The 57,671-nt window shown below is 36.5% G+C and carries 48 protein-coding genes and 1 riboswitch (2 of these 49 cut by a window edge); of the genes, 45 read left to right on the top strand and 3 right to left on the bottom strand.

Translation table 11 applies throughout. From position 1 onward, the window contains the following. The 15 genes from ribF to J3U50_RS02600 all read left to right on the top strand — a co-directional run. On the top strand, positions 1-770 hold the 3' portion of the coding sequence (gene ribF, locus J3U50_RS02670) for a riboflavin biosynthesis protein RibF (protein ID WP_054608224.1). Its footprint begins 169 nt before the window's first position; only the last 770 of its 939 coding nucleotides appear in the window; its start codon lies beyond the left edge, outside the window; it ends in the stop codon at positions 768-770. 104 nt (positions 771-874) lie between these two features. Continuing rightward, complete coding sequence (gene hrcA, locus J3U50_RS02665) at positions 875-1,915, top strand: heat-inducible transcriptional repressor HrcA (protein ID WP_054608223.1); 1,041 nt, start codon at positions 875-877, stop codon at positions 1,913-1,915. 14 nt (positions 1,916-1,929) lie between these two features. After that, entirely contained in the window at positions 1,930-2,502 is a 573-nt protein-coding gene (gene grpE, locus J3U50_RS02660; RefSeq protein ID WP_171819660.1) for a nucleotide exchange factor GrpE, read from the top strand. A 26-nt stretch (positions 2,503-2,528) separates the two neighbouring features. Continuing rightward, positions 2,529-4,388 (top strand): molecular chaperone DnaK, encoded by a 1,860-nt coding sequence (gene dnaK, locus J3U50_RS02655; RefSeq protein ID WP_034531659.1) that lies wholly within the window; start codon positions 2,529-2,531, stop codon positions 4,386-4,388. Positions 4,389-4,470: 82 nt separating this feature from the next. Further along, on the top strand, positions 4,471-5,628 hold the full coding sequence (gene dnaJ, locus J3U50_RS02650; RefSeq protein ID WP_301945511.1) for a molecular chaperone DnaJ: 1,158 nt from the start codon (positions 4,471-4,473) through the stop codon (positions 5,626-5,628). Between the two features lie 127 nt (positions 5,629-5,755). Further along, entirely contained in the window at positions 5,756-7,594 is a 1,839-nt protein-coding gene (lepA, locus tag J3U50_RS02645) for a translation elongation factor 4 (protein ID WP_301945510.1), read from the top strand. Positions 7,595-7,771: 177 nt separating this feature from the next. Further along, positions 7,772-9,022 carry a uracil-xanthine permease family protein gene (locus tag J3U50_RS02640; protein WP_301945509.1) on the top strand — a complete coding sequence of 417 codons (1,251 nt, stop codon included), beginning with the start codon at positions 7,772-7,774 and terminating at the stop codon, positions 9,020-9,022. A 152-nt stretch (positions 9,023-9,174) separates the two neighbouring features. Continuing rightward, complete coding sequence (locus J3U50_RS02635; protein WP_301945508.1) at positions 9,175-14,214, top strand: bifunctional glycosyltransferase/CDP-glycerol:glycerophosphate glycerophosphotransferase; 5,040 nt, start codon at positions 9,175-9,177, stop codon at positions 14,212-14,214. 359 nt (positions 14,215-14,573) lie between these two features. Then, positions 14,574-15,314, top strand: a complete 741-nt coding sequence (locus J3U50_RS02630) for a hypothetical protein (protein ID WP_054608217.1) — start codon at positions 14,574-14,576, stop codon at positions 15,312-15,314. Between the two features lie 178 nt (positions 15,315-15,492). Further along, positions 15,493-15,822: a hypothetical protein gene (locus J3U50_RS02625; RefSeq protein ID WP_034531650.1), complete on the top strand. Its 330-nt coding sequence runs from the start codon at positions 15,493-15,495 to the stop codon at positions 15,820-15,822. 75 nt (positions 15,823-15,897) lie between these two features. After that, entirely contained in the window at positions 15,898-16,782 is an 885-nt protein-coding gene (prmA, locus tag J3U50_RS02620) for a 50S ribosomal protein L11 methyltransferase (RefSeq protein WP_054608216.1), read from the top strand. Continuing rightward, positions 16,783-17,526, top strand: a complete 744-nt coding sequence (locus J3U50_RS02615; protein ID WP_054608215.1) for a 16S rRNA (uracil(1498)-N(3))-methyltransferase — start codon at positions 16,783-16,785, stop codon at positions 17,524-17,526. It abuts the gene before it with no gap. Positions 17,527-17,569: 43 nt separating this feature from the next. After that, positions 17,570-19,798 carry a bifunctional (p)ppGpp synthetase/guanosine-3',5'-bis(diphosphate) 3'-pyrophosphohydrolase gene (locus J3U50_RS02610; protein WP_054608214.1) on the top strand — a complete coding sequence of 743 codons (2,229 nt, stop codon included), beginning with the start codon at positions 17,570-17,572 and terminating at the stop codon, positions 19,796-19,798. 10 nt (positions 19,799-19,808) lie between these two features. Continuing rightward, complete coding sequence (gene dtd / locus J3U50_RS02605; protein ID WP_054608213.1) at positions 19,809-20,255, top strand: D-aminoacyl-tRNA deacylase; 447 nt, start codon at positions 19,809-19,811, stop codon at positions 20,253-20,255. 42 nt (positions 20,256-20,297) lie between these two features. After that, positions 20,298-20,927: an HAD-IA family hydrolase gene (locus tag J3U50_RS02600; RefSeq protein WP_301945507.1), complete on the top strand. Its 630-nt coding sequence runs from the start codon at positions 20,298-20,300 to the stop codon at positions 20,925-20,927. On the opposite strand, the gene J3U50_RS02595 is transcribed toward J3U50_RS02600, so the two are convergent. Beyond that, positions 20,924-21,772, bottom strand: a complete 849-nt coding sequence (locus J3U50_RS02595; protein ID WP_301945506.1) for a fructosamine kinase family protein — start codon at positions 21,770-21,772, stop codon at positions 20,924-20,926. The two genes, J3U50_RS02600 and J3U50_RS02595, sit on opposite strands and share 4 nt — an antisense overlap. Positions 21,773-22,120: 348 nt before the next feature. Between J3U50_RS02595 and hisS the strand changes: the two genes are divergently transcribed. The 7 genes from hisS to J3U50_RS02560 all read left to right on the top strand — a co-directional run bounded on the left by hisS (position 22,121) and on the right by J3U50_RS02560 (position 30,390). Further along, on the top strand, positions 22,121-23,410 hold the full coding sequence (gene hisS, locus J3U50_RS02590) for a histidine--tRNA ligase (protein ID WP_054608210.1): 1,290 nt from the start codon (positions 22,121-22,123) through the stop codon (positions 23,408-23,410). A gap of 23 nt (positions 23,411-23,433) precedes the next feature. Next, positions 23,434-25,215, top strand: coding sequence for an aspartate--tRNA ligase (gene aspS, locus J3U50_RS02585; protein WP_301945505.1), 1,782 nt, complete (start codon positions 23,434-23,436; stop codon positions 25,213-25,215). 90 nt (positions 25,216-25,305) lie between these two features. Further along, the gene (locus tag J3U50_RS02580) at positions 25,306-26,184 is read left to right on the top strand and encodes a YitT family protein (protein ID WP_034530752.1); all 879 of its coding nucleotides are present in this window, start codon (positions 25,306-25,308) and stop codon (positions 26,182-26,184) included. Positions 26,185-26,249: 65 nt separating this feature from the next. Beyond that, positions 26,250-27,416: a CDP-glycerol glycerophosphotransferase family protein gene (locus J3U50_RS02575; protein ID WP_191978839.1), complete on the top strand. Its 1,167-nt coding sequence runs from the start codon at positions 26,250-26,252 to the stop codon at positions 27,414-27,416. 16 nt (positions 27,417-27,432) lie between these two features. Beyond that, positions 27,433-28,242 (top strand): ABC transporter permease, encoded by an 810-nt coding sequence (locus J3U50_RS02570; RefSeq protein WP_034530755.1) that lies wholly within the window; start codon positions 27,433-27,435, stop codon positions 28,240-28,242. Between the two features lie 32 nt (positions 28,243-28,274). After that, a complete protein-coding gene (locus J3U50_RS02565) occupies positions 28,275-29,495 on the top strand; it encodes a CDP-glycerol glycerophosphotransferase family protein (protein ID WP_301945553.1) in 1,221 nt (406 codons plus the stop codon). Next, the gene (locus J3U50_RS02560) at positions 29,485-30,390 is read left to right on the top strand and encodes a deoxyribonuclease IV (protein WP_080695508.1); all 906 of its coding nucleotides are present in this window, start codon (positions 29,485-29,487) and stop codon (positions 30,388-30,390) included. The genes J3U50_RS02565 and J3U50_RS02560 overlap by 11 nt, the downstream gene beginning before the upstream one ends. 30 nt (positions 30,391-30,420) lie before the next feature. On the opposite strand, the gene J3U50_RS02555 is transcribed toward J3U50_RS02560, so the two are convergent. Further along, on the bottom strand, positions 30,421-31,233 hold the full coding sequence (locus J3U50_RS02555) for a pyruvate, water dikinase regulatory protein (RefSeq protein WP_301945504.1): 813 nt from the start codon (positions 31,231-31,233) through the stop codon (positions 30,421-30,423). Positions 31,234-31,410: 177 nt separating this feature from the next. On the opposite strand from J3U50_RS02555, the gene rpsU reads away from it, so the two are divergent. The 15 genes from rpsU to clpB all read left to right on the top strand — a co-directional run bounded on the left by rpsU (position 31,411) and on the right by clpB (position 47,708). Beyond that, the gene (gene rpsU, locus J3U50_RS02550) at positions 31,411-31,605 is read left to right on the top strand and encodes a 30S ribosomal protein S21 (protein WP_034530758.1); all 195 of its coding nucleotides are present in this window, start codon (positions 31,411-31,413) and stop codon (positions 31,603-31,605) included. An 80-nt stretch (positions 31,606-31,685) separates the two neighbouring features. Continuing rightward, a complete protein-coding gene (locus tag J3U50_RS02545) occupies positions 31,686-32,129 on the top strand; it encodes a GatB/YqeY domain-containing protein (protein WP_034530760.1) in 444 nt (147 codons plus the stop codon). Between the two features lie 120 nt (positions 32,130-32,249). Then, positions 32,250-33,218: a PhoH family protein gene (locus J3U50_RS02540; RefSeq protein WP_034530763.1), complete on the top strand. Its 969-nt coding sequence runs from the start codon at positions 32,250-32,252 to the stop codon at positions 33,216-33,218. A gap of 24 nt (positions 33,219-33,242) precedes the next feature. Beyond that, a complete protein-coding gene (ybeY, locus tag J3U50_RS02535; RefSeq protein ID WP_053791815.1) occupies positions 33,243-33,722 on the top strand; it encodes an rRNA maturation RNase YbeY in 480 nt (159 codons plus the stop codon). Continuing rightward, positions 33,700-34,095, top strand: coding sequence for a diacylglycerol kinase family protein (locus J3U50_RS02530; RefSeq protein ID WP_081006898.1), 396 nt, complete (start codon positions 33,700-33,702; stop codon positions 34,093-34,095). The genes ybeY and J3U50_RS02530 overlap by 23 nt, the downstream gene beginning before the upstream one ends. An 18-nt stretch (positions 34,096-34,113) precedes the next feature. Next, positions 34,114-35,022, top strand: coding sequence for a GTPase Era (gene era, locus J3U50_RS02525; RefSeq protein WP_034530767.1), 909 nt, complete (start codon positions 34,114-34,116; stop codon positions 35,020-35,022). 27 nt (positions 35,023-35,049) lie between these two features. Further along, the gene (recO, locus tag J3U50_RS02520) at positions 35,050-35,811 is read left to right on the top strand and encodes a DNA repair protein RecO (protein WP_034533945.1); all 762 of its coding nucleotides are present in this window, start codon (positions 35,050-35,052) and stop codon (positions 35,809-35,811) included. 281 nt (positions 35,812-36,092) lie between these two features. Next, positions 36,093-37,025 (top strand): glycine--tRNA ligase subunit alpha, encoded by a 933-nt coding sequence (gene glyQ, locus J3U50_RS02515; protein WP_301945503.1) that lies wholly within the window; start codon positions 36,093-36,095, stop codon positions 37,023-37,025. After that, a complete protein-coding gene (gene glyS, locus J3U50_RS02510) occupies positions 37,025-39,103 on the top strand; it encodes a glycine--tRNA ligase subunit beta (protein WP_301945502.1) in 2,079 nt (692 codons plus the stop codon). Before glyQ ends, glyS begins: the two co-directional genes overlap by 1 nt. Before the next feature lie 111 nt (positions 39,104-39,214). Then, on the top strand, positions 39,215-41,056 hold the full coding sequence (gene dnaG, locus J3U50_RS02505) for a DNA primase (protein ID WP_237756981.1): 1,842 nt from the start codon (positions 39,215-39,217) through the stop codon (positions 41,054-41,056). 16 nt (positions 41,057-41,072) lie between these two features. Continuing rightward, the gene (rpoD, locus tag J3U50_RS02500) at positions 41,073-42,185 is read left to right on the top strand and encodes an RNA polymerase sigma factor RpoD (RefSeq protein WP_034530776.1); all 1,113 of its coding nucleotides are present in this window, start codon (positions 41,073-41,075) and stop codon (positions 42,183-42,185) included. Between the two features lie 88 nt (positions 42,186-42,273). Beyond that, a complete protein-coding gene (locus J3U50_RS02495) occupies positions 42,274-42,969 on the top strand; it encodes a tRNA (adenine(22)-N(1))-methyltransferase TrmK (protein WP_301945501.1) in 696 nt (231 codons plus the stop codon). Further along, complete coding sequence (locus J3U50_RS02490; protein ID WP_301945500.1) at positions 42,970-43,773, top strand: Nif3-like dinuclear metal center hexameric protein; 804 nt, start codon at positions 42,970-42,972, stop codon at positions 43,771-43,773. A gap of 11 nt (positions 43,774-43,784) precedes the next feature. Then, on the top strand, positions 43,785-45,020 hold the full coding sequence (gene pepT / locus J3U50_RS02485) for a peptidase T (protein WP_301945499.1): 1,236 nt from the start codon (positions 43,785-43,787) through the stop codon (positions 45,018-45,020). A gap of 105 nt (positions 45,021-45,125) precedes the next feature. Next, positions 45,126-47,708 carry an ATP-dependent chaperone ClpB gene (gene clpB / locus J3U50_RS02480; RefSeq protein ID WP_054608203.1) on the top strand — a complete coding sequence of 861 codons (2,583 nt, stop codon included), beginning with the start codon at positions 45,126-45,128 and terminating at the stop codon, positions 47,706-47,708. A gap of 36 nt (positions 47,709-47,744) precedes the next feature. On the opposite strand, the gene J3U50_RS02475 is transcribed toward clpB, so the two are convergent. Next, entirely contained in the window at positions 47,745-47,936 is a 192-nt protein-coding gene (locus J3U50_RS02475) for a DUF2929 family protein (RefSeq protein ID WP_225349239.1), read from the bottom strand. Positions 47,937-48,041: 105 nt separating this feature from the next. Between J3U50_RS02475 and dnaE the strand changes: the two genes are divergently transcribed. From dnaE to J3U50_RS02435, 8 genes are all read left to right on the top strand, one after another. Beyond that, the gene (gene dnaE, locus J3U50_RS02470) at positions 48,042-51,419 is read left to right on the top strand and encodes a DNA polymerase III subunit alpha (RefSeq protein WP_301945498.1); all 3,378 of its coding nucleotides are present in this window, start codon (positions 48,042-48,044) and stop codon (positions 51,417-51,419) included. Between the two features lie 142 nt (positions 51,420-51,561). Continuing rightward, positions 51,562-53,322 (top strand): pyruvate kinase, encoded by a 1,761-nt coding sequence (gene pyk, locus J3U50_RS02465; protein ID WP_053796641.1) that lies wholly within the window; start codon positions 51,562-51,564, stop codon positions 53,320-53,322. A gap of 108 nt (positions 53,323-53,430) precedes the next feature. After that, positions 53,431-54,315, top strand: a complete 885-nt coding sequence (locus J3U50_RS02460; protein WP_301945497.1) for a S1 RNA-binding domain-containing protein — start codon at positions 53,431-53,433, stop codon at positions 54,313-54,315. Between the two features lie 14 nt (positions 54,316-54,329). Continuing rightward, a complete protein-coding gene (gene xerD / locus J3U50_RS02455; protein ID WP_301945496.1) occupies positions 54,330-55,217 on the top strand; it encodes a site-specific tyrosine recombinase XerD in 888 nt (295 codons plus the stop codon). Between the two features lie 23 nt (positions 55,218-55,240). Next, a complete protein-coding gene (locus J3U50_RS02450; protein WP_034530791.1) occupies positions 55,241-55,609 on the top strand; it encodes a hypothetical protein in 369 nt (122 codons plus the stop codon). Beyond that, on the top strand, positions 55,590-56,345 hold the full coding sequence (locus J3U50_RS02445) for a ScpA family protein (protein WP_054608199.1): 756 nt from the start codon (positions 55,590-55,592) through the stop codon (positions 56,343-56,345). The genes J3U50_RS02450 and J3U50_RS02445 overlap by 20 nt, the downstream gene beginning before the upstream one ends. After that, on the top strand, positions 56,346-56,906 hold the full coding sequence (scpB, locus tag J3U50_RS02440; protein WP_034530792.1) for an SMC-Scp complex subunit ScpB: 561 nt from the start codon (positions 56,346-56,348) through the stop codon (positions 56,904-56,906). Then, positions 56,875-57,600 (top strand): pseudouridine synthase, encoded by a 726-nt coding sequence (locus J3U50_RS02435; protein ID WP_034530795.1) that lies wholly within the window; start codon positions 56,875-56,877, stop codon positions 57,598-57,600. Before scpB ends, J3U50_RS02435 begins: the two co-directional genes overlap by 32 nt. A gap of 58 nt (positions 57,601-57,658) precedes the next feature. After that, a riboswitch (FMN riboswitch) is annotated at positions 57,659-57,671 on the top strand; it runs 108 nt beyond the window's last position.

Here is a 57,671-nt window from a genome sequence, read left to right as displayed (position 1 = left end):
ATGACCATAAGCCTGCTGTAGTATATAAACAATTATCACCACATGATAGAAGAAACATCATTATGTCAGACAGCAAAAATGAAATGTTTGAATCATTGGGTGTTAATAAGGTGTTCGTTGTTAACTATAGTTTTAGTTTTCAAAACCAGACACCACAAGAATTTGTTGATAACTACCTAGTTAGATTTAATGCCGACACCGTAGTTGCCGGAACGGATCATACTTATGGTGCCAAGGACGCAACAATGGACTTACTACCAAATTATGCAAAAGATCGATTTGATGTAGTTGCCGTGGACTTGGCAGATTATCAATTAGAAAAAATCAGTTCAACTAGAATTAGAAAGAACCTAGACGAAGGTCACATTCAAACAGTGAACCATTTAATGGGAAGACCATTTCAAACTGGTGGAACTGTTGTCCATGGCTTTGCCCGTGGTCGTGAATTGGGCTATCCAACAGCCAACATCGAACACGATGAACTACAATGGCTACCAACTATCGGTGTCTACGTAGTTGATGTGTTTATCGGTGAAAAAAAGTATCATGGGATGGCTTCAATTGGGCGTAACGTTACCTTTGGTGATAAGAATCCAATCACAGTAGAAATTAATATTTTAGATTTTAATGACAATATATATGGTGAAGTATTAAAGGTAGATTGGCTATACCGTATTCGTGGTGAAGTGAAGTTTGAAGGGATTGATAAGCTAATTAAGCAACTTCAATCTGACGAAGATTTCACACGTCAATATTTTGAAAATAACTAGTCTTTTTCTTGACTTATATAGATGGCTTTGGTAAATTAATAATTGTGGTTAGCACTTAACACAGATGACTGCTAAAGGTGCTAATCGATAAGGAGTGATCGGGTATGCTTACTGAAAGAGAAAAAATGATTTTGAAAATCATCGTTAATGATTACACAAAATCAGGTGTTCCTGTTGGTTCAAAGGCATTATCCAGTCAATTACCAATACATGTCAGTTCAGCAACCGTTAGAAATGAAATGGCATTTCTAGAAGAGATTGGTTTAATTACCAAAAATCATTCTTCATCGGGACGTGTTCCATCAATCGAAGGTTATCGCTACTATGTTGATAACTTGTTGAATCCAAATCCAATTGATAACAGTGATATGATGATTATTCAAAATTCACTATCAGGAAGATTTAGACAAATTGATGAAATCGTTCAACAATCAGCTGACATTCTATCTAACTTAACAAATTACACTGCATTGACTTTAAAGCCGGAACAAGAAACAACTCCCGTTTTGGGGAGCTTTCGTTTAGTTCCACTTGGTAATCATAAGGTGATGGCAATTCTAATCACTGATAATGATGAAGTTGTTAACCAGGTTTTCCATATTGATGGTGACTTGGGCGGTGACAAGTTAGATGCCGTTGTCAGAATGATCAATGACAAGTTAGCAGGGAAGCCTTTAGACGAAGTTATCACTAAGTTGAAGACAGAAATCGTACCTGAAATTCTCAAGTACGTTAAGAACCCTGATAGCTTAGTTCAAACTCTTGATGATGTTTTGATGCAAGCTTCTACTAATCAGTTTTATATCGGTGGTGAATTGAATCTATTGAGTTTTACTGATAATAATGACATCAGTTATCTAAAGCCAATTTACTCATTGTTAAATGATACTGATGATGCTGCGAAGTTCATCAAGAGTTCAGATAATTCAATTTCCGTTCAAATTGGACCGGAATTAAGCAATGATCTATTAAAGGATTACAGTATTATTACTGGTTCCTATGATGTTGGACCATATGGAAAGGGTGTTATCGCCGTTCTAGGTCCTACTAGGATGCCATATTCTAGAGTAATTGGAATCGTTGATGGATTTAGAAATGAATTATCAAAGAAACTGAGAAATTATTATGATAAATATAATCAGTAAAAGGAGGCATTCATTTGGCTAGCAAGAAGGATGATGAAAAAGACCTAGAAAAAGCAACTTCAAAGAAAGAAGCTGCTAAGGACAAAGGCGCCGACAAAAAGAAGGACGCTAAGAAAGATAAAAAGGATTCATTAGAAAAGCAAGTTGAAGAACTTCAACAACAAGTTGAAGATTTCTCTGACAAGTATCTTCGTGCTGAAGCAGAAATGCAAAACATGCAAACACGATTCAAGCGTGAACGTGCAGATATCTACAAGTATGATGGTCAAAAACTAGCAACTAGTATCTTACCTGCAATGGATAACTTGGAACGTGCATTGGGTGTTGAAGTTTCAGATGATAGTGGAAAGCAATTAAAACAAGGTGTTGAACTTGTTCTAAAGCATTTCAACAAAGCATTATCTGAAAATGGCATTGAAGAAATTGATGTCTTAAACAAACCATTTGACCCAAGCGAGTGTCAAGCGGTTCAAACAGTTCCTGCAGATGATGATCATCCAGCAGACACTGTTGTAGAAATTTTACAAAAAGGCTACAAACTAGCTGATCGTGTTATTCGACCATGCATGGTTGTAGTTGCTCAATAAAAAAATAATCAAGGAGATAATAAATTATGGCAAGTAATAAAATTATCGGTATCGATTTAGGTACTACTAACTCAGCTGTTGCTGTTCTTGAAGGTAAAGAACCAAAAATCATTACTAATCCAGAAGGTTCACGTACAACTCCATCTGTTGTTGCATTTAAAGATGGCGAACCACAAGTTGGTGAAGTTGCTAAGCGTCAAATGATCACAAACCCAAACACCATTGCTTCAATTAAGAGTCACATGGGTGAAGAAGGTTACACTGTAGATGTTGATGGTAAGAAGTACACTCCACAACAAATCTCAGCAATGATCCTACAATACATCAAGGGATTCGCTGAAGACTACTTAGGTGACACTGTTAGCGAAGCCGTTATCACTGTTCCTGCATACTTCAACGACTCACAAAGACAAGCAACTAAGGATGCTGGTAAGATTGCTGGTTTAGATGTAAAACGTATCATCAACGAACCAACTGCTGCATCATTAGCTTACGGTCTAGACAAGCAAGATAAAGACGAAAAAGTTCTTGTATATGACCTTGGTGGTGGTACTTTTGATGTTTCCGTTCTTGAATTAGGTGACGGTGTATTCCAAGTACTATCAACTAATGGTGATACTCACTTAGGTGGGGATGACTTTGATAAGAGAGTTATGGACTACCTAGTAGAACAATTTAAGAACGAAAATGGCATCGACTTATCACAAGACAAGATGGCATTACAAAGACTAAAGGATGCTGCTGAAAAGGCTAAGAAGGATCTATCAGGTGTTTCTGAAACTGAAATCAGTCTTCCATTCATCTCATCAGGTGAAAATGGTCCACTTCACTTACAAACTACACTATCACGTGCTAAGTTTAACGAATTAACTTCTGACTTAGTTGACAAGACTAAGGTTGCTTTTGACAACGCTCTAAAAGATGCTGGTCTAAGCACTTCAGATATTGATGAAGTTATCCTAAATGGTGGTTCAACTCGTATCCCAGCCGTTCAAGAAGCTGTTAAGAGCTGGACTGGTAAAGAACCAAACCACTCAATCAACCCTGACGAAGCCGTTGCTTTAGGTGCCGCTGTTCAAGGTGGTGTTCTAACTGGTGATGTTAAGGACGTTGTATTACTTGATGTTACTCCACTATCATTAGGTATCGAAACTATGGGTGGTGTATTCACTAAGTTAATCGATAGAAACACAACTATCCCAACTTCTAAGTCACAAGTATTCTCAACTGCCGCTGATAACCAACCAGCCGTAGATATTCACGTACTACAAGGTGAACGTCCAATGGCAGCTGACAACAAGACTTTAGGTCAATTCCAATTAACTGACATTCCTGCTGCACCTCGTGGTGTTCCTCAAATCGAAGTTAAGTTTGATATCGATAAGAATGGTATCGTAAACGTTTCTGCTAAGGACAAAGGTACTGGTAAGGAACAAAAGATTACCATCAAGGATTCAAACGGTCTATCAGATGATGAAATCAACCGTATGATGGATGAAGCTAAGAAGAACGAAGAACAAGACAAGAAGCGTAAAGAAGAAGTTGATTTGAAGAACGAAGTAGATCAATTAATCTTCCAAACTGACAAGACTCTAAAGGATGTTGAAGGTAAGGTTTCTGAAGATGAAATCAAGAAGGCTAAAGAAGCTGAAGATGCATTGAAGAAGGCTAAAGAAGACAACAACTTAGACGAAATGAAAGCTAAGAAGGATGATTTGAGTCAACAAGTTCAAGCACTTGCTGTTAAGTTATACCAACAACAACAAGAACAAGGTTCAGATCAACAAGGTAACGCAAACGATTCATCAGACAACAAGGGTAAAGACGACAACACTGTTGACGGCGATTTCCATGAAGTTCATGATGATGACAAAAACAATAAGTAATTAGATTACTTTAAAAAGGGTCAAAGTCTGACTTGTTGGGCTTTGGCCTTTTATTTCAAAATGAAGGTTATGGGGGATTAAAATGGCAGATAAGGATTACTATTCAATTCTGGGAATATCAAAAGACGCCAGTCAAGATGACATTAAGCACGCTTACCGTAAAATGTCTAAGAAGTATCATCCTGATATCAACAAAGAACCCGGTGCTGAAAAGAAGTTTAAGGAAATTAACGAAGCTTACGAAGTACTAAGTGATGAACAAAAACGTCGTAATTACGATCAATTTGGTTCAGCTGATGGCCCAGCCGGTGGATTCGGCGGAGGTGCCGGAGGCTTCGGTGGCGGAGCTGGAGGATTCTCTGGCTTCGGTGGCGGCGGCTTCGACGACATCTTCAGCCAATTCTTTGGTGGTGGAGCAAGAGGTGCTCAAAGAGATCCAAATGCTCCTGTTAAGGGTCGTGATCTTCAATACCAAATGACAATCAATTTTGAAGATGCCGTTTTCGGTAAGAAGACTACGATCAGATACGACCGTGAAGCTAAGTGTGATACCTGTGATGGTTCAGGTGCAAAACCAGGAACTCATCCAGAAACTTGTCACCAATGTAACGGTAGTGGTTACGTAACATCAGTTCAAAATACACCATTAGGTCAAATGCAAACTCAACATCCATGTCCTACTTGTGGTGGAACTGGTAAAGAAATTAAGGACAAATGTCCTAAGTGTGGTGGCTCAGGTCACATGCACGAAAGTCACAAGGTAGAAGTAAACATTCCTGCCGGTGTTGATGATGGACAACAAATGAGATTACAAGGTCAAGGTGAAGCCGGTGAAAACGGTGGACCTTACGGTGACTTATTCATCGTATTTAGAGTAAAACCTAGTCGTGACTTTGAACGTGATGGCTCTGAACTACATTACTCACAAAACATCTCATTTACTCAAGCTACTCTAGGTAGCACCATCAAGGTTAAGACCGTATATGGTGATGTTGAAATGAAGGTTCCAGCAGGAACTCAATCAAATACTACCTTCAGACTTAGAGGTAAGGGAATGCCTAAGATTAACAGTAGTTCAAAAGGTGATGAACTAGTTACTGTTAAGATTGTCACTCCTAAGAGTTTAAACAAACAACAAAAACAAGCTCTAAAAGCTTTTGCTGAAGCATCTGGAGAAGAAGAATACAAGAATGGTGGATTCTTCGAAAAGATGAAAGATGCTATGAATGGCAAGAAATAAATTAAGGGTCGCATATGCGACTCTTTTTTGTTGCCGAAAAGAATTCTGATAGCATGATTTAGTTTGTGCATTGTCTTTTTGGTTGTTATAATTGTATTAATACATTACGTTGAAAGTAGGAATAAACATGGACATAGCAAAAATGAAGGAACATCAAAAATACATTCGTAACTTTTCGATTGTTGCTCATATTGATCATGGTAAATCTACTTTAGCCGATCGAATTTTAGAAATGACAGATACTGTCGCAAAAAGAGATATGCAAAACCAATTATTGGATGACATGGAACTTGAAAGAGAACGTGGAATCACAATTAAGTTGAATGCAGTTGAGCTAAAGTACCATTCTAAGGATGGTCATGACTATGAATTTCATCTTATCGATACACCAGGACATGTCGATTTCTCATACGAAGTATCAAGAAGTTTGGCTGCCTGTGAAGGTGCTGTTTTAGTTGTCGATGCCGCTCAAGGTGTTGAAGCACAAACTTTAGCCAATGTTTACTTGGCAATCGATGATGATTTGGAAATTGTTCCTGTAATTAATAAGATTGATTTACCTTCTGCCCAACCAGACATGGTTAAAAAAGAAGTTGAAGATATCATTGGTATCGATGCCGAAAACGCTGTTTTAGCTAGTGCTAAAAAGGGAATCGGAATCGAGGACTTATTGGAAAGAATCGTAGAAGAAGTACCTGCTCCTCAAGGTGATTTAGATGCACCACTAAAGGCACTTGTCTTTGACTCTGTTTACGATGATTATCGTGGAGTTGTTTTGAGTGTTCGTTTACGTGATGGTGTTGTTAAACCAGGAGACAAGATTCGCTTAATGAACAGTGGTAGTGAATACGAAGTTACCGAAGTTGGTGTTAACTCACCACATCCTGTTCAAAGAGAATACCTAATGGCAGGAGACGTTGGATACATCACTGCAAGTATCAAGGATATCAACCAAACTCGTGTTGGGGATACTGTTACTAACGCTGATAACCCAGCCGATGAACCACTACCAGGTTACCGTGAAATGGAACCAATGGTTTATTCTGGTTTATACCCAACCGACAACGCTAAGTTTGGTGACTTAAGAGAATCACTTGAAAAACTTAAGCTAAACGATGCTGCCTTGGAATTCGAACCTGAATCATCACAAGCACTTGGATTCGGTTTTAGATGTGGGTTCTTAGGAATGCTACACATGGATGTTGTGCAAGAACGTCTAGAAAGAGAATTCAATCTAGATCTAATTACCACTGCACCATCTGTTACTTACCACGTCTTTACTACTGATGGTCAAAGAAAAGATGTGGAAAATCCATCTGAAATGCCAGATGCTTCGGAAATCAAAGCCGTTGAAGAACCATACGTAAAAGCAACTGTAATGGTGCCTAACGATTACGTTGGTGCCGTGATGGAACTTTGCCAATCACGTCGTGGTCAATTTGAAACAATGGAATACATCGATGATTACCGTGTTAACATCATGTACTCAATTCCATTATCAGAAATCATCTTCGACTTCTTCGATAAGTTGAAGTCAACCACTAGAGGATATGCATCACTTGATTACGAATTAGGGGACTACAAGCCTTCTGATCTAGTTAAGATTGATATCCTATTGAACGGTGAAAAGGTCGATGCATTGAGTTTCATTTCTCACCGTCAATTCTCAGCTAGTCGTGCTCGAGTAATCGTTGAAAAACTTAAGAAGATTATTCCACGTCAAAACTTCGAAATTCCTGTCCAAGCCGCAATTGGTGCTAAGGTCATTGCTAGAACTAACATCAAAGCTTACCGTAAGGATGTTACTGCTCACCTATACGGTGGTGACAGAACCAGAAGAATGAAGCTATTAGAAAAGCAAAAAGCTGGTAAGAAACGTATGAAAGCCGTCGGTAAGGTAGACATTCCACAAGCCGCATTCATGGCTGTTCTACAAACTGATGAAGAAGAAAGCGATAAAAAGTAATTGACTTCATAAGAAATTATCAGTATGATATATTAAAAATATAGAGTCTTTAATTTAGTCCCGTGAGGCTGATAAGATTAGCGAATTTAATAAAAATTTGTGAAGGTCTATTCGTCTAGGGATGAATGGACCTTTTTTGCTAGATTAAAGCTCTGAAATCATTTAGGGGGATTGGTTATGAATAAAAATTCAGACACCATTTTAGATGTTAACGATAAACCAGGATTCTGGCTTTGGATTGGTTTATCACTACAACATATGTTTTCAATGTTTGGGAGTACAGTAATCGTACCATTATTGGTTGGTTTAAGCCCAAGCATCGCTTTGTTTACTTCAGGAGTGGGAACTTTAATTCACATTCTAGTAACGCAAAAGAAGATTCCTGCATACATGGGATCTAGTTTCGCATTCATCGTACCAATGAAGTACTTGATGCAGGTAACTGGTTATCCTGGAATTGCTCAAGGGGTAATTGCAGTTGGTGTAATTTATCTAGTAGTCGCATTGATTGTTGCCATGATTGGTTCGGAATGGATTGATAAGTTGCTTCCAGCAGTCGTGGTTGGACCAGTTGTAATCGTAATTGGATTATCACTAGCATCTAGTGCTGCCAACGATGCAATGCTAAACAATGGAAATTATGACTACAAGTACGTGTTCGTCGCATTGGTAACGTTACTACTAGCAATCTTCTTTAACATGTACCTAAAGGGTTTTCTAGGCTTTATGCCAATTCTACTAGCCATCGTTTGTGGATATGTTTTATCAATCGCGATGGGATTGGTTAACCTAAGTACAATCGCAAATGCACCATGGTTTGCAATGCCTAAGTTTGAAATTCCGTTCGTTTCATACAATGTAAAATTTGAATGGGGTGCAATTATCGCCATTGCACCAATTGCCTTCGTTACCATTACTGAACATTTGGGTCACTTGATGGTACTAGATGAATTAACAGGCAGAAACTACTTTAAGGATCCTGGTTTGAACAGAACCCTAACAGGTGACGGTCTAGCTTCAATGTTTGCCGGATTAGTTGGTGGTCCAGCTGTAACTAGTTATGGTGAAAACATCGGAGTTATGGCAATTACTAAGATTCACAGTGTCTATGTATTGATTGGTGCCGCAGTATTTGCCATTTTATTCTCGTTTGTGAACAAGTTAAATGTGTTAATTATGCAAATGCCACTACCTGTAATCGGTGGTATCAGTTTCCTATTATTTGGAACAATTGCTTCCAGCGGAATCAAAATCATGATTGAAAATCAAATTGATTTAGCAAATAAACGTAATTTAATGATTGTTTCAACCATTTTGGTAATTGGAGTCGGTGGCTTCATGATCAAAATAGGAACATTGCCATTAAATGGACTAGCTGTATCCGTAATTCTAGGAATTTTATTGAATATTGTATTACCTAAAAATTAGTAAAGATTAATAAATACCAATTAAAAACAATGCTTTTAGTGATATAATGCAGATAGGTAAATTAGAGAGAGTTTGCCACATTATTAGACTGATATGCCAAGTTTTTAGTTGGTATTTTTTATTGGAAAATATTATGAGAGAGGCACTTAAATATGAATGAACCATATCTATCCGTGATAGTGGCCTGCTATAACGTACAAGATTACATTGAAAAATGTTTGTCATCCATTGCTAATACTAATTTCCCTATGGAAAGCCTTGAAGTATTGATGATTGATGACGGATCAACTGATAATACAAGCAAAATTATTGATGAGTTTGCAAATAAATATAATAGCTTTAGAGCACTACATAAAGAAAACGGTGGTTTAAGTAACACCAGAAATTATGGAATGAAGCATGCTAGAGGAAAGTACATTGCCTTCGTTGATGGTGATGATATTGTTCCTGCTAACGCTTATCCTTCAATGGCGTTTAAAGCACGTCAAAACGACTCAGACTTAGTTGTAGGTTTTGTTAAGCGATTTGATAAAGATCGTTATCAAAATTCATACCTACATTCTTTTGCTGTGCACGATGATTACGATAATACACACATTACAACCAACCATGACTTGATTTACGACACAACCAGTTGGAACAAACTATACAAGCGTTCCTTCTTGCTTGGTAACAGCATCAAGTTCGTTGAAGGCATTATTTACGAAGATATTCCATTCTCGATGGAAGCACACTTGAAGTCACATAAGACTTCAGTCGTAGAAGATGATGTTTACGAATGGAGATGGCGTGAAAGTGCTGATTCCATTACACAAACAAGAAGTGCGCTTTCCAACTTTGAAAGCCGACTAAGTTCCCTTAGAAGAACCCTACAAATAATTTTTAACAATGGCTTTAGTGAAGAAGATTCATTTGTTCAAGACTTTAAATATAAAGCCCTATTCTTAGACTTATTTATCTTTACCCAAAATCTAGGTGATAATAGTAGCGACTATATCTATCAAGCTCAAGAAATGGTTTACAAGTTCCTAAGAGATTGGCACTTATGGGATTCTGAAATTTTCTACCGTTTGCCAGTCAAACAACAAATCCTATATTCAGCAATTAGATATAACGATGTCGATGTTATTAATGACATCTCTTACAAAAAACAAATTGGTGAATTTAAAAATTCAATTGGTGGTTCAAACTACCGTCTAATTGCGCCTGAATTAGGTAACAAGAAAGAACTTGTTGATAATGTTAATTTAAACGATAACAACAGTCGCTTTAACCAAAAAATCAGAGACGTTGAATTTACCAATGTTGACAATGGTGATATTAGAATCAATGGAGCTTTCAAGATTACTAAGCTTCACCTTGTTAAACAAACATTTGGTGACGGTAACAAGAACGAATCACTACAAGCTAGCTTGATTAATGTTAAGAATAAAAAGACCGTTAAGGTTCAAATCAAGAGAATCGAAAGTCCTTTTGTTAGAAGAACTTTAAAACCAAATGCTAAGTACAACAACGCTGATTACGAAGTTAAGTTTAATATCAAACAAGCAATCGACACTTTAGGTGTTGGAACTTGGAAGGTACAAATTAAGAACACCGTTGATAATCACATCATGGTGAAGGATTTTGCTACTAATCCAATTGAAAAGCTGACCCAAAAAGCCATTTTACCGTTTGAATACAACGGGGTAAAAGTGATTACTAGATTTAACAGTGTTGGTTCACTAGTCTTTGAAGTAATTGATTTAAACTCTGATTCTGATAGAAGACCTGTGATTAGTTATCCAACAGTTAGCGAAGATAAAGATGAACTAATTTTTAACGTTGATAACATGGATGTATCAGGTTACAATGCTGTCTTAATGTCTGACAATGGCACTACCATTCATTCAATTGATCAAAACGAGAACAATTTTGCATTTAACGTTAAAGAAATTAATGACAAAGCTCGTAACCAAGAACTTAAGTTAGTTATTCTGGATAACTTCACCCATGCTGAAATGAACTACTCATTTTCTTCAAACAAGATTAATCAACAAATTAATCTAGATGATGGGGATGCCATTTCATTGTTCTATGGTGACATTTTGAACATGCAACTAATGATCGAAGAAGCACCATTTGTTGCTAAGAAAGTCACTGTTGATTCTAATAACGTTCTACATGTTTCTGCCAAAATGAACAAAGCTGTTGATCCAAGCAGCGTCTTGGTATCACAAGCTCACGTTGAATTAATTAGTTCTGACAAGGCAACTAGAAAGGTATTGGATCCGTCATCCAACCATTTCCAAATTAATGGTGATAGCTTCGACTTTGACTTTGCACTAACTTCAAACGACAATGAACAACTAGACTTACTTGAAGGTGATTATCAATTTAAGATTTATCTTCAAGTAGATGGTAAGGCTCATACTTACCGCATGAAGTACACCAAGGACTGTCGAATCAAGACTACTGAATTACCATTCAATGGTAAATCTCAAATTTTCTACGCTGTAAAGAAGGATAAGAGCATGAATCTTATCTTCAAGGTAAATCAACCATTCTTTGGTGCAATGGATGCTAAGAAGGGCTTACGTGCCATTTCTTACTCTGTTTTATATCCATTGATGAGATTGTTACCACTTAGAGATGTGATGGTATTTGACTCATATTGGTCAAGTAAGTTTGATAGTAACGAAAAGTTGATGTACCAATACGTTGAAGAAAATCATCCTGAAATTAAACCAGTTTGGATTTTCAACAACATCGAAACCAAGATTACTGGTGACGGTGAAAAGGTTCGCGTAAACACATTTAAGTATTGGTACTACTTGGCTGTTGCTAGATTTATCATTCAAAATACCAACATGCCTAACCGTTACGCTAAGCGTAAGGGCCAAATCGAAGTGGAAACACTTCACGGAACATTCTTAAAGCACATGGGATTTGATGAACCACACTTTAAGTTTGGCTCCAACAAGTTACAAAATCGTTTTGCAATGAGAAACCGTCGCTGGGACTACTTGGTTGTACCTTCTGATTACATGGAAAAAACTGCTAAGCATGCATTTAACTACAGTCAAAAGATTATTAAATCAGGTTTTCCTAGAAACGATGAACTATACACTCACAACAATACGGAGTACATTAATTCAATCAAGAACAAACTGGGGATTCCGCTAAACAAGCGTGTAATTTTATATGCACCAACATTTAGAGCGGATGGTGGTTTTGACTTCAAACTTGATTTAGATAAGCTACAAGAAAAACTATCAGATGGTTACATTCTACTTGTTCGTTTGCATTACTTTGTAGCTCACTCAAATAGTTTCTACAACAACCCAGGTTTTGTATACGACGTTAGTGACTACGACAACATTAATGATTTATACCTAATCAGTGATGCGATGATTACCGATTACTCATCAGTAATGTTTGACTATGCTCATCTAAAACGTCCAATGATTTTCTATGCATACGATGCTGACTGGTACCTAGATGAAGCTAACCGTGGTGTTTACTTGGATTACTACAAGCAAATGCCTGGACCAATTGTTAAGACAGAAGATGAATTGATTGATCGAATCAGACATATCGATTCAGTTGCAGACAACTATGCAGACCAAATGGAAACATTCTGTGACGAATTTGCACAATATGGTCGAAACGGGGATGCCACTCAACAAGTTGTTGAAACAGTGTTGGCTACTCAAAAAGAAGATCTAGACCAAGAACCAGCCAAGAGCTTGTTATTTAAGAAGATTGGTCACTTCTGGAATACTAACTTCTTCCAAGCTAAGTTGTTAAATGAACTATCAAAACGTCTTACTAAGAAGGATATCGTGATTTTCGATAGTTTCTTTGGAACTCAATATTCAGATAATCCTAAGGCAATTTATGAATACATGAAAGCCAATTACCCTGGATTCAAACTATACTGGAACGTAAATAAGGAAGAGCGTGAATTCTTTGAATTAAACCAAATTCCTTATGTAACCAGATTTGGTTTCAAGGGAATTTTAAAACAAGCCAGAGCTAAGTACTGGGTAACCAATTCACGTCGTCCATTTAGATGGCACCCAAGTAAGGACACTGTCGTATTACAAACTTGGCATGGTACACCATTAAAGACCATTGGTGCCGACGTCATGAAGGTAACAATGCCTGGTGTAAACGTTGCGAAGTACCACGAAGAAGTCTTTAAGGATAACAGAAGATGGACCAGATTGATTGCACCTAACATGTATTCAGCAGAAATCATGCAACGCTGCTTTAGAATGCAAGCTAGTCAAATTCAATTGGACGGATACCCAAGAAATGATATTCTGGTAAACCATACCTCTAGTGATATCGAAGAAATCAAGGAAGATCTAGGTATTGAAGCTAACAAGAAGGTTATCTTGTATGCTCCAACTTGGCGTGATAATGAATATATTAAAAACGATGAATTCACTGCCAAGTTACACCTTGATTTACAAAAGCTACGTGAACGCTATGAAGGTAAGGCATACGTATTAGTAAGAACTCATTACTTAATCTCTAATAATTTAGATTTAAGTGATTACGAAGGTTTCGCACTAAACGTAAGCAACTATCCTGATATTGCTGAATTGTATCTAATCAGTGACGTATTGATTACTGACTACTCATCAGTAATGTTTGATTATGCGACATTAAAACGTCCAATGATCTTCTTTACTTATGACTTAGAAGATTATGCGAATGCCATTCGTGGATTCTACTTTGACTTCATTAAGGAAGCACCAGGTCCAATCGTTAAGACTAACGATGAAGTAATTGAAAGTCTTGATGATATATTCAACAATGGATGGACTCCTGATGATAAGTATGAATCATTCTACAAGAAGTATTCAGCTTGGATGGATGGCAATGCATCTAAACGTTCTGTTGAAAAGATGCTAAGTGATCACAGTCTTGAAACATTCTACAATGATGATTTATCAACACAAGGATTGAGTGATCAAATGATTGCTAAAGACTGTGCAACACTTTGGGCAAAAAGCAAGGACTTCGCTAACTATCGTGATAATCATTTTGTTAAGTATCTAGATGGTGATAGAAAAGTGAAAATAATTAAGACAGCTCAATTATGTGATAGAGAATTCAAAGAATTCTTAGGTCCTAAATACGCATTAGTAAGTTTAGACAACCATAATTACTGGATTAATACAGAAGAATTAAGAAAATAAGATTGAAGCATCAACGGTTTATCGTTGATGCTTCTTTTTTATTGAAAAAAGATTGAGCTTTTTTATGAAAGGGGTTTATTTTATTTTTAAAATGGTTTATAATTTATTTTGTTATAAAGTTCACAAACAAAAAACAAGTGATGATTATTACAAAAATCATTTACAAAGACATATCAAACCAATTGATATGCGAGGTAATTAACTTGATTTTATAATATTTCGTGTTATTATTTACTTGTTAATTAAGTTTGTGCTTTATTGCACTAAGTTTTTGATAGCTGATTAGCTTTCAAATGCTAGATAAATTTTTCACAATTAAAAATAATATTAAAATTTTACAGGTAAGGGGTATTTCTATCATGCAAATTAGTGCAAGTTCTACTAAGTCAAAAAGAACCATTTCTTGGACAAGCTCTATTATTTACTTTTTAATCTCACTAGTTATTAACTCATTGGGGAATGTTTTAACACTAGTAACTAGTGCCAAAATTCATCCATCATTTCTAGGATCAGCATACTGGACAGCTGCTGAAAACAACCTAGGATACGCCGTTTTAGGTAATGGTAAATGGGTTTTATTCTGGGCATTCTTTGGACTAGGAATGTTAATTACAGTTCTTAACTCAATTCTAGTTGGAAAATGGAGCTGGAGCAGAGTTATTGGTAACGCTGCTTTCTTAGGACCATTCTCATTATTGATTAACTATTTCAACGGTGTTGTAAGTAACTGGTTACCAGAAGCACACGGAATTGGAATGACATTAGCATATGTATTACTTAACTTCGTTGGTGTTTCATTTATTGCGATTGCAATTTCAATTTACCAAAGAGTTAACATTGCACTACATCCTGCTGATGATTTAATGCAAATTTTAAGATTTAAATACTGTGATGGAAATGCCTCAAAGGCAATGTGGTTCTCATACATTCCACCAACTATCATGGCAATTATCGCTATTGTAATTACTCACCAATTTAATAACTTCGGATTAGGAACCTTGTTCGCATTCTTCTTCCAAGGAGGAATTACAGGGATCGCTGATAAGCATGTCTTTACCAAACTAAAGCATCAAGCTCTTGATGTTGGAGAAGTAAAATAATAAATCTTAAACGCCTAATTTCTGTGTAAACAGCAGACATTTGGCGTTTTTATTTATATATAATATAGGTAGACAATTTAGCAAACTTAATATAAAATTTATATAGAATGATTTATGGACAGATTATGCTTTATTAAAAAGCAATTGCAAAATATTAAAAAATGGAGGTGTACAAACAATGCTTAATCGAACTAAAAAGTTTTTAAGAGATAATGGATACTACTACAAAAAGACTTACATTAGACCATTGCTTACTCCAGATAACGTTTACGTGTTTAGATTCGGAAAGAAACATTTAGATAACCGTTTAATCATCAGATACGGTCATAAATGGACAGGTAGACAAAAAATTAATGAAATTGATTTAAGACTTCATAAACAAAAACATCCACGAATTTTTAAGGATGAAAATTCATTGATGCTTTATTTGGAATCTCACTTGCAACAACATGAGGAAAAACTTAAGCAGCTAAAGATTCAAGAAAAAGAAAAGACAGAATCGAAATAGTACGCTAAATTAAGCGGGGGTGTGTCCTATAAGAGGGATGCACCTTTTTTGTAAAAGTTAACAGGGGTGTTTGAAATGGAATGGACTGAAATATCAGTATTAACAAATGATGAATCTCAAGATGCAGTTATTAACATCTTGATGGAATTTGGATCTCTAGGTGTGGAATTAGATTCAAGAAACGATGGAGTATTGAGTATTAACTCATATTTCCCAGAAGACTTTGACATTAAGTCAAAGGTGCCAGCAATCCAAGAAAGAGTGGATCAATTAAAGAGCTTCGGCCTAAACCCTGGAATGGGTAAGGTTGTTACCAAGGATTTAAATGATGACAAGTGGAACACTGAATGGGAAAAGTACTACCATGCCAAACGTATTACCAAGTTCTTAACAATCTCACCAGTATGGGAAGATTATAAGAAAGAATCAGATGATGAGTTGGTAATCAAATTAGATCCAAAGAAGGCATTTGGTACTGGGGTACATCCAACCACTGTTTTATGTCTTCAAGCAATTGAAAACATCATTAGAGAAGGTCAAAGCATTCTAGATATTGGAACTGGTTCTGGGGTTTTAAGTATCGGTGCCAAACTACTAGGTGCTGCTGATATTGAAGCCTATGACTATGATGACGATGCCGTTACATCTGCTAAACAAAACGTGGCCTTAAATGGCTTTGCTGACGACATTAAAGTTGGTAAGAACAGTTTATTGGATGGCATTACTAAGAAGGTAGATATTATTTTTGCTAACATGCTTCCAGAAGCGGTATTACCTTTAATTCCACAAGCAGTTAATAATCTAAATCCTGGCGGACAAATTATCATTTCCGGTATTATTAAGGAAAAACTAGATATTACCAATCAAACACTTAATGACAATGATTTCGTGATTGATCAAGTATCAATGTTAGGTGATTGGTGTGGAATTACAGCACATTTAAGAAGGGATGATGAATAGATGCAACACTACTTTACAGACCAAATATTGAGTAATGATACTGAGTTTGAGGTTAGTGCTGATATCGCTCATCACTTCATGGGTGTTTTACGTTCCACAGAGGGGAATCGTTTTGAAATCGTTGACGGTAACCACCAATTATTTGTTGCCGAATTAATCGATAATGAGAACAATCTAGCTAAAGTAGTTGAAGTATCTGATAAGAATGTTGAACTACCAGCTGATGCGGTTATTATTTGTGGTTTACCAAAGAAGGAAAAGGCCGAACTAGTGGTTCAAAAAGCCACCGAATTAGGGGTGAAAAAGATTATCTTTACCCCAACGGATTGGGCTATTGCTAAATGGAATAATAAGGCCGAAAAGAAATTACAACGTTTTAGAAAAATCGCTAGAAGTGCAGCTGAACAATCGCATCGAAATGTGATTCCAGAAGTTGAATATATTAACTCAATCAAAGAACTAGACAACTACGACTTTGATCACCGTTTAATTGCTTACGAAGAATCAGCTAAGCATGGTGAAAAATCAGATTTAATTAAGACACTAGATCAAACCAAACCAGCTGAAAGTGTCGCAATGTTCTTTGGACCTGAAGGAGGAATATCTCCCAAAGAAGTAGAAACTTTGCAGTCAATGGGATATTTGACCTGTGGACTAGGCCCTAGAATTTTAAGAACTGAAACAGCACCATTTTACTTTTTATCAGCTTTATCAGTTCATATGGAATTAAACTCATTAAATTAATGATAGAATATAGAAAATAAATGATTGGAAGAAGGTTTTGGAAATGTCTGAACATAAGATTTGGTCTAAAGAAGACTTATTTAAAGAAATTTCCAGTTACATGAATGAACAACATGTAGGAATTGTTAAAAAAGCATACGAATTTGCGTCAATTTGTCATAAAGACCAATTTAGACAATCCGGAGAACCTTATATTGTTCATCCAATTCAAGTAGCTAGTATTCTAGCAACATTAAAAATGGACCCAGAAACCGTTAGTGCGGGCCTATTGCACGATGTTGTTGAAGATACCGGAGCAGAATTATCAGATATCGCTGAATTATTCGGTAACGATATCGAACTAATTGTAGATGGAGTTACCAAGCTTGGTAAGATTAAGTACAAATCGAACCAAGAACAATTGGCCGAAAACCACCGTAAGCTATTATTAGCAATGTGTAAGGATATTCGTGTCATGATTGTTAAATTGGCTGACCGTTTGCATAACATGCGTACACTAAAGCATTTAAAACCAGAAAAGCAACGTCGTATTTCTAATGAAACATTGGAAATTTACGCACCACTTGCCGATCGTTTGGGGATTGGGACAATTAAGTGGGAACTAGAAGATATCTCACTTAGATACCTTAACCCACAACAATATTACCGCATTGTTCACTTAATGAACTCTAAGCGAGACGAACGTGTTTCATATATTAATGAAGCCGTTAAAGAAGTGAACCAACAAGTTAAACAAATGGGACTTAAGAATGTGGAAGTCTATGGTAGACCTAAGCACTTATACTCCGTTTACCACAAGATGGTTATTAAGAAGAAACAATTCGAACAAATCTATGACTTATTGGCCGTTAGATGCATTGTTGATTCCATCAAGGACTGTTATGCAGTCCTAGGTGCTATTCATACTAAGTGGTCACCAATGCCGGGTCGTTTTAAGGACTACATTGCGATGCCTAAGGCTAATATGTACCAATCCTTGCATACCACTGTTGTTGGACCTGGTGGACGTCCATTAGAAGTTCAAATCAGAACCAAGGAAATGCATCAAATCGCTGAATATGGGGTTGCTGCTCACTGGGCTTACAAAGAAGGAGCTACAGATGAAGTTAAGGAATCTTCAGACAATAATCGTTTGAACTGGTTTAAGCGCATTATTGAACTACAAGAAGATACCGATAGTGCTTCTGATTTTATGGATGGCGTAAAGGGTGACCTATTTGGTGATCACGTGTATGCATTCACTCCACAAGGGGATGTTTTGGAATTGCCAAAGGGTGCCGGTCCACTGGATATGGCATACTTAATTCATACTGATATTGGTAATCACACAGTTGGTTCCCGTGTTAACGGTAAAATCGAACCATTGGATTACCAAATCCAAACCGGTGATATCGTTGAAATCATGACCTCATCCAGTTCTGCTGGACCTAGCCAAGACTGGATTAGCTTGGTATCGACAAGTCGTGCTAAGCACAAGATTCGTCAATACTTCAAGACTCGCGATCGTGAAAAAAACGTCAACGCCGGAAGAGAAATCTTGACCAAAGCGGTTAAGGATGCCGGTTATGATGTTAATGAAATCATGACCAAAGAACATCTTGAAGATGCAATCAAGGGAACATATTACAACCAAGTTAATGATATGTTTGCTGAAATCGGGTTTGGTAATAAACAACCAAACGGAATTGTTAATATTCTAACCGCCAGCATCAGAGATGAAGCTGAAAAGAAGAGAATTGAACAACAACAAAAAGATATTTTGGAAAACCACCAAACAATTGAAAAGACAACCGACGAGGTCAACAAGACTAATAAGAACAAGAAACCTTCTGATGGAATTGTAATCGAAGGTGTTGACAACCTATTAGTTCGACTAAGTCACTGTTGTTCACCTGTTCCTGGTGATGAAGTGGTTGGATACATCACTAAAGGACGTGGGGTATCTGTTCACCGTAAGGACTGTCCAAACATCAACGATAACGACGAACGTTTGGTAAGCGTTACTTGGAATATCGCTTCAGATAATCATGCTTCATTCAGTGCTAACATCGAAGTGCAAGGATACAACCGTAATAACTTGTTAAATGATGTTATCAAGAAGGTCAGCACCATTTGCAAACAAATCAATTCAATTGAAGGAAAAGTGGATCACGATAAGACTGCCGTTATTTCATTGAAGGTAGGTGTTCGTAATCTAGAACAATTGGATATGATTATTGACCACTTGAAGAATATTCCTGATGTTTACGTAGTAAAAAGACCATTTATGTAAGGAGCTAATTATGCGAGTTGTACTTCAAAGAGTCAGTCATGCGAGCGTATCAATTGATAACGAACCAGTTGGTAAAATTAACCAAGGTTACTTGCTATTAGTTGGTATTAAAGATGGCGACACCAAAGACGATATTGATTATTTAGTGCGAAAGATTAGTAACTTACGCATTTTCGCTGACGAAGACGGTAAGACTAACTTGAGCTTACAATCAATTAATGGTGAAATATTATCAGTATCCCAATTTACTTTGTATGCTGATACCAAGAAGGGTAATCGTCCTTCATTCACCAAGGCGGGCAAACCAGATTTTGCATCTGATATGTATGACCAGTTTAACCAAGCTTTAAGGGATGCTGGTAATCATGTTGAAACTGGACGTTTTGGCGCAGACATGCAAGTTGATTTGCAAAACGACGGTCCGTTTACAATTATTTTTGATACAGAAAACAAATAAAAAGAGCTTGTGAAAGCTCTTTTTTAATTAGGGGAGAAAGACATGGATTTAATTTGGGATTTTGATGGAACAATTATGGATACATATCCAATTATGGTAGAAGCATTTGTTGATGCCTTAATTGATATGAGAATTGACGAGTTTGAAATTGACGATTATGAAATCAATCAGGTGATGCGTCGCCACTCACTAGCCACATGTGTGCAAAAGTACGCTGCTCATTTCAATATTGATGCAGACACAATTAATGACAAGTATCGCCAATACGAAAAACAAAATGTCAAAGACGCCAACATCTTTATGAATGTAGATAAGGTGTTAGCGCAAAATGTCGACGATGGCGGGAGAAACTTTTTACTAACTCACCGTGATGATGATTCCATTGCAATGTTGGAAGATGCCGGATTAAAGGATTACTTCACCGAAATGGTGACAAAAAATCAGGCTTTCAAGAGAAAACCTGATCCAGAAGCGGCTAATTATTTAATTAAAAATAATGATATTAATCGTGATGATTGCATGTTCATGGGTGACAGAAAGCTAGACGTTGACGCCGCTCATAATGCTGGAATCAAAGCCTGTTTATTTGATCCAGATGGAATGATTAATTCCACTGGGAACCCCGAAATGACAATCAACAACTATTATGATTTCTTACATCGTAATGACTAGTATTGGCTTAGAATACTCTTTACTTCTAATCCATATCCGCCACCAAACATGACGTAGTGGGCAAGTAGGTAGAAGAATTGATAGTATTGAATTCTTCTCTTCCATCCGGTGTCTAGTGGATAGGTATCGTTGTAACCTTCGTAGAAGTCGGCATTGAAGCCACCAAATACGGTAGTCACACCAATGTCGAATTCACGGTCACCATAGTAGACATCCGGGTCAATCAAGATTGGATTGCCGTCTTCTAGAAATGAGAAGTTCCCACTCCATAGGTCACCATGAAGAATGGATGCATCACTATGATGGTTATCCATATCCTTTTTGAAAGATTCTTTTAGATTATCGAAGTGGTTTAAATCTTCTTTGGAAATTTCACGGCTTTTAATGGCCATATCCATTAAAGGATTCAAACGTTGTTTGATGAAGAAGTCGGTCCAATTATCTTGCCATGTGTTCGTCTTTGGCACACGACCTAGTTTAAAGTCCTTGTCTAGACCAAAACGGTCATTGTGGTGCTTATGAATGTTAGCCAACATTTGACCTAATTGATATTGATCACCAAATGGTGATAGGTTCATCCATTTTTGAATTAGAAAGCCATCACCATCAATTTCACCATAGTCAATAATGGTTGGAACGGTCGCGTATTGACCAATCAGTTTGATTCCTTCGACTTCGTGTTCGAAGAATTCCTTTCCTTTATTGGGTTGGACTTTCATAAAGTATTTTTGGTTATCAGCAATGATTTCATATGAATCATTGATATCACCACCCGAGACAGGGGTTAGTTTAGTTACGTTTTTAATTGGTAATTGTTCAAGCCAATCTTGTGTTAATTGCTTCATATATATCACCTCGATTCCATTCTACAATGGATTTAGAATGAAGCAAAATATGTGAGTTCTTGACTTTTTAAGTAAATTACATTAATCTAAAACATGAATAGAATACTCGCTGATGAAAAAAGAAGAGTACGGAATTTTCTTAGGTATAAGAGAGCGTTAGTTTGGTGAAATAACGACGAAAGAAATCCTGGAAAGACACTTTTGAGGCTAATGGCTAAGCCATTCGTAATTATACGTTACATAAGAGTTAAAAAAAGGTGGTACCGTGCTTTTTGCGCCCTTGTCTAAATGATTTTATTTAGACAGGGGCTTTTTTATTCAGTTATTAAAGTTTGCGGAGGGATTATCATGCGATATCAACGTCCAAAAGGAACCGCAGATATTTTGCCAGGAACTTCTGAAAAATGGCAATTTGTTGAAGAAACAGCTAGAAAGTTGTTTGCGGCTTATCGTTATCAAGAAATAAGAACACCAATGTTTGAAAGCTTCGATGTTTTCTCAAGAACATCAGGGGAAACTTCAGATATTGTTACAAAAGAAATGTATGACTTTCACGATAAGGGAGATCGTCATATTACCTTAAGACCAGAAGGAACTGCTGGGGTAGTTAGAGCGTTTGTTGAAAATAAACTATACGGTCCAGACACACCTAAGCCAGTTAAGATGTATTACATGGGACCTATGTTTAGATACGAACGTCCTCAATCTGGTCGTCAACGTCAATTCCACCAAATCGGTGTTGAAGCATTCGGTAGTGAATCACCAGAATTAGATGTTGAAGTTATTTCAATGGCCGTTAACTACCTACAAAATCTAGGAATTGATGACTTAAGAGTGGCTATTAACACTTTAGGTGATAAGCAAACTCGTGCTGACTACCGTCAAGCATTGATTGACTACTTGGAACCACACTTTGAAGAACTAAGTGATGATTCTAAGGAACGTCTACACAAGAATCCATTACGTGTTCTAGATAGTAAGGCACCAGAAGACCAACTAATCGTTGATGGTGCTCCATCAATTCTAGATTACCTAACTGATGATGCTCAAAAGCATTTCGATAAGGTAACTAGACTATTGGATGATTTAGGCATCAAATACGATGTTGATCACACTATGGTTCGTGGATTGGACTACTACAACCACACAATCTTTGAAATCATGGCCAACGCTAAGGAATTAGGTGAAGGCTACACTACAATTTGTGCCGGTGGTAGATACGATGGCTTAGTTGAAGAACTAGGTGGTCCTCAAATGCCAGGTGTTGGATTTGGTCTAGGGGTAGAAAGATTACTACTACTTATGGATTCAAAGAACTTCCAATTCCCAGATACATTTGGTTTAGACGCCTATGTAGTTGGAATTGGTGACGATGCTAGTGTTGAAGCACTTAAGGTTGTTCAAGCTTTAAGAAAGCAAGACTTTAAGGCTGATAAAGATTACTTAGCACGTAAGCCAAAGGCACAATTCAAGAGTGCCGATAAGCTAGATGCTAAGTTTACCTTAACATTAGGTGATAAAGAACTAGAATCAAGCACCATTCATGTTAAGAACATGGCTGATGGAAACGAAGTTACTGTAGATATTAATGAAGTAAAAGATAACTTTGCAGAATTAATTTCAAAGAACTTTAAATAAAGAATAAGATTAGGAGAGATATTATGAACCGAACAACTTATTGTGGTTTAGTAGACGAAAGCTACTTAAACCAAGAAGTATGCTTAGACGGATGGGTTGCCAAACGTCGTGACTTAGGTAAATTAATCTTCGTTGACTTAAGAGACCGTAAAGGAATTGTCCAACTAGTATTTAGTGACAAGAACAGTGCTGATGCATTGGCAATCGCTGATCAATTAAGAAATGAATATGTAATCGAAGTAAAGGGAACTGTAGTTGCCAGAAGTGAAAAGGAAGTTAACCCAGACATTAACACTGGTAAGATTGAAATTGCTGTTTCAGAAGTAAAAATCTTAAATAAGTCTGAAAACCCTCCATTTGATATTAAGGACAACATCACAGCTTCAGAAGAAACTAAGTTGAAGTACAGATACTTAGACTTAAGACGTCCAGAAGTACAACGTGGAATTATCTTAAGAAGTAAGATTACTCAAGCAGTTCACGAATACTTTAACAACAATGGCTTTATCGACATTGAAACTCCTAACTTAACAGTTTCAACTCCAGAAGGTGCTCGTGATTACCTTGTTCCTTCAAGACTTTACCATGGTTCATTCTACGCACTACCACAATCCCCACAATTATTTAAGCAATTATTGATGGGTTCAGGTTTTGACCGTTACTACCAAATTGCTCGTTGTTTCCGTGATGAAGACCTACGTGGTGACAGACAACCAGAATTTACCCAAATCGATATGGAAACTTCATTCTTAAATGCTGAAGATATCCAAGACCTAACTGAAGGTTTAATCGTTAAGGTAATGAAGGATACTTTAAACATCGATATCAAGGCTCCATTCAAGCGCATTACTTGGCAAGAATCAATGGATCGCTTTGGTACCGACCAACCAGATGTTAGATTTGGTATGGAGCTAAAGGATCTATCAGACATCGTTAAAGATGTTAACTTCAAGGTATTTAGTGGCGCAATCGAAAACGGCGGTAAGGTAAAAGCAATTGCCGTTCCTGGCGGTGCTGACAAGTACTCAAGAAAAGACATTGATAAGTATGCTGAATACGTAGAAAGATTTGGTGCCAAGGGCCTTGCTTGGATGAAGGTTACTGATGATGGTTTAACTGGACCAATCGCTAAGTTCTTTGATGACCAAAATGTTGTTGACCAAATGCTTGCAGCTACTGAAGCTAAGTCAGGCGACTTATTACTATTCGCTGCTGACAGAGACAAGGTTGTTGCTGACACATTAGGGTACCTAAGATGTGCAATCGCTAAGGAACAAGACATGATTCCATCTGACGTCTTTGACTTCTTATGGGTTGTTGACTGGCCATTATTTGACTACGACGAAGGTATCGACAGATGGGTTCCAGCTCACCATCCATTCACAATGCCTAACGAAGGTGATGAACATTACCTAAACGACGGCGAAGATCCTCACAAGGCTCACGCTCAAAGTTACGACATTATCTTGAATGGTCTTGAACTTGGTGGTGGATCAATCCGTATCCATACTAAGGAACTACAATTGAAGATGTTAAAGGCCTTAGGCTTTACTAGAGAAAGTGCCCAAGAACAATTTGGTTACTTCCTAGACGCCTTAGACTACGGTTTCCCACCTCATGGTGGTTTAGCTATCGGTTTAGACCGTTTTGCTAGATTATTAGCACAAACTGAAAACATTAGAGATGTTATTGCATTCCCTAAGAATTCAAAGGCTACTGAACCAATGACTAACGCTCCAGCACCTGTTTCTAAGAAACAATTAGATGACTTAGGACTAGAAGCTGAAGACGAACCAGAAGCTTAATAATAAAGAAAGACTTCCATTATGGAAGTCTTTTTTTAATCCGTATTTATGTTATACTATTTTCATATTAAATGAGAGGTTATGAAACTTATGGACGATGTTCAAAGGATTTTAAGACGACATCAATACTTAGCGAAAGCATCAACTGCTTTTATGTACGGAATCATGGTATCAATTGCCATGAATTTTTTCTGGACACCAGGTAAAATCTACTCATCTGGATTCACTGGTTTATCACAGTTGATTAATACTTTATCCGGGAGATTTTTACCATTCTCCATTTCTCCTTCGATTGGTTTATTTGTATTAAATATTCCATTTTTTATACTGGCCTGGAAACAAATCGGTCATCAATTTACTTGCTTTACCATCTTAACTGTCTTTCTAGCCAGTTTTATGATTAAGTCATTGCATCCGGTGTATTTAACCAATGATCCAATGATTTGTGCCATCTTTGGTGGTGTAGTTAATGGTTTTGGAACTGGGATGAGTTTGAAAAACGAGATTTCTACGGGTGGATTGGACATTTTAGGAATCGTTATCAGAAGAAAGACGGGGAGGAGTATTGGAACGATTAACATTGCTTTCAATATCTTCATTATTACCGCGGCTGGATTTACGTATGGATGGCCATATGCATTCTACTCAGCAATTGGTATCGTGGTAAATGCTAAGGCAATCGACTTTGCCTACACCCGTCAACAAAGAATGCAGGTGTTGGTTGTAACCGATCATCCAAAGACGGTGATTGATAGTATTCAAAACCACATTCCGCGTGGAATTACCATCATTCACGGTGCTGAGGGTGCGTACAAGCATGATGAAAAAACAATTCTATTTACGACCATTTCAAGATATGAACTATCTGAGTTACAGGAAGCTTTAGATGAATCGGATGAACACGCATTTGCAAGTGTGACTGAAGCATCTACTATTATGGGGCATTTCTATGAACACAAGGTTGAATAGTTAAATGTAATAATTTTTATACATTAAGTGTGATATAATACTGGATTGTGTGATAGTTTTTAAATATGGTGGGATCTGTTTTGAAGGTTATGTATATATTTTTAATTAAGATAGTATCTTTACTATTTTATTTCAGAAAAAAAGAGAATGTAATTTACATAATGAGCTTTGATAATAATCTTGGATTAATTAAATCGATGGCTCGTCGATTGCCAAAAAATAAAAGGCTATATGTATATTATGAATCATCAAGCGAAGCAGCTGCGACTGATTTAGCTGCATATGGAATTAAGACCGTCTTATTTAGGGATGGTTTCAAATTAATATTTGATTTAATTCCAAAGATAATGGCAAGTAACGTTGTCTTTTGTGACAATTACTTTCCATTCATGGGGGGCATTGCCCATCCAAAGGATTTAAAGGTTGTTCAATTATGGCATGCCAACGGAGCAATTAAGAAGTTTGGCTGGGAAGATGCTTCTACTAAGGATAGAAGTGCTTCCGACAAACGTCGTTTTCAAAAGGTTTATAACAGTTTTGATGAATACGTTGTTGCTTCCGAAACAATGGGGCATGTGTTTGAGAACAGTTATCATGTTTCCTTTGATAAAATGAAGATGATTGGTTATCCAAGATCTGATAGATTATTTAAGGAAAAATGGCAGAATATTGCCAGAAGACGTGTTTATAGTTTTGCTCCCCAATTAAAGGACAAACGAGTAATCCTATACGCACCAACATATCGTGATGAGGGAAGGTCATTTAATCCACCTAAGGGTGTTATTAAGGCCTTATCAAATGATCCTAATGCAATGGTAGTCGTAAAACTACACCCACTTCTAAAGGACTTAGAAGAAAAATTGCAAAAGGAATCAAAGAATCCAAACGTGATGTTTTCAAATCAATTATCAACCACAGATTTGTTGGCTGTAACTGATACCTTGGTAACTGACTATTCATCAGTTGCTTTTGATTATTCACTACTGCCTAATGCACATTCTCTATTGTTCTTTATGTTTGATTTAGACCAATATAAACAAAATCCAGGGATTCAAGATGATTTATTGAATTGGTTACCTACAAACCCAATTACATCCTTGGATGATTTAAGAAAAGCAATTAGTGAAGATAAACAAACAGATTTTACCAATTTCAATCACCATTGGAACAAGTACAATGATGGTTTTGCAACAAGTCGAGTAATCGACAGATATATTAAAACTTTAAAGTAAAGGAAGTGTGATCGACTTGAAGGAAGTCATTACATTAATCAAAGAGCAAATTCAAAATTTACCAATAATGTTTAGAGTCTCAAAGTACCAAGATAAGTCAGATTATCAAAGTCATTATCTAGGTATTGTTTGGGCATACCTATACCCAATTATTCAAATCTTAATTTACTGGTTAGTATTCGGTGTTGGTTTGAAGAAGGGTACATCTGGAAGTGTTGATTACCTAACTTGGATGGTTATCGGTATCACACCATGGTTCTACATGAACAGTGTTACTTTAGATGCTTCAAAGAGTATCTACCAACAAGTTGGTATGGTTTCAAAAATGAAGTTCCCAGTTAGTGTTCTACCATCAATTAAGATTCTAACTAACTTAAGTTCATTCTGGGCTATGCTAGCATGTTCAATTATCTTAGGTTACCTAAAGGGTGGAGTACTACCTAACCTATACTGGATTCAATGGCTATACTACTTCTTTGCAATGATTTGTTGGCTATTAGCATTCGGTATTTTCAACTCAACTGTAACAATTCTTGTTCGTGATTACCGTATCTTCTTACAATCAATCATGAGAGTATTGTTCTACATGTCTGGAGTTCTATTTAACTTTGAAACAAATGCTTTCCCAGCATTCTTTGTAAGATTCTTACAATTGAACCCATTCTTCTACATTGTTTCTGGATTTAGAGAATCAATGTTAGGTGAAGCTTGGTTCTGGCAAAAACCAATGTTGATGTTAATCTTCTGGCTAACAGTGCTATTCTTCCTATTGGTTGGATCACATCTACACTACAAGTTCAGAGCTCGTTTCGTGGATTACATTTAGTTAAAAGTTAAAAGGATTGAAATTGTCGTATGATGAAATTGAAGAAAAAAGTAATTAGATTTATTAAGAAGTCAATTCGTCGCGTATTGATTATGCTTAATAATATTTTGATTACTTTACCAGTAAAGAAGAATTTAGTTGTTTTTGAAAGTTTCCAGGGTAAGGATATCAATGATAACCCGGCAGCTATTTACGAAAAATGGATTGAAAAGTATCCAGAAGATAAATCAAAAGCATACTTTACTGTTAGAAAGGCTCAATATAATACTTTCAAGGAATTATATCCTAATATTAAGATGGTCAGAAAGTTCATGCCTAAATGGGTATGGGTGATGGCCAGAGCTAACTTCTGGGTATTTAATTCTAGAACACCAAAATGGTGGAATAAGAATAAGGGTACTGTATACATGCAAACATGGCATGGTACTCCTTTGAAAAAACTAGGTACTGATATCGAAAACGTTATGATGCCAGGTACTAATACTGAAAAGTACAAGCAAAACTTTACTAATGAAGCCCATCGTTGGGATTACTTAATTGCACCAAATCAATACTCTAAGGATATCTTTGCTAGAGCATTTGATTTTAATAACCACTTCTTAGATATTGGATACCCAAGAAATGACGTCTTATACTATGGTGACAATCAAGATAACATTAGTAGACTTAAGAAAAAATACCTTGGTAGAGATGATTTAAACGTAATCACCTATGCACCAACTTGGCGTGATGATAATTACAAACGTAAGGGTGTTTACAACTTTGAATTGCCATTTAGTTTAAAGACTTTCTTTGAACAAGTTGACGAAAACACTGTATTAATTATCAGACCACATTACCTTGTAAAAGACTTCATTGATATTAAGGGCTTTGAAGACCGTGTTTACATCATGGTTGAAGAAGACATCAGTGATTTATACCTAATGTCTGATCTGTTAATCACAGACTACTCATCAGTAATGTTTGACTATGCTAACTTGAAACGACCAATGTTGTTCTATGCATATGATTTAAAACATTATGAAGATGATATTCGTGGTTTCTACTTTGACTACAGAACAGAATTACCTGGACCTGTTGTTGAAGTTGAAGATGATTTTTACAAGCAAATTGATGCATTTAACAAGGAAAAGAAGTATTCTGATTACGATAAGAAGTATGAAGAATTCTATGAAAAGTACTGTGGATGGGAATCTGCAGACTCTTCAGAAAAATTTGTTGATGAAATGAGGATGATTAGTAATGACAAGTAAGTTTTTAATCGGATCTCACGTTAGCATGAATGGCTCAACCATGTTTTTGGGTTCTGCTAAAGAAGCTGACAGCTATGGTGAAAATGCATTTATGGTTTACACTGGTGCTCCTCAAAACACCAGAAGAAAGCCAATTGATGAATTAAGAGCCGAAGACGGTAAGGAATACATGAAAGAACATGGTATTTTGGAAACCGTTGTTCATGCTCCATACATCATTAATTTAGGAAATGTTACCAAGCCACAAAACTTTAAGTTTGGTGTTGATTTCTTACACGAAGAAGTTAAACGTGCTGAAGCCATTGGAGCAACACAAATTGTGTTACATCCTGGTTCTCATGTTGGTGAAGGTGCAGATAAAGCAATTGCTCAAATTGCCAAAGGTTTAAATGAAGTCATTGAACCAGATCAAAAGGTTCAAATTGCTTTGGAAACCATGGCAGGTAAGGGAACAGAAGTTGGTCGTACCTTCGAAGAAATTGCTCAAATCATTGATGGTGTTAAGGATAACGATAAAGTATCCGTTACTTTCGACACTTGTCATACTAATGATGCTGGTTACAACGTTAAAGAAGACTTTGACGGCGTTTTAAATGAATTTGACCATGTAATTGGTTTAGATCGATTAAAAGTTGTTCATTTAAATGATTCTAAGAATGATTTCGGTAGTCACAAGGATAGACACGAAATTATCGGTCTGGGAACAATCGGGTTCGATGCTTTGAACTACATTGCTCACCACGAATCTTTAGTTGATGTTCCAAAGATTATGGAAACACCAGCTGTTGCTGTTGAAGGAACCAAGAAGAAGTTGTCTCCACATTACTTCGAAGTTAAAATGTTAAAGGAACAACAATTCAATAACAATTTGATGGATGATATTTTAAATCAATAAAAATAAAAAAGAGCTGTTAAGCTCTTTTTTTTATTGGTATGAATCTAAATCAAGACTTTCCATAATTACGGTAGCAGTTTCTTCGATTGATTTATCGTGGACGTCGATAATGAGACAACCCAGTTTATGGTATAAGTTGTTAGCATATTCTAATTCTTCGTCAATGTTCTTTGAGTTTGAATATGGTGTATCTTCATCGATACCATATGATGCCATTCTGGCTTTTCTAATTTTTTGAATATCTTTAGTTACGCTGGTAAGACCAATAATCTTCTTTGGATCAACATCAAAGACTTCTTTAGGTAATTGGATGGTAGGACCAATTGGTACGTTTGAAACCTTCACTTGCTTGTTTGCAAGGTAAAGTGATAGCGGTGTCTTTGATGTTCGAGAAATTCCTAGGATCACGACATCTGCTTTTGTTAGGTTTTGAGGATTGCTTCCATCATCATTTTCAACGGAAAATTCCATCGCTTCAATGCGCTTAAAGTAGTCGTCATTTAAGTCATGAACAAGACCGCTGACACGTTCAGGGTTAAAACCTAATTGGTTACTAATGGCCTTCATGGGTTTTTGAACACAGTCAACGTTTTGTAAATTATTGGCAATTGCAAAATCTTCAATTAGTTTACTTAAATCGGCGTTCACTAGGGTATGAAAAATGACAGCTTCTTTTTGTTTAGCAATTTTTAAGATACCACTTAACATTGATTCGGTAGTGATAAATGGGTATCGTTCGTATGAAATATCGGCACTTTCAAATTGTGCACCAGCGGTTTTAGCTACTTGCATCGCTGTTTCACCACTAGAATCTGAGATGGCAAAGATATTAATATGTTTCATCAAAATCACTCCTTTTTTTACGACTTTATTATATCTAAAAAACTGTCATAAAAGTAGTTTTAAATTGAAATGTAATATTGACGTTATAAATATTGTTTTGTATAATTATTAAGAACAGTTTTAATAAATAAAAAAAGTAACTGTTGTATTTCGAGCTCGGAGGGAGGGAATTTTCATATGTCAAAAACAGTCGTTCGTAAAAACGAATCTCTTGATGATGCTCTTCGTCGTTTCAAACGTACAGTTTCCAAGAACGGTACTTTACGTGAATACCGTAAACGAGAATTCTACGAAAAACCAAGTGTTAAACGTAAATTAAAATCTGAAGCAGCAAGAAAGCGCAACAACAAGAAAAAAAGCCGTCGCTTTTAATTACTAAAAACGTTCCTGTTATTTCAGGGACGTTTTTTTTGCTAAAACTAAGATGAATATTTTGAAAGAGGGAAACTATAATGAGTATCGCTACAAGTCTTAATGAAGATCTTAAAAATGCAATGAAGGAACACAACAAAACTGCTTTGAACGTTATTCGTTCTCTAAAATCAGCCCTAACTAACGAAAAAGTTGCTTTGGGTCATGATTTAAGTGATGACGAAGAACTAACTGTTATCAGTCGTGAAGTTAAGCAAGTTAAGGAATCTATTGCTGAATTCAAAGATGGTGGTAGAGATGATTTAGTTGCCGAACAAGAAGAACAATTAGCTGTGCTAAGCAAGTACGCTCCAAAACAAATGTCAAAAGAAGAAATTGACAAGGTAGTTGAAGAAACTATCAGTGAAGTTGGTGCTTCAGCAATGTCTGATTTTGGTAAAGTAATGGGTGCTATCATGCCTAAGGTTAAGGGTAAAGCTGACGGAAACGAAGTTAACCAATCTGTAAAAGCTCACTTAAGCTAATTATTTATAAAGTATGATTGTGTTATGCCACAATCATGCTTTGTTAGTACATATTAATAACTTTTTTAAAGTCTAAATCTGTGCTAATATTTGATTATCAATAAAAAAGGGGTCGCTATATTGACAGAACAAACTGAAGTAACCAAAGAATTTATTATTCATAATTTAGATTTTGAACCTAAGTTGTTAGGGGCACAAAATAAATACGTTACAATTCTTGAAGAGGGTATGGAAGTATCAATTAATGCTTTTGGAACCAATGTAAAGGTATCCGGAAGTGAAGATAATGTTAATAAAGTTATTTCAATTTTTAAGAACTTAATGGACTTAATTCAAAATGGTGTCACATTGAATAGCAGTGACTTTGTTTCTGCTATGAATATGGCCAAAAATGATACGTTAAGTTATTTTAAAGAGCTATACAATCAAATATTAATCAAAGACTTTAAGGGTAAACCAGTCCGTGTTAAGAACTTTGGTCAACGCCAATACGTTCAATCCGTAAAACGTAATGATATTACTTTCGGAATTGGACCAGCCGGTACTGGTAAAACATACTTAGCTGTGGTTATGGCAATCGCAGCATTAAAGCACGGTGATGTCGAAAAGATTATTTTGACAAGACCTGCCGTTGAAGCCGGTGAAAGCCTAGGTTTTCTACCAGGTGATTTAAAAGAAAAAGTTGATCCATACTTGAGACCAATTTACGATGCACTTCATTCAATTCTAGGTCGTGAACACACTGCTAGATTGATGGAAAGAGGAGTTATTGAAATTGCTCCATTAGCATATATGCGTGGTAGAACATTGGACTCTGCTTTCGTTATCTTAGACGAAGCCCAAAACACCACAACTGCTCAAATGAAGATGTTTTTAACTCGTCTTGGCTTTGGTTCAAAGATGATTGTTAACGGTGATATTTCTCAAATTGATTTGCCTAAACATGCAAGTAGTGGACTAGTTCAAGCCCAATCAATCTTACAAAATGTTGAAAAAATTCGTTTTGTTAAGTTTGATTCTAAGGATGTTGTTAGACATCCAGTGGTTGCTAGAATTATCGATGCCTACGAAGAATATCAACAAAACTAGAAATTTTATAACAGGAGTACCAGAATGGATTTAGAAATTTACGATAAGACAAAAGACGGTGTAGACCAAAAACACATCGATTTAGTGGAAGATGTATTGCAATTTGCTAGCAAGGCATTAGACCTTAAGGATAATACTGAAATGTCAGTAACATTCGTTAATAATGACGAAATTAAGGAGATTAACAGTAAGTATCGTGGTGTTGACCGCGCAACTGATGTTATTAGTTTTGCGATTGAAGACGGTGATGACGATTTTCCATTAATTATGGATGATGAAATGGCCGCAGAAATCCCAGAAAACATTGGTGACATCTTTGTTTCAATCGATAAGGTTGCTGAACAAGCAGAATTTTTAGACCACTCATATGAACGTGAATTAGGTTTCCTTGTTGTTCATGGATTCCTACACTTAAATGGTTATGATCACATGAAGCAAGAAGATGAAGATGTTATGTTCCCATTGCAAAGAAAGATTATGGATGACTATGGGCTTAAGAGATAAAAAAGTAGTCAGAAAAAATCGTAGTTTTGCTGAATCCTTTAAGCACGCTTTTGATGGTTTAGTAATATTATGCAAGACAGAACGTAACTTTAGATTTCATCTAATTGCATCTTTAGTCGTAGTGATTATTTCTTTTATTCTTAAGATTGATTTGAGCCAATGGGTTTGGATTTTGTTAGCAATATTTATTGTTTTAATCGCTGAAGTTGTAAATACGTTATGTGAATCAATTGTTAATTTAATTGTTGGTAATAAGTACGATGAAATTGCCAAGAAGGCCAAAGACGTCGCTGCCGCAGGTGTGGTCATTGCGTCAATCTTTGCAGCAATCATCGGATTATTGGTATATGTTCCAATTATATTTGGACTTTAACAGCACGGAGGAATTATTATGGAATTTGATCCAAACTTTCATTCAGGATTTGTAGCAATCGTTGGTAGACCAAATGTTGGTAAATCAACATTCTTGAACCGTATTATCGGTCAAAAAATTGCGATTATGAGTGATAAAGCACAAACAACTAGAAACAAGATTCAAGGTGTATACACCGATGATGAATCACAAATTGTCTTCTTGGATACCCCAGGAATTCACAAGCCAAATAATAAATTAGATGATTTCATGGAAAAATCAGCTTTTTCAGCTTTAAAAGAAGTTGATGCTGTTTTATTCATGGTAAGTGCCACTGAAACAAGAGGTGCGGGAGATAACTTTATCATTAACCGTTTAAAGGATATTGATAAACCAGTTTACTTAATCATCAACAAGATTGATGAAATTAATCCAAATAAACTTCTAAGTATCATGGATATTTACAAGAAAGCGCTTGATTGGAAAGAAGTTTTCCCAATTTCAGCACTACAAGGTAACAACGTTGATGAATTGATGGACAACTTAAAACAATTATTACCAGCGGGTCCACAATACTACCCAGAAGACGAAGTAACTGATCACCCAGAACGTTTTATCGTTGCTGAATTAATCAGAGAAAAAATCTTAATGTTAGCAAGAGACGAAATCCCTTACTCAATTGCGATTGATATCTTAAGCATGAAGACCAAGGAAAACGGCAATGTAGATATCCAAGCTGATATCTTAGTAGACCGTCCTGGACAAAAGGGAATCTTAATTGGTAAGCAAGGATCAATGCTAAAGAAGATTGGAACGCTTGCAAGACAAGATATCGAAGACTTATTAGGTAGCAAGGTTTATCTAAAACTTTGGGTTAAGGTTCATCCTGGATGGCGTAATGAATCATCCGTTCTTAAGTCATTAGGATACAAGAAAGATAATTACTAAAATTTTAAAAATGGTCGGTGAATAAAAATGGATTCACAAACATATATGAATTTTCACGGTATTTTACTATACCGAAAGAACTTTAAAGAAAATGATATGTTAGTTAAGTTTTTAACGGCCGAGGCAGGCAAGAAGATGTTTTTCATTCGAGGCGCTCGAAAAAGGGGCTTTAAGATGATGGCGGATATCTTGCCTTTTACCTATGGTACGTATTCTGGAAAGATAAATGCTGAAAACTTATCTTATATTTATAGTGGATTAGATACTGACCATTATGAAAACATTAGCGAGGATATTTTCTTAAATGCCTATGCTACTTACATTATGTCTTTAGTCGACGTTGCATTTCCTGACTCAACACCAATTCCGCATTGGTTCAACCAGTTGTTTGCAGCGTTACGATTAATCGATAACGGGGTTGACCCTGAGGTGATTACCAACATCTGTGAAATCCAACTTTTAGGTGAGTTTGGGGTACAACCTGAACTAAGGGGATGCGCCATTTGTGGTCGTACTGATCTTAACTTTGACTATTCTGAAGCCTATGGTGGATTGATTTGCCAAAATCACTTTCATTTAGATGCTAATCGTTTGCACTTAGATCAAAAGACCATTTATTATTTACGTCGTTTTTCAATTATTGATTTAAATAAATTGGGTAACGTTAACGTAAATGACAATACAAAGCAAAATTTAAGAATGTTACTCGATAAGATTTACTCGGATTCTGTAGGGATTCATTTAAAGAGTAAAAGTTTCTTAGATCAAATGAACGACCTAAGATTATAGAATTGATTTTTTAGCAATTGTAAACTATAATTAAGTTAAATAAATACGAATGGTAATGACAAAAGAGGGTCATTGAATAAAATGATATCCAGCGATAGTAGGACAGTGTGAGCTACTTGCATTTTTCAATGATTGGCACTTTTTGAACCAAAGAAATCAAGCTGCTGACGAAAGTCAGAAGTAGGGTGGAACCGCGAATAATCGTCCCTATGTAAACTGTATTTAAGTATACTTTTTGCATAGGTTTTTTTTATGCCATTCGTTTATTAGGAGGAAGTAACATGACAGAAAAGTTGTCAATGCAAGACATCATTTTAAAATTACAACAATACTGGTCATCAAAAGGTTGTATGTTAATGCAAGCATACGATACTGAAAAGGGTGCCGGAACTATGAGTCCATACACATTCTTACGTGCAATTGGACCTGAACCATGGAACGCAGCATACGTTGAACCTTCTAGAAGACCTGCTGATGGTAGATATGGTGAAAACCCTAACCGTTTATACCAACATCACCAATTCCAAGTAATCATGAAACCATCTCCTGAAAACATCCAAGAACTATACTTGGATAGTTTAAAAGAACTTGGCATTAACCCAGAAGAACACGATATTCGTTTCGTTGAAGATAACTGGGAAAACCCATCAATGGGTTGTGCCGGTGTTGGTTGGGAAATCTGGCTAGACGGAATGGAAGTTACTCAATTTACTTACTTCCAAATCGTTGGTGGTCAAGAAATGAACCCTGTTGCTTCAGAAATTACTTACGGTCTAGAAAGACTTGCTTCATATGTTCAAGACGTTAACAACGTTTTTGAACTAGAATGGAGTGATGGTGTTAAGTACGGTGATATCTTTAAGGAACCAGAATACGAACACTCAAAATACAGTTTCGAAGAAAGTAACCAAGAAATGTTACTAAAGATGTTTGATGACTTCGAAACAGAAGCTAAAAAACAAATCGCAAACGGCTTAGTTCACCCTGCATACGACTACGTTCTAAAATGTAGCCACACATTTAACTTATTAGATGCTAGGGGTGCCGTTTCAGTTACTGAACGTGCCGGATACCTTTCAAGAATCAGAAGAATGGCTAGAGAAATCGCTAAGGCCTTCATTGCTGAAAGAAAGAAACGTGGCTTCCCACTTATTAAAGATGAAAAATTAAGACAATCTCTTCTAAAAGATGATGAAAACAAGGAGGAAAAATAATGGCTCACACATTTTTACTTGAAATTGGACTAGAAGAAATGCCAGCTCATGTGGTAACTCCTAGTATCAAACAATTAGTTAAGAAGACTGAAGATTACTTAAAAGATCAAAGAATCGATTTTGATGATGTTAAGCCATTCTCAACTCCTCGTCGTTTAACTATCCAAATTGAAGGTTTAGCTGATAAGCAACCTGACGTAAACGAAAATGTAAAGGGTCCTGCTAAGAAGATTGCTTTAGATGACGAAGGTAACTGGTCAAAAGCAGCCATCGGTTTCACTAAGGGACAAGGCTTAAGCACAGATGACATTACCTTTAAAGAAGTTAAGGGTACTGAATATGTTTTTGTTGAAAAACATATCGCCGGTAAGCCTGTTAAAGAAGTTCTAATGGGACTAAAGGATGTTATCACAAGCATGACATTCCCCACACTAATGAAGTGGAACGTTTACCGTTTGGACTTTATTCGTCCAATTAGATGGATGGTAGCTTTGTTAGATGATGAAGTATTACCAATTCAAATTCTAGACGTTACTGCTTCAAACGTTAGTCGTGGCCACAGATTCTTAGGTCAAGACACAACCATCAACTCAGCTGGTGAGTACGAAGAAAAGTTAAAAGAACAATTCGTAATTGTTGATGCTCAAAAACGTAAAGACTTAATCGTAAAACAAATCAAAGAAATCCAAGATGAAAACAACTGGGTAATTAACATTAACCCGGGTCTACTTGAAGAAGTTAACAACTTGGTTGAATGGCCAACTGCATTCTTTGGTAAGTTCGATGAAAAATACTTACAACTACCTTCAGAAGTTCTAATTACTTCAATGAAGGACAACCAAAGATTCTTCTACGTTAACGATCAAAATGGTAACATCTTACCATTCTTTATCTCAGTTAGAAACGGTAACAGCGAATACATCGAAAACGTGATTGCCGGTAACGAAAAAGTGCTTACTGCACGTCTAGAAGATGCAATGTTCTTCTACCAAGAAGATCAAGCTAAGAATATCGACTTCTACGTAAACAAGCTAAAGAAGGTAAGTTTCCACGACAAGATTTCAACTATGTTTGAAAAGATGCAACGTGTTGAAAAGATTGCCGAAGTAATTGGTCAACATGCTAAACTAAGCGACCAAGAACTAAAAGATGTTAAACGTGCTGCTCAAATTTACAAGTTTGATTTAGTAACCGGTATGGTTGGTGAATTCTCAGAACTACAAGGTGTCATGGGCGAAAAGTACGCTCTATTAAAGGGTGAAAATGAAGCCGTTGCTACTGCTATTCGTGAACACTACATGCCAATTTCAGCAACAGGTGAACTACCAGCAACCAAGGTTGGTTCAGTTCTTTCCCTAGCTGATAAGTTTGACAGTATCCTAACTTTCTTTGCCGCTGGTATGATTCCAAGCGGTTCAAATGACCCATACGCATTGAGAAGACAAGCTAACGGTATCGTTAGAATTGTTAAGAACGAAGAATTAAACTTCAACTTAACTGAAATGATGGAAGCATTCATCAAGGCTGAAAAGGATGAAAACGTTGCTCCTGACTTGGATCAAAACAAGGAAATTAGCGAAATCGTTTCATTCATCAAGGATAGAATTGTTAAGCAACTAAAGGCTGACAAGATTAGACATGATATTATCGATGCTGCAGGTAACTCAAACAACGATAATATTGAATTTATCTTTAACGTTGCCGATATTCTAAACGAACACAAGGAAGATGATAACTTCAAGGAATCTGTTGAAGCATTAACTCGTGTTCTAAGAATTTCAGAAAAGCAAGACTTTGCCGCAGACGACTTAAATGTTGATGAATCATTATTTGAAAACGATTCTGAAAAGAAGCTTCATTCAAATGTTGATGCAATCTCAGGTGATTTCTTCTCACTAAGTGCAAACGATGAATACAACAAGTTATTCGACTTGAAAGATTCAATTAACGACTACTTTGACCAAACAATGGTTATGGCTAAAGAAGAAAACGTTAAGAACAATCACTTACGTGAATTAACTAAGTTATCAAACATGATTAACTGGTTTGCTGATTTAAACCAACTAATCGTAAAATAGAATTGATAGACAAACCTATGATGGGTTGATAAAATACTGTATAATATTTATTCGTATTTTTAACAAAAGTCGCACTAGAAATCGGTGCGACTTTTATCAGTGAAAGGAGATATGCTGACAATGATTCCTGAAGAAGTAATTGATCAGATTAGAAATGAAACCAACATTGCCGATGTGGTTGGTCAGTTTGTTTCATTGAAAAAATCTGGTAGTAATCTATTTGGTATATGTCCATTTCATAATGAAAACACTGCATCATTTTCTGTTAATGAACAAAAACAAATCTTTCACTGTTTCAGTTGTGGAAGAGGTGGAAATGTCTTTAAGTTCATGATGGAATTGGAAAATCTTTCATATCCGGAAGCGGTAATGAGAGTTGCTGACATGCAAGGAATTGAAATTCCTGATCAATATAAGCATTCCAATAAAGCTAAATCAAACATCAATCCGGTTGAGAAAAAGTTAATCGATATGCATGAGCTAGCCACTGAATTGTATAGTCATATTTTGATGAATACAGAAGTGGGACAACCGGCATTAGATTACTTGCACGAACGTGGATTGACCGATGACACCATCAAGTTCTACCGTTTGGGGTTTGCACCTAAGGAACAAATCTTAAATAAGTTTTTGGAAAACAAGAAAGTTCAATATGATGACATGAGAAAATCTGGTTTATTTATTGAAACTGATGATGGTAAACTTCGTGATCGTTTCTTTGACCGTATCATGTTCCCAATTAAAAACGAGTTTGGTAATCTGATTGGTTTCTCAGGACGTGTAATGGATAAAAATGCCTCAACGGCAAAATACCTAAACAGTCCTGAAACTGATATTTTCAACAAACGAAAAGTCTTATTCAACCTATCTGATGCCAAGACAACCATTCAAAAGCAAAAAAACGTTATCTTGTTTGAAGGATTCATGGATGTTATTTCCGCTTATCAATCAGGTGTGACCAACGGAATTGCTTCAATGGGAACTAGTCTTACCACCGAACAAATTGCTACGATTAAACGTTTAACACCAAGCGTTAGTGTTTGTTATGATGGTGATGCACCGGGACAAAATGCGATTAATCGAGCATTGTCATTATTAGGTAATACAGATTTATCTCTAGGTGTTATTCAAATGCCTGAGGGAATTGATCCCGATGAATATCGTAAACAATATGGTGAGGAAAAGTTTGCTAGTTATATGCATTCCGCCTACGAATCACCACTTTCGTTTAAGATGCGATACTTCAAGTTGAACCGTAACTTGGATAATGAAACTGACCAGATTAGTTATATTAACGATGTCTTACAGGAAGTTGCTAAGATTTCCGATCCATTGGAAAGAGACATTTATGTTAACCAATTATCTGATCAATTTAACTTGAACAAGTTAGATTTAACTAATCGAATGAATACCTATATTCAAAAGAACAACGTTAACAAGTCGATTCAAAAATCAAGGGATGAACCACAACAAGGTCATCCAGTCATCCAACCAATTGATAACGTCAGATCACATAGCAAGGTTGAATTGGCGGAATTATATCTATTTAATCGCATTTTGATGTCACGTGAAATGTGGCAACATTTGATGAGTAAAGATGGTTTTTCATTTGTGGATGATGATTTTCAACTTCTATACACATTGGCACAAGGCTATATGGCAACACATGACGAATATAAGTCAGCAGAGTTTCAAGACTTCATTAAAGAAGAAAAGTTACAAAATATGTTGATTAATATCGAAATGTTACCGTTAAGCGATGCGCCAAATAAAGAAGAGGTTGACGATTATGTTAATATAATAATGAATGAGGCGCCGATCGATGTTCAGCTTAAGAACAAACAGGCTGAATTGAATGATGCCAAGAAGCTAGGGGATGTTGATAAACAAACTGAACTAGCGATGGAAATCATCAAGTTACAAAGACAAAAACAGTTGAACGACAGATCGTAATTTAGGAGGCACTTTAATGGCTGAAAAGAAGTTAAACAAGAAAGAACTAAAAGAATCAACCAATGCTTTAATTAAGAAGCAAAAGAAAGTTGGACACGTTACTTATGACGATGTTAATGACACAATTGCTGTGCCATTCAAGCTAACTAAGACGGAAATGTACGAATTACTAGAAAAAATTGAAGACGCTGGTATTAGTGTTGTTGATAAAAATGGTGATCCAGATCCACGTGCCCTAGAAGCAGCTAAAAAGGTTACTCAAGCTGAATTGAAGAACTCAGCTTCAGCTCCTACTGGTGTTAAGATTAACGACCCAGTTAGAATGTACCTAAAAGAAATTGGACGTGTTCCGCTTCTAACTGCTGACCAAGAAGTTGACTTGGCTCTTCGTATCGAAGAAGGCGACGAAGAAGCTAAACAAGAACTAGCTGAAGCTAACCTTCGTTTGGTTGTTTCAATTGCTAAGCGTTACGTTGGTCGTGGTATGCAATTCTTGGACTTAATCCAAGAAGGTAACATGGGTCTAATGAAGGCTGTAGAAAAGTTTGATTACAGAAAAGGTTTCAAGTTCTCAACTTACGCTACTTGGTGGATTAGACAAGCTATTACACGTGCGATTGCTGACCAAGCTAGAACTATCAGAATTCCAGTTCACATGGTTGAAACAATCAACAAATTAATCCGTATTCAAAGACAATTACTTCAAGATTTAGGTCGTGAACCTACACCCGAAGAAATTGGTGCTGAAATGGATATGCCAACTCAAAAGGTTAGAAGCATTCTAAAGATTTCTCAAGAACCAGTTTCTCTAGAAACACCAATTGGTGAAGAAGATGACTCTCACTTAGGTGACTTTATCGAAGACCAAGATGCAACTAGTCCAGCCGACCACGCTGCATACGAATTACTAAAGGAACAACTTGAAGGTGTCTTAGATACTCTAACTGACCGTGAAGAAAACGTTTTAAGATTACGTTTCGGTCTAGACGATGGTCGTACTAGAACCCTTGAAGAAGTTGGTAAGGTTTTTGGTGTTACTCGTGAAAGAATTAGACAAATTGAAGCTAAGGCTTTGAGAAAGTTACGCCACCCATCCAGAAGTAAACAACTAAAGGATTTCCTTGAATAATAATTAAAACAGATAGCATTTGCTATCTGTTTTTTATTTTCTATAGCGGTTATAATATAACTAATAACAAAGTAGAAAAGGTGTTTTTATGGACGCAAATAAGTTATCTCAAAGATTGAAAGTAGTTGCAGATTTTGTTCCGCAAAATAGTCGAGTAGCAGACATCGGATCTGATCATGCATACTTGCCAGTTTATTTGATGAAACAAAAACAAATTGAATTTGGAATTGCTAGTGAGGTTGCTAAGGGACCTCTAGACAACGCAATTCAAGAAATTAAAGCTGAAGGTTTAAGTGATCGAATCGACACTAGACTAGCAGATGGATTATTATCAGTTCAACCAGAGGATAAAATTGATTGTGTTACCATTGCCGGAATGGGTGGAACTTTAATCAAGAATATCCTAGAAAACGGTAAGTCACACTTGTCAGGAAATGAATTGTTAATTCTTCAACCAAACGTTGGAGAAGATCGTTTGAGAACATGGTTAATGAATAACCAATATGAAATTAGTGATGAAACCATCTTAAGAGAAGACGGTCACACCTATGAAATTATCGTTGCGAAAAAGACAGACGAACCAGTAAAATACACAGAACAAGAAATTAAGTTTGGCCCATTTTTACTAAAACAACACTCAGATGTTTTCGTTGAGAAGTGGGAAAACGAAATTGAAAGAATTGAAATGGTAATTGACCAAATGAACTTGGCCAAGCATGATAAACCAGTTGATAAGATTAATTCAATGAAGAAGGAAATTGAGGAAATTAAAGAGGTGTTATAAATGAAAGCATTCGACTTAATTAACCAGTTTGAAAAATTTGCACCAAAGGAGATTGCGGTTGAACACGACCCAATCGGTTTGCAAATTGGATCGATTAATCAAGAAATTCATAAGGTGTTAGTAACCTTAGACGTTAGACCAGAAGTGGTTGAAGAAGCGATTGAAAACGACTGTGATATGATTTTTTCTCATCATCCAGCGATGTTTAGACCTGTTAAAAACATGGACTTAGATGTCCCACAAAATAAGATGTATGCCGACATCATTAAGAACAACATCGTTGTTTATTCTGCACACACCAATTTGGATAACGCTGATGGTGGTATGAACGATTGGTTAGCTGAAGCAATGGACCTAAGAAACGTTGAAGGACTAGTAAGTCAAGGAGATTATAATGGAGTTGAATACTTCATGGGTCGAATTGGTGAACTAAAGGAAACCACAACAGTCGAACAGTTTGCGCATAATTGTAAGCAATACTTCAATGTCTCCGGTCTTCGCCTAATTAGTCATGAATTGAATAAGCCAGTTAAAAAAGTTGCCGTTCTAGGTGGCGATGGTGGTAAGTTCTATAACATTGCTAAGGATAAAGGTGCAGACGTTTATGTTACCGGGGATGTTTATTATCACGTCGGTCATGATATGATTGCTGACCATATGTCAGTTGTTGATCCCGGCCATCACATCGAAAGCATTTGCAAACCATATTTGGCAGAAATGTTCAAAGAGTGGGCAAAAGATTATGATTGGCCAATAGATGTGATAGAATCTTCTATAAACACTGATCCATATCAATTTATTTAGGGGGAAACACCATGAGTAAGTATGAAGACTTAGTACCTCGTTTTTTGAGATACGTTAAGATTAACACGCGTTCTGATGAAAGCAGCACTACCATTCCATCAGCAAACCGTGAAACAGTATTTTTAAACCAATTAAAGGAAGAACTAAAAGAAATTGGTTTATCTAACGTAAGAACAAATGAAGAAAGTGCATATGTATTTGCAACCCTACCTTCAAACATCGACAAAGATGTTAAGAAGATTGGTTTCATTTCACATATTGATACTGCTGATTTTAATTCAGAAAATGTGAACCCACAATTTGTAGAAAACTATGATGGAAAATCAAACATCAAATTAGGTGACGGTGAATACAACTTAGATCCAAACGTATTTGAAAGTCTACATAAGTATTCTGGTGATACTCTTATCACAACTGATGGAACCACTTTATTAGGGGCTGACGATAAGTCAGGAGTTTCCGAAATCATTTCATCCATGAAGTACTTAATTGACCATCCTGAAATTAAGCACGGTGAAATCGAAGTTGGTTTTGGTCCGGACGAAGAAATCGGAACTGGTTCATTGAAGTTTGATGTTGATGATTTCGGTGCTGAAATGGCTTACACCGTTGATGGTGGTGCTAAGGGTCAATTACAATACGAAACCTTTAATGCCGCTGGTGCAACCGTTGAAATTAAAGGAACCGATGTCCATCCTGGTGAAGCCAAGGATGTCATGGTCAATGCCGCTCTATTAGCAATGGAGTTCAATGCTAAACTACCTGTATACGAAAGACCTGAATACACTGATGACAAGGAAGGATTCTACTTCTTACTTGAAATTAATGGTACTCCGGACAACACCAAGATGTCTTACATCATCAGAGATCATGACAGAAACCGTTTTGAAGAAAGAAAAGAATACTTCAAAAAGATTGCTGATGAAATGAACAAACGCTTTGATTATGACCGTGTTCACGTTGAAGTTAAAGACCAATACTACAACATGGCCGAAGTGATCGAAAAGAACATGGAAGTCGTTGATTTAGCCAAGGAAGCAATGAATAATGTTGACGTTAAACCAGACATTTTCCCAGTTCGTGGGGGAACTGATGGTTCAACAATCTCATTTAAGGGATTACCAACACCAAACTTGTTTGCCGGTGGTGAAAACATGCACGGTCGTTTTGAATATGTATCTGTTCAAACAATGGAAAAAGCATGTGATGTCATCATTGAAATCGCTAAGTTAAACGCAGAAAAATAATTAGTCAAAAAAGGTCAAAATAATTTGATTTAATGTGACCTTTTGGTAAAATTTACCTATGAGATTGATTTCTCATAGGTATTTTTTATTAAGTAGGTGAAATAATTGAATCCAGATGAATTAACAGAAGCAGTATCACAAGCGTTAGCTGAAGCACAAAAGGTGGCTGCTAATCGCAAACATCAAGAAATCACAATTACCCATTTATTCAAGGTATTGGTTCAACCAGGTGAATTAGCAAGACAAATTTTTGCTGAAGCAGGGATGAACGTTGATGATTTCGAAAAGCAATTGGATCAACAACTAGATGAAATTGCAACAGTAGATGGCCAAGGCGTGGCCTATGGACAAAATATTTCATCCAGTATGCTAGAACTATTACAAAACGCAGAAAAAGAAAAAACAAACTTGGGTGATGGCTATGTTGCCGTTGATACATTAGTAATCGCATTAATGGATACAACAGGGAACAAAGTTGTCGACTATGTAAAAGGCCAAGGAATTACAAAACAAAAGATTGAAGAAGTAGTACAAAATATCAGAGGGGGCGAAAAGGTGACTTCAAAGAATCAAGAAGATAATTATCAAGCACTTAAGAAATATGGTGTCGACTTGGTTGCCGAAGCCAGAGCAGGTAAGTTAGGACCTATTATTGGAAGAGACGAAGAAATTCTAGACGTAATCAGAATTCTTTCCAGAATGACCAAGAACAATCCTGTTTTGATTGGTGATCCCGGTGTTGGTAAGACCGCTATCGTGGAAGGTTTAGCAAAACGTATTGCCGTAAACGATGTTCCTGAAAACCTAAAGGACAAGTCATTGTTTGAATTAGACATGAGTTCATTGATTGCTGGTGCCAAGTACCGTGGTGAATTCGAAGAACGTTTGAAGGCGGTTTTAAAGGCTGTTAAAAAGTCTGAAGGCCAAATTATCATGTTCATTGATGAAATTCACAACATCGTTGGTGCTGGTAAATCAGAAGGTAGTATGGATGCCGGAAATATCTTAAAACCAATGTTAGCTCGTGGTGAACTCCATTTGATTGGTGCAACTACTGTTGACGAATACAGAAAGTACATGCAAAAGGATAAGGCGCTTGAAAGACGTTTCCAAAAGGTTAGCGTTGATGAACCAAGTGTTGACGATACCATCACAATTCTTCGTGGAATTAAAGAACGACTAGAAATTCACCACGGAGTAAGAATTCACGACAATGCCTTAGTTGCTGCTGCAAAGTTGGCTGACCGTTACATTCCAGATCGTTTCTTACCTGATAAGGCGATTGATTTAGTTGATGAAGCATCTTCAACAATCGAAGTTGAAATGAACTCCAATCCAACTGAATTGGATCAAGCCAACCGTAAGTTAATGCGTGCCGAAGTCGAAGAAGCCGCATTAAAGAACGAAGAAGATGACGAATCAAAGGCTCGTTTGGCCAAGCTAGAACCAGAACTAGCTAACTTAAAGGAAACTGTTAATAAGTTAAACGCTAGATGGCAACAAGAAAAGTCATCCATTAAGACATTAGGTGACAAGAAGGCTGAACTGGACCAAGCTAAGAATGACTTGCAACAAGCCGAAAGCTCATACGATTTAAATAAGGCTGCCATTCTAAAACATGGTACGATTCCAAAGCTGGAAGAAGAACTTGCTAAGATGGAAAATCAAGATCATGAAGACGACTGGTTGGTTAGTGAATCAGTTACAGAAGACGGTATTGCAGAAGTATTAAGTCGTGAAACTAAGATTCCTGTTGCCCGTTTGATGCAAGGTGAAAGAGAAAAACTACTTCATTTAGACGACAACTTGCATAAGCGAGTAGTTGGTCAAGATGAAGCCGTTGAAGCTGTTTCCGATGCGGTACTACGTTCTAGAGCTGGTCTACAAGACCCAAGTAAACCGCTAGGATCATTCCTATTCCTAGGACCTACCGGTGTTGGTAAGACCGAACTTGCCAAATCATTAGCTGAAAACCTATTCGATTCAGAAGAACACATGGTAAGAATTGACATGTCAGAATACATGGAAAAAGAATCCGTTTCTAGACTTGTCGGTGCTGCTCCAGGATACGTTGGTTACGAAGAAGGTGGCCAATTAACTGAAGCCGTTAGAAGAGATCCATACACCATTGTTTTGTTTGATGAAATAGAAAAAGCGCATCCTGATGTCTTCAACGTCTTACTACAAGTATTAGACGATGGAAGATTAACCGATGGCCAAGGCCACACAGTTGATTTCAAGAATACGCTATTGATTATGACATCAAATCTAGGTTCTGATATCTTATTGAATGGTTTGGATAAGGACGGAAACATTTCTGATAAGGCTAAGAAACAAGTCAATGACTTGTTGAAGAAGAGCTTCAAACCAGAATTCCTAAACCGAATTGATGACATCATCACATTCAAGCCACTATCCAAGAAGGATGTAAGACAAATTGTTAAACATTTAATCGACCAATTAGGTCAACGTTTAAATGATCAACAAATCAAGATTGAAGTCAGTGATGAAGCACTAGACTGGATTACTGATAATGGATACGACCCACAATATGGTGGAAGACCATTACAAAGATTTGTGACAAGAAATGTCGAAACCCCATTAGCTAAGTTAATCATTGCAGATAAGGTAAAAGCCAAGTCTACAGTTAAGATTGGATTAGCAAACAACGAATTAACATTTGAATAAACAAAAAAAGCTCAAGTTGATTAACTTGAGCTTTTATTATTTGACTGAGTGTTTTGAAATAAGTGTTAAAGCGTTAACAGCGATTAATACAACAACGGCTGATACGACACCAATTTCAGTTAAGTTATAGGTTAGTCCAGTTAATTGACTGGCAATGTATCCGATGATTTCACCGAAGATAACAGCCCAGAAAATAACTAATAGATTTGAAATAATGAATTTCATCATATCCACCTCACATTTCATAGAAATTTTACCACAGTTAAGAAGTAAAAAACAGTTATAAATAATCCAACCAATTGATATTTTTGTTATAATTGTTGAAGGAAAGGGATGATTTTTATGGATTATACACCGTTAAACGTAATGAGTTCATACAGTTTGTTGAATAGTACAATCTCAATAGATGAATTAATTTCAACAGCAATTAAACGTGGGTATACTAACCTGGCGTTGACTGATGACAAAGTTATGTATGGTGCAGTTGAATTCTATGATAAGTGTATAAAAAATAATATTCATCCAATTATCGGACTTACTTTTTCCGTTGAGAATGTCTCAGCGGATGAGGAGTCAAATCAATTGATTGTTTTAGCAAAGAATAATGATGGATACAAAAACATCATGAAATTATCAACTCTAGCTAAAACAAGGGAAAACGAAAATCTTTCGATAGATGATGTACTTAGTTTTACCAAAGATACTTTTATCATTGTTCCTGATTATGGCGAGGTAGCAGCGTTGATTAAACAACACCAAGTCGATACAGTGAGCGATTTTATAGGTGATCTAAAGAATGGTCATGAAGGTGGAGATATCTTCTTGGCGATTAGTGAAGAAAAACTAGAAGATAATGACTACATTGAACAAGTAAAACCATTATCAGAACAATTAGGGGTTGGCCTAATTGCATCATCTAGAGTCCAAAATCTAAATAGCGATGATGCATTCGCTCTAAAAGTAATGCAATGCATTCGAGATGATAATCGCCGTCTAACCAATCCACTGGGTGAAAGTCATGAAGAAACCCAGAACTGGTTAAAACCAAGTACTGATGTGATTAATGATTACCAACTAAAGGGACTTGAAGAATGCTTAACTAATAACGAAAAAGTAGCACAAAGCTGTCATGTCAAGATTAGTAAAAAACAACCGGTACTACCTCACTATGAAAACGGTAAGAATATGTCTTCCAAGGATTTCCTAGCCGAGTTATGTATAACTGGTTTAAAGCACCGTTTAGTGGAATTAGCAGTTCCGAAAGGTAAATGGCTAGTTTATCGTGACCGTTTAAAACATGAGTTACAAGTGATTGATGGCATGGGCTTCAACGATTATTTCCTAATCGTGTGGGACGTTATTAACTATGCTCATCAACAAAATATCATGACTGGACCCGGACGTGGTTCAGCAGCCGGATCACTTGTTTCGTTTTGTTTGTACATTACAGATGTTGATCCGATTGAATACGACCTATTGTTTGAACGTTTCTTAAATGACCAACGTGCTCAAATGCCGGATATTGATTTGGATATTCCAGACGATAAACGTGAAGTGATTTTAAACTATGTCCATGATAAGTATGGGCATCAAAACGTTGCTCAAATCGTTACTTTTGATACAATGTCGACCAAACAAGTATTAAGGGATGTGGGTAGAACATTTGGTTTATCTAAGTTTGAACAAGACGAGTGGAGTAAAGCCATTCCAAACAAGTTAAAGATTACGCTTAAGGAATCTTACGATAACTCACTAAAACTTAGGAACCTCGTTAACGACAATGCCTTGAATAAGTTGATGTATGAAACGGCTACTAAACTAGAAGGTAACCCTAGACATTCATCGACGCATGCTGCCGGATTGGTGTTAAGTCAAAACAAAATTGTTGAGACTTCACCGCTTCAATCAGGAAATGAAGAGCTATTGATTACTCAATATTCTAAGAACTACGTAGAAGAAATCGGTTTGCTGAAGATTGATTTTCTTGGTTTAAAGAACCTTTCAATTTTAAACGACATCATTCAACTAGTTAGAAAAGATGTTAACAGTAATTTTGATATCAGAAAGATTAATTTAAACGATCCCAAAACATTGGAATTATTCCAACAGGGTGATACAAATGGAATCTTCCAATTTGAATCTGACGGGATTAAACGTGTTTTGAAATCATTACATCCGGATAACTTCAATGAGGTTGCGGCCGTTGATGCCTTGTACCGTCCTGGTCCAATGGAAAATATCGACACCTTCATTGCTCGAAAGAAGGGCAATGAAAAGGTTGAAGGAATCGATGCAACCCTTGTTGATGTGTTAGGGCCAACGTATGGAATCATTGTTTATCAAGAACAGGTAATGCAAGTGGCATCAATCATGGGTGGCTTCACACTTGGTGAAGCCGACTTGTTACGTCGTGCAATGAGTAAGAAAAAGCAAGGCGTAATGGAATCAATGAGAGATAAGTTTATTACTGGAGCCGAAAAGAAGGGTTACTCAAAGCAATCCGCTAGTCAAACCTTCGAATATATTGAACGATTTGCTAGTTACGGTTTCAATAAGTCTCATGCTGTGGCTTACAGTAAGATGGCATTTGAATTAGCTTATTTGAAGGCCCATTTTAGTCGTCAATTCTTTACCGGATTGTTGAACTCCGTAATGGGAAATCACGACAAGATTAATGTTTATGTTGTGGAGGCTAAGAAACGTAATATTAATGTATTGGCACCTGATATCAATAAGTCATTTGAAGAGTTTATTGACGATGGGCAAAACATTATCTTTGGTCTAAGATGCATCAAGGGAATCCGTAGTGATTTTATTCGTGAAATTGTTGAAGAACGTGAACAAAATGGTCCATACAAGGGACTAGAAGAGTTCATTTCCAGAATTTCACCACAGTTTAGAAAAAACGACTTATTAAAACCACTTATTTACGTGGGTGCTTTTGATAGTTTTAGTGATAATCGCTCCGAATTAGCTAATTCGATTGATGAATACGTTGAATCAGTTAACTTAAGCGGCGGATCTCAGGACTTATTCAAGACACTAAAGCCTAAAAAGCGAGTTGCCGAAGAACTTAGTCTAGTTGATAAACTGAAATTGGAAAATAAATACGTTGGTGTTTATTTATCAGGACATCCAGTAGAACAATATCAAAAACTACAAAGTGCAATGAAGATTGTTTCTTCAGACGAATTGGGTAGTTATGATGAACCAATTAACTGTCTATTGTTTGTGCAAAGAGTTAAGACCATTAGGACCAAAAAGGGTGACAATATGGCGTTCGTTGATGGAACAGATGTTGCCGGAGATATTAACGTGACAGTCTTCCCATCAACTTACAAACTTATTGCTAATTGGATTAGAACATCTATGGTAATTATGGTAAGTGGTAAACCCGAAAAGAGAAACGGTCAGTATCAACTGATTGCCGATAAGATGTATCCTGCAGCAAACGTTTTGAGTAAAATCAAAAAGCAAATGCCTAGTGAAAAATGGTATTTGAAGATTGATGAGGCCCACAATTCCAATCAAGTATTGAGAAATGTTTATGCATTGATGAAACAAAATCATGGAAATCATCAAGTCGTTATATATAATTCACAAAACGGTACCAAAAAGCTGTTAAGTTCGGACAATAATTTGAATAATAGCAAGGAATTGCACGATAAACTTATTCAATTATTAGGCAATGGCAATGTAGTTTATAAATAATTTTGAATTATTAAAAAATTGCGCAAAAATAAAAGACATAAATTTTAAAAAGTGATACAATTCTAGATGAAACCTAGTTATGCATGATAGTCATCTTTTAGGGATGATTTATCATACAAAATAAAAGGAGAGATTTTTACTTATGAAGAAAACAAAAATCGTAAGTACATTAGGACCTGCTAGTACCGATGTTGACACTATTGTCAAATTAATCGAATCTGGCGCTAATGTTTTCAGATTTAACTTCTCACATGGTGACCATGAAGAACACTTTGATCGTTTAAACAAAGTTCATGAAGCCGAAAAGAGAACTGGTAAGACTGTTGGTCTTATGCTTGATACTAAGGGTGCTGAAATCCGTACTACTATCCAAAAAGATGGTAAGATTGAATTCCACACTAACGACGAATTTAGAATTTCAATGGACGAATCTATTGAAGGTACTAAAGAAAAGATCGCCGTTACTTACCCTGGCTTATTAGCTGACGTTCACGTTGGTGGCCACATCTTATTTGATGACGGTATCCTAGACTCAGTTATCAAAGAAATCGATGAAGCTAACAAAGAACTAGTTGTTGTTGCTCAAAACAACGCTACTCTAGGTTCACGTAAAACTGTTACTGCACCTGGTGTTTCAATTAACTTACCAGGTATTACTGAAAAGGATTCAAGCGACATTCGTTTTGGTCTTTCAGAAATGCACATTAACTTCATCGCCGCTTCATTTGTAAGAAAACCAGAAGATGTTTTAGACATCCGTAAATTACTTGAAGACGAACATAAAGAAGACGTTCAAATCTTCCCTAAGATTGAATCACAAGAAGGTATCGACAACTTTGAAGAAATCATGAAGGTTTCTGATGGTTTGATGATTGCTCGTGGTGACATGGCTGTTGAAATTCCAGCAGAAAATGTTCCAATCGTTCAAAAACACTTAATCCACAGATGTAACGAAATGGGTAAACCAGTTATTACTGCAACTCAAATGTTGGACTCAATGATTGAAAACCCACGTCCTACACGTGCTGAAGCTTCAGACGTTGAATACGCTGTATTAAGCGGTACTGATGCTACTATGCTTTCAGGTGAAAGTGCTAACGGTGACTACCCAGCAGAAGCAGTTGCTACTATGGCTAAGTTAGACGTTAAGGCTGAAAACCACTACGCTGAATACGGTGACGCTCGTCCTGCATTCAACAACGGTGACGTTACTGAAGCATTCGGTAAGCAAGTTGCTGAAATGGTTAAGGATCTTGACATCAAGACTATCGTAACTACTACTTCAACTGGTTACTCAGCTCGTATGATTTCTAAGTACCATCCAAATGCTGATATCTTAGCATTAACTTTTGATGACCGTGTACGTCGTGGTCTAATGGTTAACTGGGGTGTTCAACCAATCGTTGTTGACAAGCCAGAAAACAGTGATGGTATGTTCGACTTTGCAGCTAAGAAGGCAGTTGAAACTGGCTTAGCTAAGGAAGGCGACTTAATCCTTGTAGTTGCAGGTTTACCTGTTGGCGAAAAGGGTACAACTAACGTAATGAGCGTTAAGTTGATCGGTTCAGAACTTGCTCAAGGACAAGGTGTTGGCGACAAGACTGTTATCGGTAAAGCTTTTTTAGCAAGTAACGCTGCCGATGCAAACAGCAAGGCTGTTGACGGTGGCGTGTTGGTAGCTAAGAATACCAACAAAGACTTCTTGCCAGCTATTAAGAAGGCAAGCGCAATTATCGTTGAAGATGGTGGTATGACATCACATGCTGCAGTATTAGGTATTTCACTAGGAATTCCTGTTATTGTTAGCGCTAAGGGTGCTACTGAAAACATCTCAGACGGTCAAACTATTACAGTAGATGCACGTCGCGGAATTGTTTACGCAGGCGCTGCTAACTCACTATAATATTTACTCGAAAAGAGGATGCATTTTAAATGCATCCTCTTTTTTTATCGAAATATTATGTAAATTAGTGTAGAATTGACATATAACGATTCGAAATGAGGAATATTAATGAATAACTTTTTAGGCCGTGTTGTTTCTGGTAAAGTAACTGACGAAAATGACAAAAACTATTTTGTTCAAATTGAAGGAACAACATTCCTATTGGATAAGGACGAAATATTAAAGCCACTAAAGATTGGTAGTAACTTTAAGGGATTTGCATATGAAAATGAAAATCACAAGATGCAAATAACAAGAAACATTCCAGATGTCCAAGTGGATCACTATGCATTTGGAACGGTTGTCCAAAGCAAGTATGGATTGGGAATTTTTGTTGATATCGGATTACCTAACAAGGACATCGCTGTATCAATCGATGATCTTCCTGAATTAACAAAGTTATGGCCTCAACATGGTGATAAAGTCATGATTGCCTTGAAAATCGATAAAAAAGATCGAATTTGGGGTGAATTAGCTGACGAAGAAATCTTCAAGAGCATTTCAATTCCAGCTAATCCCAAGCTAAAGAACCGTAACATGAAGGCGACAACTTATAGATTGAAGCTAGCCGGAACTCGTGTTATTACAGATGACTATCGACTAGGATTTATTCATCCGAGCGAACGTGAAATGGAACCACGCTTGGGTCAACAAGTCGACGTACGAGTAATTGGAATTTTACGAGATGGAACATTGAACCTTTCAATGAAGCCTCGTGCATACGAAGCAATCAGTGACGATTCAAAAATGATTTTTGCTGTTTTGAAGAGATCAGAAGATGGCAAAATTGCTTATACTGACAAGAGTACTCCTGAAGATATCAAGGCTTTCTTTGGTATTAGTAAGGGACAATTTAAACGTGCGGTAGGTAATCTTTTGAAGAACCGTCTGATTGAACAAAAAGATGGCGAAATGTTGTTAACTGAAAAGGGTAACAAAACTGACATTGAATAAAATCGGGTGATATTATGGACTCCGAAGTTAAGGACTACTTACATTATTTGGTAATAGAACGTGGATTATCAGATAATACGATTAAGAGCTATCATCAAGACATTAAAGGATTTATCAATTACTTAAAAGGCAATCATATTAATGAATTTAAAAAAGTCGATTCCAAGACAATTTTAGATTATATGAAGTACATGAAGGATTGTGGAAAGGCAAGAAATTCCATAATCCGTTTTGTTTCAACGATGAAAAAGTTTTTTAAGTACCTACAAAGATATCACTTCATCATCGAAGATCCGATGATCAATGTAGATACTCCTAAATCAGCCAATCATTTACCAGATGTATTGACGATGAAGGAGATTGATAAGTTGCTGGCAGTGCCTGATACAAACGACAAATATGGCATTAGAGATAGGGCGATATTAGAAGTTATGTATGCCACAGGATTGCGTGTTAGCGAAGTAGTTAATTTGAAGATGGATAATTTACATTTGGATATGGGAATTATTCAAACTATTGGTAAGGGAGACAAGGAAAGAATTATTCCGATTGGCTCTCAGGCCATCAAGTGGATATATACTTATATGGAAAACAGTCGCAATCTTTTGCTAAAAAGAAGACATTGTGACTATCTATTCTTAAATGCTCATGGATCTGGTTTAAGTAGACAAAGTATTTGGCAAAAGCTTAAACGTTATGTTGGTTTAGCTGGTATTAAGAAAAAGGTTACGCCACATACTTTACGTCATTCATTTGCTACTCATATACTAGAAAATGGAGCGGATTTGAGAGTTGTACAAGAGCTATTGGGGCACTCGGATATATCGACGACTCAAATCTATACACATGTTTCCCATGAACATCTAAATAAGGCGTTTGATGATTTTCATCCACACGCCTAAAGCACAGATTGGAGGAATTTGGGATGCTACTAAAATATAGAACAGAATATAAAAAAATCGCTATGGATATGCTTTCTTTGTTACCAGACATGAATAAGGGTAATCATTTAGAAGATGAAATGAACTGGTATGAAGATAGTGATAACCGTGTTATTTACTTATGGAAAAATCAAGATGACAATTGGGCTGGATTAGTCGCAATTGAACAAAAAAATGATTTATTAGTTCTAAGAAGAGTAGTCTTAACACCCGATTCTTGGAACATTAATAACTGCTGTTCAATGATTGATGATTTAAATAACCTATACATGGGTAAAAAGATTGTCGGAACAATGGATACCACTTCAATCTGTGAAATTTGGGAGAAACGTAATGGAACCAGAGTTCAATAACTCTAACAACATAAATATTCACATTGATGATTTTGATGGCCCCTTAGAATTACTATTACATCTGATCAAGCAATCTGAAATGGACATATATGACATCCAAATTGAAAAGATTACCAGACAATACGTTGAATATTTGACTGAGATGAAAAACCTAAATGTTAATATCGCAGGTGAATACTTTGTAATGGCATCCAATTTGATGGCAATCAAGTCTAAGCTATTGTTGCCTAGAAATGATGAAATTAACGAAGATGATGATTACGAAGATCCAAGGGATGAATTAGTAAATCAACTTTTGATTTATCAAGAATATAAAGAAGTATCAAAAGTGTTGAAAAAGATGGAGACTAAGACTAGTCAATATCACAGCGTTGATCCCGTTTTACCAAGTGTCGATGAGATGATTGATTTTAACGATAACGAAAAATTCAGTATCGATTTAATTCAACAAGCGTTTGATCGAATTATCGAAAAGATTAAATCAAATGAACCATATGTACACTCAGTGATTGAATGGGAATACACTGTCAAAGGCCAATCAACATATGTTATGGATAGATTATCCAAACAGCAATCAGTTGAGTTTGATTCCTTATTTGATAAGACTAGTAACGTTGAATTTGTAGTTACTACATTTTTATCACTACTAGAACTTGTTAAGGAACAAAAGGTCAAGGTCGGACAAATCGACGACAAACTATATTTAGAAAAAATCGTAAAGCAAGGTGAAGAGTAATTGGTTAGTAAGTTAGCGCAGCTAGAGAGCCTAATATATATATCTGGTGAAGATGGAATAACATACGACAATCTAAGCACATTATTGAAACTAAGTACTAGTGAGCTAGAAACATTAATGAATCAACTAAAGGAGTCTTTTGAACACGAAGACTCACCATTTACGTTGATGGAATATTCTGATAAGGTTCAACTTGCCACAAAGGAAGAACTAAACGATCTAATTAAGGGATATTTACAAAGTGATGAAAGCATTTCTTTAACTCAAACAGCGCTAGAAACACTTACGATTATTGCTTATAATCAACCAATTACGAGGGTTGAAGTGGATGACATTAGAGGTGTGAACAGCAGTAAGACAGTCCAAAGATTGTTGAGACAAAGTCTAATTGCCACTGCCGGTTACAAGAAGGTACCGGGTCATCCAAAGCTTTATACAACAACTGATAACTTTTTGAAGTTGTTTGGAATTAAGAGCTTAAACGAATTACCAAAAATTGATAATGAAATTTTACTTCAGGAGGAAGAAAATGGCGGAACGACTACAGAAGATAATGGCTAAAGCCGGGGTAGCTTCAAGACGTAAATCAGAAGAAATTATTTTAGCCGGTCGCGTAAAGGTAAACGGTCAAGTTGTTACTGAACTAGGAACAAAGGTTAAAGTTTCTGATGAAGTGCAAGTTGATGGTTTGCCAATCAACAAGGAAGCACCGGTATATTACTTGTTATACAAACCAAGAAGAATTATCACTTCAGTGTCTGATGAAAAGGATCGAAAGACTGTTCTAGACTTTTTCGAAGATGTTGAACAAAGAATTTATCCAGTTGGTCGATTGGACTACGATACATCCGGTCTTTTACTAATGACTAATGATGGGGACTTGGATAACCGTTTAACTCATCCTAAGTACGAAGTTGAAAAGACTTATGTAGCTAAGGTTGAAGGAATTCCAACTAACGACGAATTAAAGCAACTAAGACTAGGTGTTAAGATTAACGGTAAGAAGACCGCACCTGCCAAGACAAACGTCTTAGAAACCGATAATGGTAAGAAGACCGCTGTTGTACAATTAACAATTCATGAAGGTAAAAACCATGAGGTTAAGAACATGTTCAAGGCAATCGGTCATCCGGTTAAAAAGTTGAAACGTGAATCATTTGCTTTCCTAAACTTAAAGGGATTACAACCAGGTGATTACCGTCCATTAAAGAAATTCGAAGTTGAAAAGCTATACGAAATGACTGAAAAGAGATAAAAGGCTTGTTTAAAACAGGCCTTTTTTGCTATAATCGTTCTTGAAAAAATAAAAATTGGTTTATCTTCAGG

The sequence above is a fragment of the Lactobacillus sp. B3795 genome, from assembly GCF_026535805.1.
GTDB classification, from domain to species: Bacteria; Bacillota; Bacilli; order Lactobacillales; family Lactobacillaceae; genus Apilactobacillus; species Apilactobacillus kunkeei_C.
Note: the sequence above shows the minus strand (reverse complement) of the source record. Positions and strands in the feature narration are given on the sequence as shown.

Excerpts from the sequence above, each read along its gene's own strand:
- hrcA (WP_054608223.1), top strand. The coding sequence starts at position 875 with ATGCTTACTGAAAGAGAAAAAATGATTTTGAAAATCATCGTTAATGAT.
- dnaK (WP_034531659.1), top strand. The coding sequence starts at position 2,529 with ATGGCAAGTAATAAAATTATCGGTATCGATTTAGGTACTACTAACTCA.
- dnaJ (WP_301945511.1), top strand. The coding sequence starts at position 4,471 with ATGGCAGATAAGGATTACTATTCAATTCTGGGAATATCAAAAGACGCC.
- lepA (WP_301945510.1), top strand. The coding sequence starts at position 5,756 with ATGGACATAGCAAAAATGAAGGAACATCAAAAATACATTCGTAACTTT.
- J3U50_RS02640 (WP_301945509.1), top strand. The coding sequence starts at position 7,772 with ATGAATAAAAATTCAGACACCATTTTAGATGTTAACGATAAACCAGGA.
- J3U50_RS02635 (WP_301945508.1), top strand. The coding sequence starts at position 9,175 with ATGAATGAACCATATCTATCCGTGATAGTGGCCTGCTATAACGTACAA.
- J3U50_RS02630 (WP_054608217.1), top strand. The coding sequence starts at position 14,574 with ATGCAAATTAGTGCAAGTTCTACTAAGTCAAAAAGAACCATTTCTTGG.
- J3U50_RS02625 (WP_034531650.1), top strand. The coding sequence starts at position 15,493 with ATGCTTAATCGAACTAAAAAGTTTTTAAGAGATAATGGATACTACTAC.
- prmA (WP_054608216.1), top strand. The coding sequence starts at position 15,898 with ATGGAATGGACTGAAATATCAGTATTAACAAATGATGAATCTCAAGAT.
- J3U50_RS02615 (WP_054608215.1), top strand. The coding sequence starts at position 16,783 with ATGCAACACTACTTTACAGACCAAATATTGAGTAATGATACTGAGTTT.
- J3U50_RS02610 (WP_054608214.1), top strand. The coding sequence starts at position 17,570 with ATGTCTGAACATAAGATTTGGTCTAAAGAAGACTTATTTAAAGAAATT.
- dtd (WP_054608213.1), top strand. The coding sequence starts at position 19,809 with ATGCGAGTTGTACTTCAAAGAGTCAGTCATGCGAGCGTATCAATTGAT.
- J3U50_RS02600 (WP_301945507.1), top strand. The coding sequence starts at position 20,298 with ATGGATTTAATTTGGGATTTTGATGGAACAATTATGGATACATATCCA.
- J3U50_RS02595 (WP_301945506.1), bottom strand. The coding sequence starts at position 21,772 with ATGAAGCAATTAACACAAGATTGGCTTGAACAATTACCAATTAAAAAC.
- hisS (WP_054608210.1), top strand. The coding sequence starts at position 22,121 with ATGCGATATCAACGTCCAAAAGGAACCGCAGATATTTTGCCAGGAACT.
- aspS (WP_301945505.1), top strand. The coding sequence starts at position 23,434 with ATGAACCGAACAACTTATTGTGGTTTAGTAGACGAAAGCTACTTAAAC.
- J3U50_RS02580 (WP_034530752.1), top strand. The coding sequence starts at position 25,306 with ATGGACGATGTTCAAAGGATTTTAAGACGACATCAATACTTAGCGAAA.
- J3U50_RS02575 (WP_191978839.1), top strand. The coding sequence starts at position 26,250 with ATGGTGGGATCTGTTTTGAAGGTTATGTATATATTTTTAATTAAGATA.
- J3U50_RS02565 (WP_301945553.1), top strand. The coding sequence starts at position 28,275 with ATGAAATTGAAGAAAAAAGTAATTAGATTTATTAAGAAGTCAATTCGT.
- J3U50_RS02560 (WP_080695508.1), top strand. The coding sequence starts at position 29,485 with ATGACAAGTAAGTTTTTAATCGGATCTCACGTTAGCATGAATGGCTCA.
- J3U50_RS02555 (WP_301945504.1), bottom strand. The coding sequence starts at position 31,233 with ATGAAACATATTAATATCTTTGCCATCTCAGATTCTAGTGGTGAAACA.
- rpsU (WP_034530758.1), top strand. The coding sequence starts at position 31,411 with ATGTCAAAAACAGTCGTTCGTAAAAACGAATCTCTTGATGATGCTCTT.
- J3U50_RS02545 (WP_034530760.1), top strand. The coding sequence starts at position 31,686 with ATGAGTATCGCTACAAGTCTTAATGAAGATCTTAAAAATGCAATGAAG.
- ybeY (WP_053791815.1), top strand. The coding sequence starts at position 33,243 with ATGGATTTAGAAATTTACGATAAGACAAAAGACGGTGTAGACCAAAAA.
- J3U50_RS02530 (WP_081006898.1), top strand. The coding sequence starts at position 33,700 with ATGACTATGGGCTTAAGAGATAAAAAAGTAGTCAGAAAAAATCGTAGT.
- era (WP_034530767.1), top strand. The coding sequence starts at position 34,114 with ATGGAATTTGATCCAAACTTTCATTCAGGATTTGTAGCAATCGTTGGT.
- recO (WP_034533945.1), top strand. The coding sequence starts at position 35,050 with ATGGATTCACAAACATATATGAATTTTCACGGTATTTTACTATACCGA.
- glyQ (WP_301945503.1), top strand. The coding sequence starts at position 36,093 with ATGACAGAAAAGTTGTCAATGCAAGACATCATTTTAAAATTACAACAA.
- glyS (WP_301945502.1), top strand. The coding sequence starts at position 37,025 with ATGGCTCACACATTTTTACTTGAAATTGGACTAGAAGAAATGCCAGCT.
- dnaG (WP_237756981.1), top strand. The coding sequence starts at position 39,215 with ATGCTGACAATGATTCCTGAAGAAGTAATTGATCAGATTAGAAATGAA.
- rpoD (WP_034530776.1), top strand. The coding sequence starts at position 41,073 with ATGGCTGAAAAGAAGTTAAACAAGAAAGAACTAAAAGAATCAACCAAT.
- J3U50_RS02495 (WP_301945501.1), top strand. The coding sequence starts at position 42,274 with ATGGACGCAAATAAGTTATCTCAAAGATTGAAAGTAGTTGCAGATTTT.
- J3U50_RS02490 (WP_301945500.1), top strand. The coding sequence starts at position 42,970 with ATGAAAGCATTCGACTTAATTAACCAGTTTGAAAAATTTGCACCAAAG.
- pepT (WP_301945499.1), top strand. The coding sequence starts at position 43,785 with ATGAGTAAGTATGAAGACTTAGTACCTCGTTTTTTGAGATACGTTAAG.
- J3U50_RS02475 (WP_225349239.1), bottom strand. The coding sequence starts at position 47,936 with ATGATGAAATTCATTATTTCAAATCTATTAGTTATTTTCTGGGCTGTT.
- dnaE (WP_301945498.1), top strand. The coding sequence starts at position 48,042 with ATGATTTTTATGGATTATACACCGTTAAACGTAATGAGTTCATACAGT.
- pyk (WP_053796641.1), top strand. The coding sequence starts at position 51,562 with ATGAAGAAAACAAAAATCGTAAGTACATTAGGACCTGCTAGTACCGAT.
- J3U50_RS02460 (WP_301945497.1), top strand. The coding sequence starts at position 53,431 with ATGAATAACTTTTTAGGCCGTGTTGTTTCTGGTAAAGTAACTGACGAA.
- xerD (WP_301945496.1), top strand. The coding sequence starts at position 54,330 with ATGGACTCCGAAGTTAAGGACTACTTACATTATTTGGTAATAGAACGT.
- J3U50_RS02450 (WP_034530791.1), top strand. The coding sequence starts at position 55,241 with ATGCTACTAAAATATAGAACAGAATATAAAAAAATCGCTATGGATATG.
- J3U50_RS02445 (WP_054608199.1), top strand. The coding sequence starts at position 55,590 with ATGGAACCAGAGTTCAATAACTCTAACAACATAAATATTCACATTGAT.
- J3U50_RS02435 (WP_034530795.1), top strand. The coding sequence starts at position 56,875 with ATGGCGGAACGACTACAGAAGATAATGGCTAAAGCCGGGGTAGCTTCA.